Raw genomic sequence first — 57671 nt, forward strand, 5'->3', positions numbered from 1 at the left:
AGGGTCATCAAAAACAACAAAGACAACCCGGTAAAACAATATGAACCCTATTTTTCAGTAAACTGGAATTTTGAAGATACTAAAGAACTGGTGGAATCGGGCGTAACGCCCAAAATGTATTATGATGCAATTGGCAGGCTGGTAAAAACCGAAATGCCGGATGGTACTTTTACCAAAGTGGCGTTTGATCCCTGGAAACAGGTTTTATGGGACGCCAACGATTCCGTTTTGGAATCTCCCTGGTACACGGACAGAACCAATCGCCTAATAGATGAAGTCTTGATAGCTGCTGGAAAAGATCCGCTCAGGGAAAAGGCAGCGGCGGACAAAGCGGCCAAACATGCCGATACGCCAAATGCATTGCATTTTGATACCCTGGGCCGGCCTGTTTTGTCGGTTGAGCATGACAGGAATATGACAACAGGCGCAGACGAATTTTATATGACCCGGGTATCGCTGGATATTGAAGGAAATTTACGCTCGGTTACCGATGCCAGGGGTAATACTGTGATGCAATACAAGTACGATATGCTGGGCAATCTGGTGTGCCAAAACAGCATGGACGCAGGACAGCGGTGGTTGCTTACCAATATCCTGGGTAGTCCCTTGCGTACCTGGGATGAACGGAACCACGAATTGCGATATTATTACGATGCAACCCAAAGGCCAACCCATAGCAAGGTGGTGGGAGGTGATGGTTTGGCTCCGCTGGATCATGTCTTCGACAGGGTAATGTATGGGGAAGATTTGCTGACAGCGAATCGTGATAACAAGGCAGAATTGCAGGGAAGAAACATACTTGGGCAGGTCATTCAGTATTTTGATACAGGAGGATTGATTGATACGCCGGAGTATGACTTTAAAGGACAGCCTACATCCACCACACGAAGGCTTTTTAAAAAATACAAGGAGGTAGCCAATTGGATAGATGCCAATTTAGTCGACGATTTGGAAACCGGAGATGGATTTACCTTTACAACGGAGACGGATGCCTTGGGTAGGATCACGAGGCATACAGCCCCGGATAAAAGTATCATCCTGCCTTTTTACGATGAATCAGGGGCATTGTATGCAGAGCATGTAAGCCACTTCGATTCCATTACCCATACCTATTCCGATGAAAAGCCCTATATTAAATCCATCGCCTACAACGAAAAGGGGCAGCGAACCAAAGTTATTTATGGAAATGGGGTTAGTACAAAATTCCAATACGATGGGGAAACCTTCCGCTTGAAAAGACTGCAAAGCCAACGACAGGATGGAGAGCCATTACAGGATCTGCACTATACCTACGACCCGGTCGGCAATATTACCCATATAGAAGATAAAATTGCCCCGGTTCAGTTTTACCGGAATAGTGCCGTCCCGTCTTTGTGCACCTATTCCTACGATGCCCTGTATCGCCTGACAGAAGCCACAGGAAGGGAAAACAATGCCGCCCCGGATTTTGGATCCTGCGACAACTGGCATGATAAGCCATTTATGCAGTCCCTGAATCCTGGCGATCCCATAGCAATCAGAACCTATACCCAAAGCTATCATTATGATGCGGTAGGAAACATCATGGAAATGAAGCACAGGGCAAGAGGCGGCAACTGGACCCGGGGCTATGAATATGAAGCAAGCAACAACCGGTTGAAGAGAACCTTTATTGGTGACAATGGCAATCCGTCCAATTACACTAACTATAGCCATCATGTAAGCCACGGCTTTATGGAGGAACTGCCCCATCTGGAAAAAATAGGCTGGAATTTCAAGGAGGAAGTGGTGCTGACCAGCAGGCAGCGCTGCACCAACGATAATATCCCTTTGATCACCTACTACCAATACGACGGAAATGGGCAACGCATCCGCAAAATAACCGAAAACCAAGCTGCTGCGGGAAGACTGGCTACAAAAAAAGAAGAAAGGATTTACATAGCGGGATATGAGTTATATATCAAACATAGCGGCACAGATGCTGGATTGGAACGGGTAAGTCTTGGCTTGATGGATGGCGATCACCGATTCGCACTAATCGAAACGCGGAACGGAGTGGATGACGGTACTGAAAAACAACTGGTCCGCTACCAAATGCACAACCACCTGGGTTCTGCCACATTAGAACTCGACGATACTGCCCGAGTTATCAGTTACGAAGAATACCACACTTACGGTACCACAGCATACCAAGCCAAAAATGCTACCATTCGTGCGGCTGCTAAGCGCTACCGCTACACGAGTATGGAGAGGGATGAGGAAACAGGGCTGGAATACCATAGCGCGAGGTATTACCTACCTTGGTTGGGGAGGTGGTTGAGTGCGGATCCAATAAAAATCAAGGGGGGAATAAACGTATATAGTTATTCAGTAAATAACCCTTTAGTTTTTCTAGATAGTACAGGGAAAAAAGCAAGTAAAGGTTGGTGGTTTGAATACTCGGAAGACAATTCAATTTTTATTGGAAATGATAATGGTTATTGGATGTATACAAATGGCGTTTGGATATACAGCCCTGCAGAGGTAATTGACGTTCCAACAAATAAAATCAAGAGATATTTAGAAAATTTTGATAGTCTGGTATCAAAAGCTGGGGCTGGTCGAACTATTCTTTCAAGAGGCCTTCGCCTGTTTAATATGTATGCTGAATATATTCATCGTAGCAATTTTATGGCTATGATAAAAAGCGTGCCTGAATCCCTTGACATATTTGAGAAAAATATTAATGAGTATGAAAAATCTCTATTACGTAGATTTCAAATTCAAACTGCTAGTAAATTTTTGGGTACCTCAAATTATTTCCTTCAATTTTTAACCAATATATCCAAAGGACAAGGAATTGGTGAAGCCTCCACATCAGCTGGTTTCGGAGCCTATGTGGGAAATAAAGCAACAGGTTATTTGTTTGAGAATTCGAAAAAGGTTGGCTGGATTGATTCTATAATTAATGTTTTGAATTCAGGTTTTAAGTTGGCAGGTGCACCTAAAGAGGTAACACAATTCTCGCAAGTAGTAGCTGATGCAACGCCAACCTCTTTTGCATCTTCTTTGGCGAGCAATTTTGGAAGAGCATTATTTAATTTATTTCAAGGTAATACAGATGCACTTTCTAGACAAAGTGGAGACCTTTTGGAAGGTAGGGAAAATGCTGTTCTACAGGGATATGCTATGATAACGGCTGGTTTTATTAACCCTAATCGTTTGGATTTTTCAATATCCAATAAAGCAGAACAAGGAGATTTTGGAGTCTTACCAGCAATTGGCAATTACATCGCTGATGAATGGTCAACAATAAGAAAACAAGATTGGATTGATTTAGGACATTATTTGGCCGCACCTTTTAAATTACAATGGAGGTAAAGCTATTTAAAAAAACAAAATAAGTTGGGAGCATGATGGCAGGTGCTTTTTGGATATACAAGACAAGTACAAGTTATGGCTTGTTTATTTAGCCTCAAATTATTAGGAAAAAAAATGAACAGATAAACAGGTAACAGTTTAAAGGTGAAAAATCAGACCAATACAAATTTTAGCTGGAATATTAAATCATTGCTTTTATACCAAATTATTTCTGAATAAGATGTTTATGAATAGTCAATAGTCCAAAAATAACCAAGCCATGGCTACCATCCCATTCTCCACCTTCAGCAAAACCTTCGCCAACTTAGAAGTTGCCGAGGTTACCCTTGTATCCGAAAAGCTGTCGAACCACTTTAAGGATTTAATGCGTCGAGGTTGCCGGAGGATAAGCGGGCCGGATTTCAGAGTTTTCGACCGCCTGTAAATACTTCATTTTTGCAGCTAGGGAGAAAGGATGTTTCCAACCTGCTTGAAATTTGGCCAGGCGGAAATGGGGATAGCCGAATCCACGTCAACCTGCTAAAGCTAGCAGAAGAGGAGGTGAGAAAGCTAAACATTTCCGTTTGGGAGTTTTTTCAGTTGGACTTGCCACTTAGGGATGTGCCTGCATTAAAAAAGGAATATTTCGCCAGTAAGGGGAAAGCTTATGGAGAAGCTATACGCCTGCCACAGACCCTGGTCACTAAGTTATCGAAAGTGGAAGTGGATATAGACGAATGGGATAATTCGGATATAGAGGAATTTTTCGGAAACACGAGAGTAGCAGTAACCCAAAAAAAGAAGATGGAGAAGGCTATTTCCATCAGTCGCTTAAGTGGTGAGAACCTGGAAATGATCAGAGCGTTCAATGGCCTAGAAACATCGGCAGAGGCGTTGATTACTTGGGATAGGGATGCATGGAAGGATTTTTTAAATCAGCATAGCATTTCCCTACCGATAGGTGAAGTTTCTCAGGACAGTTATATCGATGCTCTCCTGGGAAACCTCGAGCAGAGCTTTCCGCATGGTTTTCTTGTTGGGCAGATTCCAAATTACCCGGGATTAAAGAATTGGGAAGCCAGCCTGGATGTGTTTGAAGAGTTATCGGATAGGAATCTCATAACTTTGGAGGGTAATCAAATAATCCTTTCCCCTACCCAATGGTCAGGTTCTGAGGAAGATAAACAACGGATTTTATCCTCTTTGGAGCCTCTTCAGGTTCTACTTCATGTTTACAATGGATTGGGAATAGACCAAGTACTTCGGAACAGGGATATAAGCTGGCCTCGAAAAAGAAGAGAAATACCCAGAAAAAGAGAAAAACTGGAAAGGTTTTTCACCCAAAATCCAAGCCTGAATATTCTGGAAACAGATTTCACCAAAACGAATTTTTCCGCGAATTTCGATGGTATTGCAGAAGAAGAAAAAAGCGAGCTCCTATCCTTGGCAAGGAACTGGCAACGGATTCGAAATCTTGCCCGAAACACCTCCAATAGCCTCAAAATGCTGCAGGCCGGATTTTCATCTGCACATGATATACTGCGGGCAGGGGAACAGCAATTTATTCAAGCCACCGGGTTGGGCTTTGATGAGTCCAAACGCATATACAAGGAAGCATACAGACAGGGAACAGCCGTTACCCACTTTATGCAAAACCTGAAAGACCTTCGGGGAGATGGTTTTGCAGGTTTTTCGGTAAACAACCATCAACAGTTGTTCAAAGAGATTTCCACATTGCCTGACTACGAAAGCCTTTTCGGATCGCAGGATTTCTGTCATTGCGATCATTGCCATTCTATCCTAATTCCTACAGCGTATTTAGTTGATATGATGCTTTTTGTGGAGGATAAAGTCACAAGGAAGGTTTTTACCGGAGAAAATGCAGGACACTTTTTGAAATTGCAAAATCGTCGGCCTGACCTTTGGGAAATTCCACTCACATGCGACAATACTCACGAGGAAATTCCCTACTTAGAAGTTGTCAATGAGGTGTTGGAATCATTTATCAAGAAAAATCCGATCGCCGATGGCAACAATGCGGGAGATGATTTTCCAGATTTGAACATCCCAATGCAAAAAACGAGAAATTACCTGGCGCATTTTAACCTGACACTTGAGGAAATCTATGCATTGCTGAATGCCCCGGAAAAGACCCGGCAATTGGAAGTTTTGAATTTATCTACCAATGAGGCAAACATCATAGATAAACGCCTATTCCAAAATGGAGAGGAACCTATCACCGGGAACCCGTCCCAAGAAAGGCTTCCGACCCTCGAAGAATTGCTGTCCATTTCCAAACTGTCCCGTGAGGAATTAGATCAAGTTCTAAAAAGTAAATTCCTACCTGAACTTTCAAAAATACAGATTGAACCTGAAAGGCCCACCGAAGAATTTCCGACAGGTAATGAGGGGTTTAAGTCAGGTACCTTTACCAAAGGAAGGTTTCAGAAAATCCAATCCTATGTAAGGTTATGGCGAGGCACCCCGTTTTCCATTGCTGAATTTGATGATGTATTAAGCACAGCTACAGCAACAGAAGATTTCCAATCGGAGGAGCTCGGATGGTTAAAAATTGCCGATTTAATTCTACTGCATCGTGAGCTTGGCCTTAACGAAGGAGAACTTTGTGCCTTACTTCGTGCATTTCCGACCAAATCACCCAATTTCGTTGATTCAGGGCATCTAAGCCGGATTTTTGACATTGATGCCATTGTTGGAAAAGATATTCATCACGCTGCGGTGGTAGGTGCATTACAGGCTGGCTTGTCGCTGTCACACGAAGAGCTACAATTTCTTGTTGATGCAGTCAAGATTGAATCAACGATTTCTCATAAGGATCTCGGCTATCTTTTTGGTCTCTCCCTGTTGGCCCGGCGATTGGAATATTCTATTTCGGAATTGTCTTTGGGGATATCCATTTGTTCCGGAAAGGATGAATTTAGCGGGCTTGGCTTTAAAGAAATCTCGAGGTTACTGGAGTTTGATGCGCTACTTCAAAGGACTGGGGTTGCGATTTCAGATTTAATGGAGATTAATACTAATAGGCCCTTACTCACATCTCTTTGTAGGGAGAAGTTAAATTGGAAATTATCAGAAATTTACTGGCTTGAAGTTGAAGAGGAGAAAGAAGAACATGAAATAGATGGATCCGGAAATGAAAATAGAGAGGAAGACGAAGCAGTAACTAGAGATGAAGATGAAACAGAAAATGGAGGAGAAACCGAACCAATTGTTAAAGAAAAAAAATATGTACTTCCCAAGGAGCATACGCTATGGCTGGTACCATTAAAAAACATATTTTATTATTCCACTTTCTCTGATAACATTAAGTCCAAAATAGAATTTTTATCAGTTCTAAATAATTCTATTACAATTAAGGATTTTGAAGACTTTCTGATAGAAGAAACAGGACTGTCTTCAGATTCCCTTACCGCTATTCACATTCACTTAGGAGATTCAGTCCCCATTTTTGAGCAGTTGAGAAGAATATTGGATTTATCTGAAATAGCAAAAAAAATCGGTTTAGATATTAATTCTTTAATTGGATTGATAAATATAAATGAGTCCAATGAGTTAATAGAATTTAGTGAATTGCTACAAGACGCCTTAGCATCCAAATACCCCAATGAAGAAAAAAGGAAGGAAATAATTGGCGCCTTGGATCAAAGTATGCTCGAAAGCAAGAGGGATTCACTTTGCGACTATATTATAGATACCTCTGTCACCTCGAAACATTTGCCCGTTAAGCTAAGGGACTATCAGGATATTTACCACTACCTGTTGCTGGATGTGGAAATGGGATCCTGTTTCCGTACCTCCCGGATATTGGCAGCGATAAGCAGTGTGCAATTGTATATACATCGGTGTTTATTTGGATTGGAAAAATCCGAAGATTTAACTGTATCACCCAGCCTGATTCCCGCCAAAGAATGGGAGTGGAGAAAAAACTACAGGGTTTGGGAAGCCAATAGAAAGGTGTTTGTATATCCGGAGAATTACATTGATCCGGCACTCCGAAATTCAAAAACGGTCCCTTTTCAGGAATTGGAAAATGAATTGCTTCAGCAAAGCATTACGCTGGAAACCGCAGAAGCTGCCTATAAAAAATATCTTGTCAAATTTACAGAACTCGCCCACTTGCGCTATGCAGGGGCTTATTACCACGAAGTAGATGAACAGCCTGTTCAGGAGGTAAGTATAGATTTTGGACCTGGCATGACCGCGCGGATGGACATTTCCCAAGTGGCTAGGTTGGGAAATCCGGTGATCAACAAGCAAAAGACCTGCTACTACCTGTTTGCCAGGACCCATTTGGATCCCTATCAATATTGGTTTAGGGCCTATTATCCCCTGATCAATAAATGGGAGGATTGGAAAAAAATAGACCTCCCCATTGAAGCCGAAGAAGTTTCCTGTATTGTGCACCTAGGAAAAATTTACCTGTATTGGACCGATGTGCAGCATCAGATCAATACCAAAATAGAGGTAGGAAATGCCAGTTCAGAGAGCGTTGAGTTCAAAGTATCTGTGAAGTACGCCCATTTGGAAGCAGATAATAGGTGGACATCCCCCCAGCAATTGTATCTCGGCAGGGTCGAAAAGTCAAAAGTGGAAATTGAATTAAGGTTGCAATTAAACGAACCTGGTGATTTGAAAGACCATGTCGTAGAAACCTTCAAGCGGAAGGTGTTTGGAAAGCCTTATGTTTCAAGGACGAAAAACAATAGTGAATTGCTGATCAGGCATATTTATTCTCCGGGAAAGAACATTCAATGGGAGAAGTTTAAAATGAAGGGTCAATCCATCACAAAAAGATTTTTCTCAAGTAATTTTTCTGAACGTAACCAAATAGAGTTTAGAATCCCTGAAACTGAATTTGATGTTAGAAATCAAGCTTTCCCAATTCACAAAGACATTGAAATCAGTTATATAACTACCGGTAGAGTGATTGGAAAAGTCCACCTAATGAATCCAGTAAGTGCGATTGTCGAGTGGAAATTTAAGTGGTGGTCATTTAAAGTAGAAATTGCGGTAGAACATGTAAGCGTTTTTCCGGAAAGTATACACATCACCGAATACATCCATAATTTATACAAGCCTCATATTGACCCAAACCGTGAATTTGAGAAGAATTTAAAGGCCATTTCAAATTCTTCCCTTCAACGTGAATACGAAGCAAACCAAGCAGAAAATGATGCCTTGCTCCGTTTTGTAGAAGATGGAAACCGCTATTTCACTTTAAAAAATCGAGTTCTCTCCCAACTGCCTTCAGGAACAGCCCACTTAGGACAGTTCGGACAACGTTGGGGAACAATTCCCTTAAGTACGGTACTGACAGACGAACTCAATCAGGTGCTTATGGAAAAGGGTTTGGACCAGTTCTTGACACTTCGTACCCAGGAAATGGCCACGGTTCAGGGTCAGATGATAAATTTCTCAGGCCCATACGGGGCGTATTATTGGGAATTGTTTTTTCATATCCCTTTATTGATTGCACATCAGCTCAATGCTAACGAGGATTTTAACGGTGCAAAGTGGTGGTTGGAGAAAGTGTTTGATCCAACTCCTCAGGAAGATGATGCAATCAACAGCAAAGATCATTATTGGCGATTTAGGGAGTTCAGGAAACTTGAATTAACCACCCTGGAAAGCATTTTTACCAACGAAAGAGCTGTTGATGTCTATCTGACAGATCCCTTCAATCCTCATGCCATTGCCGACTTACGGGTGAGTGCTTACCAGAAAGCGGTAGTGATGAAATACCTTGACAACTTGTTGGACTGGGGAGATCATTTGTTTGCCCAGGATACCCAGGAAAGTTTGGTAGAGGCCTCCTTACTCTATACCACTGCTCTTGATATTTTAGGGAAAAAGCCTGTTATCAAGACGTCTTGTTCGGATCAAAACGGCGCTCAAAAATCATTTAAATTACTGCAATCAGGTGAAAATAATCAAAATCCATTCCTAACTTCCGCAGAAGACCTATACCATCGTATTCAAAAAGGGCTTGCTCATGAAAAAAAGCAATTAGAGTCAGAGAAACACCTGGCAAAAATACTAGACGATAAAATGCCGGAACCTCAACCTAAAGACAGGAACTATTGGGCCGTTCTTTCTAAAGCTAAATCTTATAAAGACCTTCAATATTTGCAAGAAGAGGACAATTCAAATCCGGAATCACTCCCCCAAACGATCCAAAAACCGAAAATGGTATCTTATTGGGAGAGGAAGAAATCAATTGAATTGCAAAAAGACCGGCTCCCCATAAAGCCCATTTCAGGAATTACGATCCCAGGCAACAAGCCGCATTATAATTATGAAGAGGCAAATCCTGCGATCGGTCTGACGGATCTCGCTTCCTATTTCTGCGTGCCGCCTAACCTGATATTGGTAGGCTACCATGATAGGGTCAATGACCGCCTCAACAAGATCAGGCACTGTATGAACATCCACGGGATAAAAAGAAGTCTGCCCCTGTTCCAGCCTCCCATAGATCCCATGCTATTGATAAGAGCCAAGGCTTTAGGAGTTAATTTATCAGAGGTTAATCCTTGGACAGACAAACAATTTGGCCATTATCGCTTTGTCTTTTTGCTTGAAAAAGCCAAACAGTATGCGCAGCAAGTACAAGCCTTTGGGAATGCCTTGATGACTGCCATAGAAAAGGGAGACAGTGAAGAATTAATGGCTTTGAGGAATCTGCAGGAACAGAATCTTCTAAAACTCAGTAAAGACCAAAAAAGGAGACAGATAGAGGAAGCCAATCGGCAATTGCAGTCTGCTAAGGAATCGTTGGTAAATATGGAGAATAGAGAGGAATATTATAGGGGATTGCTTAGTGAGGGGTTAAATGGCTTGGAAAAAGCTCAACAGCATTTTAAACATAGTGCCTTGGGGGTTCAAACTTTAGTAACAGGGTTTTATGGTAGTTCATCGTTATGGTCATTGCTGCCCCAAATTGGAAGCCCATTTTCATTAAATTATGGAGGCGAGCAATTAGGTGATAGCCCAGCTTATTGGGCTGATATGTTAAGAAATATAAGCTCAATATTCGAAAATCTTTCTGCCTCAGCCGGAATGAGAGCGGGCTTTAACCGCAGAAACCAAGAATGGTCCTTCCAATTGAAAACAGCCAAACAAGACAGAAAGCAGGCTCAGCAGCAGGAATTGGCTGCTGAAATCAGGCTCAGAATGGCTGAAAGAGATCAGGAAATTTATGAAAGGCAGGTTACCCAAAACAAAGAGGTGTTAGATTTTTACGGGGAGAAATTTTCCAATTTGGGGTTTTATCATCACCTACGTTCACAATTAAATTCAATGCATCGGGAATGTTATCAAATGGCCCTGAATCTGGCAAAGGATGCTGAAAGAGCGATGAAAAGCGAATTAGGAGTAACGCCGGATTCCCCGATTCCTGGTTTCGGCACTTCTTATTTAGGAATACTTTCCGGAGAAGATTTGATGATGCAACTAAATAAGCTAGAACTCACATTTTTGGAAAATCAGAAAAGGCTTCCTGAAATTACCCAGCACTTTTCCCTGTACCAAATCAATCCCGAGGCACTGATTAACCTAAAGATCACCGGAAAGTGCACTTTCGTCCTTCCCGAATTGGCTTTTGACCTATTATATCCGGGGCAATATAATCGAAGGATTCGGGGGGTTCGTATCTCGATTCCCTGTATTGCAGGTCCTTATACCAATATCAGTGCTGAGCTTAAACTCGTGGGAAGTAAGGTTAGACAAAAGGACAATACTCTCCTCGATGTTGAAATTGGGAATCAAGATATCATCACAACGAGTTCCGCCCAAAATGACTCGGGTACTTTCGAATTCAACTTTAGAGATGAGCGATACCTGCCATTTGAATATGCCGGAGCGGTAGAAAGTGAATGGGAATTGTCACTTCCATCCAAAATAAGATCATTCAATTACGATACGATATCCGATGTCATCATTCATATGAATTATACCGCAAATACTGGAAATAGGCAGGAAGCAGAAGATCGTATTTTGGATAAGATTAAGGCGTTTACCGAACCCGGAATGCTTTATGGAATTAATCTCAAACATGATTATCCGAATGAATGGCATCAGTTGAAAAGGAATGGCGGAATAGACCTGTCATTGGAAAAATCACGATTACCTTACTTTGTACAGAGCCTTCAGCTAAAAGTCACCCATGTCAGCTTTATTACAAAAAAGGTGGAAGATGTGGAATCATTCAAATTGATAGTTCACGGTATGGATGTAACATTAAGTTTGAAGACTTTAGAAAACAATAAGACGAAATTCTTACAGGGCGACATCAAGAATGACGAAGTAAACCAACAAATTGACTTTGGTAAGACATTAAGGATTTCCGCTGCAGCAGATGATTTGGAGAAGTTGGAAGAATTGTTTTTGGTGGTGAGGTGTGGTGTTGCGTAATCCAAATGATACCCAAAAGAATTCTTTTTCCAATCTGGAAAGATAGTGGCAAGAAGATTAAGCCAATGGTTGTAAAAAACTATAGATATCAAAACATCTAGTATCCCCTATCTTAATTTGAAATAGAATCGGGACAAATTGAAACATAGACCGAATCGCGCGAAATGATTTTCGCTCGATTAACCTAGACACTGTTATAACTACACCTTTCCTTATCCGTTCCTCTGTATTCATTCTTAAGCTGCGCGAGCGTCTTTAAATATCCTTTTGACAAAATGGCCTTCCAAGAATCGAGTATTTTTTCCAGATCGGTTTTACTCGTTCGTTCAGCGTGACATGCCCGGTTTCTGATGTTCTTAATTTGATATGCCAAGTTCAGGAAGTCCTTATAATCAGTATCTGATTTGAAAGGATGATATCCTTTAGCCAAAACGGTCTCCTTGAACCCGGAAATCTGACCACCCATTGTAGGACTGACCCACATATCATTCAGGGGCTGATTAAAATCGATGGAGAATTTTCCACCCAATCTTACTTGGGCATTTTTGCCTGGTTCATATTCGTAATAATAAAGTGGCAGATTGATTTCAAGTTGCTTTCGCACCCAATGGACAATAGAATATGAAAGTTCTCATTCAAATGACTTTCCGAACGGGAGAATGAACGGTGAGTAGTCAAAGTCCAAAGTTTCCAAGCTCTGGATCAATTTCAATCCCTGATCTAAAAACAATCTTGTATCTTTTTCAATCAAGAATTGATTTTCTTGAACTAGCTCCTCAAATGATTTTTCCTTAACTCCTTTACCTACTTTAAAAAGCTGCGAAAAGCTGCTTTTTTTGGGGCTTACTTCGACAGTTTTGGCCTTTTTACTTGATTTTTTGTAGTCGTTGTAACTATCCGAGGAGTCTTCAACTATGCCTCCGGGAAAATCAATCGAGTGCATACTACTTTCCCGAATTTCGAAACCGAAGCCAGGCTGCCTCGGATTGATGCTTTTTACAATTTCAATCCCTGAGTAAAACAACCCCAACTCAATTTCCTTATCTGTTGATGCCTTTGTTGCATGTTTTCCTGCTTTTGAGGGCCAAGGGCTACCATAGGACCTAGTGGCCAAATTTGAAATCTTCGCACTTAAGTCAACCAGTGCACTGCCAAAGGCTCGGTCCAAGCCAACTTTTGCATATTTGAAAGGTGCATATAACAGATCAGCCAATCTTTCTTTTGGAAGCTCGTTTGCAGCACGGATAAGCCAGGCGATTTGCCTATTGATAAGCGTGCCAGAGGATGGCATCCAATAAAAGAACGGTAGTCCCAGATCAGGCGTGAAGACGATCGCCGGCAATTTGGCAAAAGGTATGTCCAAATATTCCGCGATAAAAAGAGCCGTTAGCGAAGGGTCAAAAGTTTGGTGAATCTTTCCTGGATTTGCCAACTCATTCAAACCCCAATTATCTTTAAAAAATCGATTATCTTTCTTTTCTGCCCAATACATCCAAGATTGGGGGGGATCCGCCAAAGCTGTGAAAAGAAGATTTTTCCCTGATTCCCGGTGCCACCTATCAAAACTCCCTCCTACTTCCCTGTCAAACTCAGCGTCCGACCTAGGATCGTGCAAAAGAATCGCGAACATTTTGAAATCGACTTTTAGATGATGATTCAAGTAGCGATCATCTCCGTTTGCAATAGCCTCAAAAAGCTTATAACTATTTATTGGCAAGCCCATGACAAAATTTTGATTTTGAGAACCTAATGGAAAAACCAAGATACCAAAAATCTCCAAAATCTAATCCCGATGCTGGACTCCGTACTCCCGAAGCTTTTTTCTCAAGGTATCCCTCGTGCAACCGAGGATGGAGGCCAACTCCACCATGGAATCCGAACCGTCTCCGTAGATTTTGAGGATGTGTCTTTTCTCAACTTCGGACAATGACCTCGGGTCGGATCTATTTTCCCTGATCCGCGTTGGTAAATCCTCCAGCCTTATCTCGTCATCACAAAATGTATAAAATTGGATAAAAAGGTTTTCCAATTCCCGGATATTGCCCCGATATGCATAGGATCGTAGTTTTTTCATTGCCTCAGAGCCGATTTTGAGTTTTTTCTTCCTCGGAAACCTCGAGAGCAGGTGCGCATTGAAATAATGTATCATCTCTTCTATTTCGTCCCCTCCCCTGTCCCGGAGTGCTGGTAAATACAAGGTGGTTACAGATAGCCTGAAAAACAAATCCCATCGAAATTTCTCCGTTTCACACATTTCTTCGAGGTTTCGATTGGTCGCAGCGATAAACCTGACGTCGACATCTACTTCCTTTATTGAACCGACGGGCTGAATTGTCTTTTCCTGTAATACACGCAACAGTGAAACCTGCATCTTCGGTGAAATGTCCCCAATCTCATCCAAAAACACAGTGCCCCCTTTGGCCATCTCAATTATTCCCTTTCTCTTCTCATTTGCTCCGGTGAATGCCCCTTTCTCATAGCCGAAAAGCTCACTACGTAGCAACTCATCCGAAAATGCGGCACAGTTTACAGCATGAAATGGTTTGTCTTTGCGACTAGATTGATCATGAATGAACCGGGCAAGGTTTTCCTTCCCTGTTCCATTCTCTCCCAAGATCAATGCCCCCACAAGATCAGTTTTAGCAATTTTGGATGCCAATTCATATATGGGTTCAAGGCTCTTCGTGATTTTGATTCCCTTTCCGACGTTCTGCCGACTGTCGTCAACCAGTCTCTCTGCAACAGTAACATTGGCGGGAAACAAATCAGACTCTACGTTTATATAGATCCTCTCTGGCTTTCCGTCGTCGGTATGCTTCCCCTGTCTTGTTTGGAACAACCGCACGTTTTTACGATAAGTCGTTCCGAGCAAATACCAAGCGGTCTGCATGGCTGGAGTGCCAGGACTTATAAAAACCTCTATCTCATCTTGCGCAAATTCGGCAAATAGAGGGTTCAATTTGGAAAGAATCTCCGCGACGCTGATCACGTCGACGATCCGTATCGACCTTCCCTCAATGTCCCTTCCAGGGAAATCTTCCCGTAAATCCGATAACAGTTTTTTGAAATTCCTCACATCCCGCTCTGCATCACTTCCATTGAGCAGGATATGTTTTTTGTAATTCGAATCAACCCAAAAATTGGTGTGTAACGTGTACGTTGGTCCTGAGGTAGAGGGAAATCGAACCTGCGAATCCTCAGAAGATTTTGTATAATCATTGCTGAAGGCATGCCAAGAGATGAGGATCTTCATAATTAGTATTTTGCGTGTTTTTAAATTTAACGCATATTTTTTATTCACCAATCAAGGTAATGAAATTTTTTAAATAATTGATTTTGAACGATTTAAAGTATTTACTATACAATGGAATGGTACTTGAAATATGGCTGGCACGCCGATTCTTCAAAACCCACAAGTAGCCATGAGAACAACAGCACAGTATCCCGAGATTAAGTTCAGCCTTCACGGAAGGACCAGACTTTCCCAAAGAGGAATCACAGAGGAGGCAGTACTCCAGGTAATCCGGTTTGGCGAAATCATCCACAAGCAAGGGTTGAAGTTTCACTACCTACCCAAATCCAAAGGAAAAGCACTTGGGAAAAAGGAACTTGAAGCTACCCGCGACCTTTTGGTGATCACCAACCGAAGCAGGACTGAAGTGATTACCTGTTACAAGCATCCTAAGGCGGTCCACGAAGTGAAGAAGAAGCCCAAAAGACTCTCAAAATAAACAATGCAGTAAATCCGCACAATTGAATCTGAAATTTGAAACAACAAAAGGAACAGCCATGATACAGCAAATGGAAAACCAAAAAGACCTATACCAAAACACCTTGGAAGACCCAAGATGGAAACGCCTTAGGCTACAAATACTCGATCGGGACCAACACCGATGCAGGTTTTGTGGGACACAGGTTGGCTTAGAGGTTCACCATCGCCAATACCATAGGAGTAAGGCTACAGGCGAATGGCTAAAATCATGGGAATACCACCCCTTCCTCTTGATTACGGTATGCAACTCCTGCCATTCATTGGGCCACCAACAGTTTCCCATTCCCACCAAAGAAATTTAATCAGTAAAAAGCTATGAGCATCTTCAGCAAACTTTTCGGAAAAAAGGCTCCCAACCCGGTCGAGCCACAATCTCAACACTTAACCCCTTCTGAGCCAATGGTCGCCAAGGTTCCGTTCATCGACAAATCCCTGTTCACTGAGGACAGGGACCCCAGTGAACTTTTTCCAAGCCAGGATTCGCAGGCCCACAAAACACCCAAGAAAAGTGTTCTGGAAGATCTCAAGTCCAGAAACTATTATAACATGGGCTTACGGGATGGGTTGGAGGATCACAACTTTGAAGTCATGGATCAGAATGTCAATCTGATCGCATGTGACTTCAAGGAGGTTTATGCACAGGCGATTCAGGAAATCGATGAGCACCTGTTGAAAATCGAAAAAGTCCTGAATCCGATGTTCCAGCAGCAGATGCCCCATGAGTATCGGGAAGTGAAGCTGCAAAAAGAAATGTTGGAGGAGCAAAAGCGTGACCTCAAGCAGCAATTCGATCTTGCGGCGGTCAGCGAAGGGTACATTGAGAAATCAGTGGAACAGTATAGGGCCGGATTCAGAAAAGGCTTCAATCTATGGATAAACGAGAATCTGTTGTTCAAACCCACTAAAACAAATTAATCATGCTACTTAAAATATTCTCGACATTGTTCAATTACAACTATCAAGTCGTGAGGTTACAGACTACGGTCAGTAAACAGAAAATCGTGACCCTGGGAACCTTGGTGATGATACCCGTGAGCCTTTGGTTTGTGTCTGGGTTTTATTTGGCAAGCAATCTGTACGAGGTTCCACTTTGGAAGGCTTGTATCATCGGGTCGTTGATGGCAATTGCAATCCTGATCATTGACAGAGCATTCATTGTTCTGGCGAAGGACAATGGAGGGAGTGAAATTAGAAATTTCAGACTTTTCATTGCGATAATTTCCACCATTCTGGGGTCACTTGCATTGGACCTAATCGTGTTTTCGGGAGATCTGGAAGAATACAGAGCTAAAAAGCTAACGGAACTTAGGGAAGAGAAGAAAAAGCAATTTTTTGACGAGAACAGCACCGAATTGAAGAGATACTTCATGGAACGTGAACAAGCCCGCATGTCTTTAGAAGATGCTGACTCTGATCTTGTCTCTGAAATTGATGGCAGCAAAGGAACAAAAAAATACGGCGAAGGTCCGGCCGCAAAGGAAAAAAGGAGAAGACTTAAGACAGCAGAGCTCAACTTTGCCAAAATGGACTCGGTCTATTTATCTGAATTCCACAGACTGGAAACTGAAGCCGATTCTGTTGCAACTACCTCGATTGTAAAAGAAAACGGTGCCGTACTTAGCAAAATTAAAGACCTGCACTACTTTGCCTTTAGCGATATGTTCAGCGGCTTTTATTACCTCGTGATTTGTGCTTTCTTCTTCTGCCTGGAGTTTTTCCCTTTTAAATACAAATCCAAGACAGCTGAAAGCCTATTTGAAAAAATGCTTTATGCGGAAGAAAAAATTGGTGAAAGTAGACTACAAACCCAAATGGCCCAACGGGAGGAAATCCTTCTCCAGGACGGCCTTTTCGGCCCACGGGCAGAAAGGTTAAGGCAACTCGCAGGTAATCACAGTAACATTCGGAAAATCGGATGACCCCGCCAAAAATTAATCAATAACAAACGTCGAAAGAAAATGAAAAGTCAAGAATCGAATTTGGAATCAATAGACTCCAAAAACACGAAGAAACAGACCTTTTACCATTTGGTATTAGATCGCAGCGGAAGCATGGATTCTTGTTGGTTAGAGGCTTGCCAGGTAATCAATCAACAGTTACACGACATGAGGCGCATCCAATTTGAGAATCCGGATTCGGAAATCCTTTTTTCCTATTGTGTATTCAACCACGAACTTCAATTCCCAAAAGACTTGATGAATGTAGAAAATGCCCAGGTTGATTGGGATAATACGTTCCCCGAGGGGATGACTTCCCTTTATGACGCAATTGGGCAAAGCGTCCATTTCGTAAAGGAAAGAGCCGGCGCAGCACTGGAATCTGCAGGATCCGATGTGATTATGTTGATCCTCACAGATGGATATGAGAATTCGTCTCAGAAGTATTCTGGAACGGATGTAAAAGAAATAATCGAAACGTTTGAGAAATCAGAAAAGTGGAACTTCATTTTCTTGGGCGCTGGATTGGATGTCAAGCAGGTAACGTGGGAACTTGACAGGGGTAATAAGAACTCCTTTAGCTTTGAAAAACAACACATTTACCATACCTTCCAATTACTTAACTTAGAGTTTGAGGATTTTATAAAGTCCAAATCGGGTCCGCAAAAAAAGCGAAGTTTCTTCGCAAATGAGGAAGACACGGGAACGGGCCCGATAGCGCCAGCGGATTGGAATTTTTAAATGAGAAAGAAGACCCGCAGCTTGGTAAGACAGCAATAGCATAAGGCAAGCTATCCAACCCGCTTACATTGAATAATGAAAAATTGGGCTTTTAAATGCCCCAAAAATAAATTTATAGGCAATTAATTTTCCTTTTTTCAAATACTCAACTAAATTGAGGTGACCTTGAAGCGAATCAAAAAGGGAACAAAAAATAAGGGAACAAGACACACATATGCGTTACTTTCATCATTTAGGCCTTGACAATTTTAGGCTCTTCTCCAAGCTCACCACTTTTTCGCTTGCCCCCATTACAATCATTACAGGCACCAACAACTCCGGAAAAAGCTCCCTGATCAAATCGCTTCAGCTTTTCAACAACAGTGTACAGGAAACGAAGGGCATCACAAAGCTGAGTTTCGCGAATGGCAGGCACAACCTGGGCACTTTTCGCAATGTGCTCAACAAAAATCGTGGAAATCAAAACCAATTAACCTTTGAGTTTGATTTCCATCTTCCTCAAATTGACCAAAGAGCATTCCTATCGCTGACCTATGAAGCGATAAACAAAAGTTCAGAATCCGGCACCCTCGTTTCATACCGTGTTTTCCTTGAAAGCGGGGAAACTATCTTAAAGTGTGTCCTTAAGGGGTATGACGAACATCGAAACAGCTACTATTTCAATATGGAGAAGGTTTTTCAGCTTCTTTTGGAAAAATTTGATGACAAGTATTTGGCGGAAACAAGGACCTTGATAGCTGACCTTGAGGATTGGGGTTCGGATGAATCATTGATATACCAAAGGGGGGGAGCCGAAAACCTTAATTTCAACAACTATTCTATTTTTAAGCTGTTTAAATATAAACATACCTTTGGCTCCATTTACCCAGATGATTCACTGTTTTTCCATCCAGACATGTTTGACGGAGAGTCATTTTACCTTAAGGGTATTGAAGACCCCGAATTGAAGAAAAAAATAGAGGAGAAAATTGTCTCCAGTTTCCAAGACGGGGTTAGCGTTGAATTTGACGAAGGGACTGGAGATTACATTTTTTCGACTTTGGGCTGGGCCTTAGGTTATTGGAAAACGAGTATTGAAATGGGATTTCCAAAGTCGGCGATAGTGAATGGGTGGTCGGCTTTGATGGAGTATATCTTAACCAAATACATTCCTCACCTTCATAAGGCGATAGTTGATTTCGATAATCGGTTTCATTCGATCAATTCACTGTCCTCCCTGCGGGCAAACACCTCAAGGATGTATTCCAATGCCTCCGATATAGTAGAAATCAACAGCTTGATTTTGGAGTTTTCCCAATTGAACATTCCGGATGGGGACCAAATCCTGGAATTCATCAAGGAACAACTAATTTTGTTTGATATAGGGGATGATATAGATATCAAGAGACATCAAGGGGTGGCATCAGAAATCAGCATCGTAAAAAACGGTGAGAAGACCCTGCTAGCGGATTTGGGTTATGGCTTCTCCCAATTCCTCCCTTTGATCATCAAGGTGGCGATCATTGCCTACAATAAACGTTACCATGTCGATGGGACGGTCAATTATTACACCTATCCACCAAGCATGCTTTTGCTCGAGGAACCGGAAAGCAACCTGCATCCCTCTAACCAATCCAAATTGGCAGAGTTTGTTTTCGCCGCGGCAGCCAAGTTCAATATTCAGTTTTTGATCGAAACCCACAGTGAATACATGATCAGAAATTTTCAGTTTATGGTGGCATCCAAACGGTTAGGGACCGAGGATGTGACGATCTACTATTTCAACAAACCGGATACTGCTGAGTATGAATCTTCTCCCTTTAGGAAAATCGATATTCTTCCCGGTGGGCGTTTATCAGGGGAATTTGGAACCGGATTCTTTGATGAAACACCGAGGCTTTTGTCTGAACTCTTTAATTCAAACTTTAACTGATGGCACTTCCGATAGAGACTTTTTTGGATGACATTAGGGCGGAAGACTTGGACCAGTCTTTTTTTTCCTCAATAAGTGAGATAAACAGTCGGCTTATGAGGGACTATATTGATTTCAATGAAGTGGTGCAGAACGGGTACGTCACCTATATCGCCAACAATCCGGTTCAAACAGAAAACCTCTCCCAGTCTTTGTTCAAAAGACTCATTATCAACAAGTTTTTTGATGGAAGCAATCAAATAAAGATTATCAAGGGAGAAGATGGAAACAATGAGCTGAAAAACAGTACAGAGAATAGCCTTTTCACGTTGAAAGTTACGAGTAGACCAGAAATCTCCGTGTCTCCTTTACCTTCTTGGTCTATCCAGGAATTCCCTAAAGACTGGAAAAAAATCTCCAAATATTATCAGCAGCAATATATAGCAGGTGGTCCCAATCCTACCTTCACAAGCTGGAAAGGTCTCGAATTAAATAGATTCAAGATAGAATCAATCGTGTTAATGGATCGGTATATTTTCGAATCTAGAAGGGATGGCATAATCAGTTTGATTAGACTTTTGGAAGGGTTGATTGATGAAAACCGAAAATCACACATTATTCATCTCAATATCGTTTCCATAATCAAGGGTGAGTTGAAAGACAAAAGTGAATATGCAGATGGATTGCATCGCGAGGTCTTGAAGGCTCTACACCTCAAATGGCCAAATCTTTCACTTTCGATTCATTTTCTGGCTCCTAAATATTTTCACCACAGGTATCTTCTGACTGATTTCTATTATATCACAGCAGACTATGGTTTTTCCCTATATAATGAATATGGGCTCAAAAAAACCAAGGCATCCAATCTCATCAGCTATCACCCAATTTCAAATAAAAATGCCTCCAGCATGTATCTGAATTTCTTGTCGCAAATCAAGAATTTTATTGAAAACGGTGACTTAGTCGAAAACGTCGGGGAAAAAGACTGCCGGCTTTTCAGGGTACTTAAGAGGGACCATGACCTAGGCACACGCGTGGTTTAGTTCGACTTTCCCCATTTGACAGTCCTATTTTTCATTCCCATTTCTAATTGGATTGACGATTTCAAAAATCCTCTGATTCAGTTTAACGACCTGTTCATCGATGATTTCCAATTTCTCATTCAATTCTGTCAATGACTCCTTCAATCCTTCAATGAGGCTTGATTTTTCCCTGCATCGTTCCAGGAAAGCTTGATATTCTTTGGCTCTTTTTTCCTTTAAAATATTCAGCATTTCTTCTTCAGATAAGATGCCGATTTCCGAAAGTTTGTCAAAAATGAGCTTCAAATCCGGAAAATCAGACATCAGCCCCAAATCATATTTAGGTGCGTCGGCTTCCGAAAGGTCGATTTTGGCAAGCATTATCTGCTGTTCGAATTCGACCCGCTGAGCCTTTAGTTTTTCCAGTTCAACCTTGAGCTTTCCGAAATCATTAAACTTTTTTGAGGCAAGTTGGAACGCCTCGGGATGTAATATTTCAATAACTCTAAATGCCTCTTCCTCTGAGTATCCAATCGCCAAAATCTTATGGAATCTTGTCTGCAAGTCTCCATCAAAGAAGTGGAACCGGTTAATTTCCATGAATTCTATCCCCTCGGAATCGGTCTCGGTATCTCTTACCTCCGGATCCAAGATAAGGTATAAGTTATCATCTTCCTCTTCTGCATAAGGCCCAGGACGGGATGTAATGCCTGGTCTTACAATCCCTTCTTTATCCAATTCCTCTGTATTGAAACCTTGAAAGAAATAATGCCAATCCCAGTCAGTATTGAAAATCCCGTTTTCAAGGTGGTTTCCGACGTTGTCCAGAATAATTCCAAAAGACTTGGACTGATGCGGCCGGGTACTCCTCCCAATTTGTTGCAGGTATTTTGAAAGGGATCTCGTAGGTCTCGCCAACTGTACAAACTCTATATCCGGGCAATCAAAACCTTCCGAAAAAATATCAACGTTGCAGAGCACCTTGATTGCCCCCTTTTTGAACTTGGCGATTATTTCCTTTCGCAGTTCGGGCTGGGTGTCCGCGTCTATATGTTCGGCCGGAATTCCTGCGGCACAATATGCTTCCTTCACAAACTGGCTGTGGTGCTTGGTGACACAGTATACAATACCTTTCTTGCCAAAAGCCAATTCCTGATATGTCCTTACAAGGACGTTTCTGCTTTTCTCGGTGTCAAGAAATTCGGAAAGCTCGTTTTCACGATAATCTCCTCCCCGCATTCCAACCAGAGAAAGAAATTTTCTTTTCTCTTTTACAGCATAGTACTTCAGTGGTGAAAGGTAACCATCGGCAATAAAAGCATTGATTGAAGGAGAGGTTACCAGCTTATCAAAAAGAGAAGTAAACCCTTCACCCGTAAGTCGGTATGGTGTGGCAGTTACTCCCAAAAAATACGCTTCAGGAAATCTTTTCCACAAGTCCAAATAAGTCTCCGCGGTTGCATGATGGGCTTCGTCTATAATAACCAGTGTGGGTTTTCTGGGTAAGGTCCGGTTCTTCAGCGTCTGGATCGAGGCAATTTGAATTGGTATTCTCGGCTCTTCTTGATATCCGTTTTTTATGATGCCCGCTCCAAGCTGATAGTTTTTGCTAAGCGTGTCCCTGATCTGTAAAACAAGTTCTTCCCGGTGAACCACGAGCAGCACCCTTTTGATATCATCTTTGGTAGATGCAATGAAAAACTCCCGGACAATGCTGCAAAACAACCTCGTTTTTCCCGTACCTGTGGGCATCTGCAGGAGTATATTGCGATGGCCATCCTGCCAAAACCGATAAATTTCCATTTTCGATTGGATCTGGTACGGCCTAAGGTCAGTATTGATCAAATATGGTACGATGGTGTTTTTTTGATCTAAGTATGCGTCAAGGTCAAACTCTAAGTCGTTTTCATCTCTCAATATTCTTTTGATTTTTAGCGAAAGTACCTTACCCATATCCGATTCCGCGAAAGGATAGTTCAGGTTAGGACCATTCGGCAAGAAATGCTTGTCCCCGCTCTTTCCCATAATGCTGACGCTATCTTCACCTATGCTGAGCACATTGAAATTGCGCACCTGATTTTCCTTGTAGAGATACAACATGCTCCACTCAGCATGAAGTGTCTGGTTTCCTGGATGGTATTCCTTTACAAAAAGTGTTACCTCTGTATTCTCCGGCGCGTCAAATTTCTTTTGTGTCCAATAATATCCTCCGAGCTTGTGTTCCACCCGAGTAGTGTTATCGGAATGTTTTCTGATAAAAAATGTCTGGTGCCCCTTCATCTCAATGTTTTTGGTTGATTTAAGATACTTACTACTTTACCTACATACAAGCTCGCATATGTGCCAATTAAAACAAACGTTTAATTTCCAAAGAATTGTTGGAAGTACACAAACCTTACCACAGTAAAAATGTAAGGAACCCAAAGTATGGTTTTTACACCTGCGATCTTAAAGGAAAACTCGAACAAAAAATAAAAAATTAGAATTACTCAAACACTTTTGATGAAAAATGGTATCTTTCAACTATTCTTTAATTTAATTTTTCTACCAGATGGAGATTCCAAAGTACTTTATCCAAAACAGTGTCAGTAGCAGTAACACTGGGCGACCAAATGAATTCAGATTCGAAAGTCGAAATGATTCAGCAAGCAAATTCGTGAAGGGGCGTATTCGACCTGAGGGCGATACAATAAGGATCGACGTTATCAGCTCTAATTATGAACCAAATTATCTAAGGAGGAAACTCAAAAACAAATTTCACCATGAACAAATCGTCGACATCAAGATGATCGACTACGAATTCAATGATGGGAATCAGATTTTTTTTGATCGCGACCAGATCGACTACATACCTGTCCTTAACCAAGGCGAAATTTACGAGATCTCCAGCGGAACCTGTCCCCTGTACTTCAAGGACGGATACGTCTCCTGTAACGAAACCTACCCACTAGAGAATGACATCGAGGTTATCTATATTGGGGACGATGCGTCAAATTGTATAGATCCTATCGGTCGAGTCGGCCGCGAAAGAAAAGCATATGAAATTTTTGAATTTGTAAGAATCTTGTAGTATGAAATTCAATCATTTGATTTTACTTCTCGGTGTCCTGATGACATCCTGCTTTGTGAAACCCCGTCTCACAAACAGCAAACAAGGGAAATATGCAATAAATAACCGTTATAAAGCCCCGATTGACTCTCCGACCATCGACAATATTTTTGAGCTGAATGTGGGCATTTTGCCAATTCCTCCAACGACAGTCCCCGTGGCAGAGCGACCCAAGACTTTTTTTGACCTGCGCGATTCGATTCCCCATGTGTATTTAAAAATTATTGGAGAGAAAACTGGTGATTCAATCCCTCTTTTTCTTGAAGCTATCAAGGCCGAGCTTAGCAAACCTGGCCCCCCAAGGCCTGGACCGACAAGTATCGATGCCATCTCTGATAAGGTCACCGTTCGCCTTTTGATTTCCACGGTCAAGCGGTTGTACAATGATCCTGAACTCCTTCATGACAACAAGAGATTGGATTATTTGCATACCAAGATTTCTATCAAGGGTACAAACTTCAAAATCTATTCAATAGACAAACTTGAAAATGAGTTTGAAACAATTGATTTGGGTACGCTGAGTAGGAAGACTGACGTGACATTTGAGACTGGGCTTACCGGCGAGATTGGAAAGGAGATCTCCGTTGCCCGTACCAACTCGGACAATTCCAATAGTGATGTTCTTAGTTCTGGTACTGATACCGTAACACTGTATGATTCAGACGGAAACCCGGTCAAAGTCACATCAAATTCCAGTAAGACAAACACTACAGGAGGAAGATCCAATAACACCGATGTAAAAGCGGGAGCCAAAGCGAGTGTGAAAGCTGAAATGAACATGATTGCCAAACAGACACTCGAAGAAGCGGCAAACTTGAAACAGAAAAGAGCAAAAACTACATTCTCATTCAACCAAGAGTCACTCACCGTAAGTCAACGTGGTGCACTTCTGAGAGACATATCAGATAATGTCTTTGTAACCCTTACACTAACCCATGACAAGACCGCAAAGGTCACGAAGGCAAATTCCTTCGCCTTATTTATGGACCTTTATGACAAGGAAGGCAAGGTCAATTTGCCAAAGTCCATTGGCTACGAAGTGGAAAGGAAACAATACTTCCCGTGCGGTACCAATTCATTGGCTTTAAATTATGAATTCGAAGGGGTGATCAGAGGCATAATGAACAAGAGAATAGGCAATAATGCAGGAGAGTTTGACGACAAAGTGGTTTATTTTCCAATAGAAGGAAAACCAAAGTCCATTTCGATTGATTTGGACGACTTTTGTACCAGGGTCTACGAGTTTGTGATGACTTCAGGTAAAGAGGAATACACCCTGTACAATGGGGGACAAAAGGTTTACATCGACGAAAAAATGGCATATGAATTTCTGATCTGGTTTTATGAAGCGTTGAACACAAAGGATATCAGCTTTTTCAACCAAAATCTAAAAAACGGTTCGGCTTACAGTTTTGAACTTTATAAATCATCTAGTGAGAAGATCGAACTTTTCCGGGCCAGTTTTTCCGAAGATGACCATGAAAAACTTGCAAATGGAAGTTTCCGAATTAGGCCAATAAACTAACTTTTTGCCTATTATAGACAAATTAGTTCCGCCATTTTCGCTTATTTTCCTATCTTGCTCATCGGTCAAACTGAGGTAAACACAAGGCCATTTGGCGGGGCATCGGTGATTTTCATAGCCCCGTGGGACTCAGGCTTTTGATCCTTTCCCAACGCGCGGGCCACCAAACCCCACCACATTTCGAACCTATTGGACAATGGTCAGATCGATCAAGACAGTACATACCTCCAGGACAATCATGTTCACGGAATTTTCCGTAGTAATGGATTATGCTTTGGAAAAAGGAAACTTCCTTGAGGCATTAGAACTCAATGTGTTCAGCAAAAAATCAGGATCGAGCCTGCAAAAGACTTCAAATTATTTGAAAACTCTTTACGGATTCGATCCAAAAGACAAGTCGTTTTCATCACTTTGCCTTTTTTGGTCTCAGTGTAACTTGTTTGAACGCAGGTTAATCACGGTACTCTATGCTCTGTTGCGGGATGACCTTCTTTCGCAGAGTGTGCAAGTGATTCAGACCGCCCCTTTAGGAAGTAAAGTGTCTATTGAATCCATCGAAGATAACATCGATTCCAATCATCCAAACCGGTACTCTCCAAAGACCCGCAAGTCACTCGCCCAAAATTTAGCCAGTTCTTGGAAGCAAGCTGGTTTTATCGAAGGAAAAACCAAGAACATCCGCGTTCAGCCAGAGATTACCTACAGAGTAGCTGCATTTGCATTTTTCCAAGCATACCTGTCGGGTGATAGAGGCGATTTCATCCTTAAAAGCCCCTCCGTAAAGGCGTTGGGTTTAAATGAGAGTGGTTTACGTGACCTCGCCATTGAAGCGGCCAAGCAGGATCTTTTGCAGTATCAATATGGAGGGAATGTCACCTCGTTCGCTTTCCCTCAACTCCTGAGCAAACTTCAAATCCAAGTCTAAGCCATGCTATCCAAAGTCGATCAACTCATCCATGAATTTGACAAGGTGGTCAATGAACCTTGGACCTCCACGCTTTCTGGGCAGGAAAGAATCTGGTTTTTGGTCTATGATCCGGCAGATCAGCGAAAGGTAAGCCTGAGAATCGGAGAATTTGAAACCTCCACGATCCGTGCTAATAAGAAGTGGCAGTCTATCTCGTTCAAGACCTGTTTCCCCGAATGGATGAGCAGCCATGATTATAGGGATGAATATTTCTCCAATCCGGAATACATTGTAGATCAGTTGGAAGCAGAATTCATTCCTTTTGCCATCAAGTTTCTCAAGAAGCGACTGGCAACCTTGGATCAGGACCAGGATACGCTGGTGGCACTGCTGGATGTTTCATCCCTATTTGGATTTGCTAGGCTTTCTGAAATACTCAAAAACTGTGACAGAGACTTCAAGGGAAGGCTATTGATATTCTTTCCAGGAGAATTCGAACAAAATCAATATCGACTGCTGGATGCCCGCGATGGATGGGATTATCTGGCAAGACCCATTACCATTTAAACTACTGTTGTAAATGAAGAATAAGGACCTTTTTAATTTAAATCCCACCGAGATCAACCTGAAAAATGATGGGGTTGCAAAGATCAAGACACTAACCGAGGTGGAGGATCTTTCTGTAGCAGAGTACGAATTGAGAACTTTTGTCTGTGAAGGGGAATACCACGATGGTTTGAAAAAGATTTTTCAAAACTACCTCACCTACTTTGAAAAAGACATCAAAGACTCTCCTGCTTTTTGGGTTTCAGGTTTCTACGGTTCGGGTAAATCCCACTTGGTCAAAATGGCCAGTTACCTCTGGGAAGATTTTCAATTCCCCAACGGCTCTACAGCCAGAACCATCAAACCACTCCCTACCGAAATCAAAGATCTTCTCACGGAGATAGATCGAAAGCAGAAAATCTACGGAAAGCTTTCTGTCTCCGGTACACTGAGAGACTTCCCTTCCAAGGATATACGTTACTCTTTCCTTCAGATTTTATTGAGCGCGCTCGAACTTCCTCAGCAATACCACCATTTCAAATTTGTCCATTGGACCATGGAAGAAGGTATCTATGACTCACTGAAGCAGAAAATTGAGAGTCAAGGCAGATCCTTCCGAAGAGAGGTGGAAAACCTGTTCGTTTCAACCGCTTTGGCAAAGGCCCTTCTTGAGTTAAAGCCTGACTTTGCCAGTTCTGAAGCTCAGGTTCGGGAGATATTCAGGGCTCAATATCCACGGGTTGAATCCATCGGAAGAGATGAGTTTGTTAGAACCATCAAAGAGGAGATTCTGCCCCTGAAGTTTGGGGATAAGATTCCATGTACGCTGATTGTACTCGATGAGGTGCAGCAGTTCATTGCCACCGATGCAGATTTGGCTTTTGACGTTCAGCTCTTGGCTGAAGATCTTTGCTCCAGATTCGATGGTAGATTTTTGTTGGTCGGTACCGGTCAAAATGCCTTGCAGGATACTCCTATTCTTCAAAAATTGATGGCCCGATTCCGAGTTCCGATTCAATTGACTGACACTGATATTCAAAAGGTAATCCGTAAGACGATTCTTGAAAAGAAGGCCTCAGCAGTAAAGGAAATTCAGAACAAGCTGGAGTATGCATCCGGGGAAATTTCCAGAAATCTGGCCGGAACAGACTTCGGATTTGTCACTGAGGACAAGGATGTGCTTGTAGCTGATTATCCCATACTCCCTTCTACCAGAAAGTTTTGGAATAAAATCCTTAAAGTGATTGATACAGCAGGAACTACCGGAATGCTGCGCAATCAACTACGTACCATTGATGAAAGTTTGAAGTCGGTGGCCGAATCTGAGGTAGGGCGTATTGTCCCCTCTGACTTTATTTTCAATCAAAACGAGACCCAACTGATTCAGTCCGGCCTGTTGCTCTCGGATACTTTCAACCTCATTCAAAGTAAAAAAGCAGAAGGTGGCGATGGACTGTTGGAAGGGAGAATTCTCAGTGCGGTTTTCCTAATTGAGAAGCTTACGAATGAGGTCCGCAATACAGGATTGAAATCCAATGAAGCCCATATCGCAGAGCTTCTGATTGATGACTTGAACTCCAATTCGGACACCTTCCGAACCAAGGTTAAGGAGCTTATCAAAAAGCTGGTGGAGGAAAAAGTCCTGATGCCGATCGAGGATGAATACCGCTTGCAAACCAAAGTCGGTGCGGAATGGGAACAGGAATTCAGAAAGCATCATACCAAAATCGCCAACTCAGGCGAAGACCAAATTCAAAACCTGAGGAAAGAGCGGATTCTGGCCTTTTTCAAGGAAAGGACAAAGACTGTGATCATTTCGCATGGGGTATCTAAAATGACCAGACCTTTCGAACTCTGGGATAAGGACACAGCGCCCAATCAGGAGGATAAGCTTCACCTGTGGATCAAAGACGGCTGGTACACCAATGAGTCAGTGCTGATGTCAGAAATCCGTGCCGAAGGAAATGATTCTCCGCTAGCCTTTGCTTATGTGGCCAAGCAGCGGGACATGGATCTCAGAACTGCCATCCTCAACTATTTGGCAGCAAAGCAAACCGTGGACACCATGGGTCTTCCTACCACACTCGAAGGCCAACAGGCCAAGAAGAGTATGGAAACCCGAAAGGGCATAGCTGACCAGAATATCCAAGAACTCATCGACAAAATCTGCAAGGAAGCCACTATCCTACTTGCTGGAGGAAATAAGATGGATGGGGGTTCGATCAAGGACAATATAGAATCGGCGCTTTACGCCATAGCAGACAGGCAGTTCTACGATTTCAAGAACAAAGCCGATTTTGCCAACTGGGGCAAAGCACTGACAAAGGCTATTGCCGGAAGTCCTGATGCTTTGGAAGCTATTGGATACCGTGGGGAGCCTGTAAACCATCCGGTTTCTCTGGGAATCCTAAACTTTCTTGGAAACCAAACCAAGACAGGAAAGGATATCCGGAATCATTTCAGTGTGGCACCTTACGGCTGGAGTCAGGATGCTATCGACACCATGCTGGTGATCTTGAAGCGATCAGAGCACTTGTCCTCCACAGAGAGCGATCTCAAAACCGGAAATATCAATCAGGCAAGTTTCAAAAAGGAAATCCACACCCTAACAGCTACGCAAAAGATTGCCATCAAAAAGCTGCTGCAGGAAGCTGGGATTCAATGCCCTCCCAATCAGGATATCTTCCCCTACTCCAACGATTACTTGGATAAGCTGAAAAGTCTGGCAGAACAGATTTCTGGCGATCCTCCCAAGCTCGAAAAGATCAACACTTCATTCCTGAAAGAAATTTCCAACAAAGAAGGCAATGAGCGCCTCTTGGACTTGCTCAACCACAAGGATGAACTGAGCGAAAAATTCAAGGAATGGACCAAGAAGGCGGAATTACTCAGAGATCGGGAACCGGACTGGAATACCCTTCAGGACCTTCGCGGATTCTGTCCCGAGAGTCCTGACTTCGGAATCATCATCAAAGAAATCGATGCGATCTGGGAAAATCGCCTGCTCTTCCAGGAACCTGACCCGATCAAACCTCTCCTTACCCAGCTCACTGAGAAACTGGGAACCAAGCTGGGCGAAGTGGTGGAAAAATACCTCTCTCAGAGACATGAACGAATGGAAGTGCTTCAGGAAAATGAATACTTCAAAAAGCTAAGTCCTGAGCAAAAACACGTGATCCTGACCAAAAACCAACTACTCACCAAGTACGAGGTCAAGATCAACGATGCCACCAATCTGGCAAACCAACTTCAGCGGATTTCCCTGGAAAACTGGAAAACCAAAATCTCTGCGCTACAGGGGCAATTTGATGCGGCACTGACTGAAGCCATCGAACTTACCGCTCCCAAGGCCAAGAGCTTCTACCTTCCCAAAGGCACCATCAACAATCAGGCTGAGCTGGATAAATACCTCGCTGACCTGAAGTCAGAATTGGAATCACTTTTACAGAACTCCTCCTCAATTATTTTGAAGTAATGGCTGTACTTAACTCCACCCAACGAAGCGCTTTGGAGAAAGCTATCAATCAGGCTAGAAAAAGCGCTGAGAAAGGCGCTATCAATGCCCTCAAATCCCTGGCTGTAGATCAAGCGGAGCCTTTCGGACACATGAGTGCTGAGCAGCGGATCTTAAGAAACAGACTGAGGCAAAAAGGAAGACTTCTGGGAGATACACTGGAGCAAACAGGAACACAATCCCTCCACAAGATATCCTATGAACTGGCCTATGAGACCTGGCATAAGATGCTTTTCGCGAAGTTTCTGGAGGTCAATCACCTCCTGATGCACCCAGATCTAGTGGCCGTAACCCTTTCTGATTGTGAGGAACTGGCAGCCGAAGAAGGTCATGCCAACAAGTGGGAAACCGCCATGCACTATGCCTCCCTGATGCTTCCTGCCATCTTCAGACCCAGTGACCCGGTGATGCAGGTTCACTTTGCCAGCAATGACCGGATCGAGCTGGAAGAGATCATCGTCTCCATCGAGGACAGCATCTTCCAAGCAGAGGATTCCTTGGGATGGGTGTATCAGTACTGGCAAAGTGAGGAGAAAAAGAGGATTGAAGAAGAAGAGAAAAGTGGTCAAAAAATAGATGGGGAAAGGCTTCCAGCAAAAACCCAACTCTTCACAGAAGACTACATGGTAGAATTCTTAATTGACAACTCCATCGGAGCTTGGTGGGTCAGCAGAAATCCTGGTGTAGAGCCTCCGGTGAAATTTGAATACCTCCGTCGCCTAGAAGATGGCACTCCTGCAGCAGGAAAATTCGAAGGATGGCCAGATAAGACTGCGCTACTCACTTGCCTGGATCCATGCATGGGTTCGGGACACTTTGTGGTATCACTCTTCTTGGTCTTGGTCAAGCTGCGCATGCAGGAGGAAAAACTAAGCAAAGACGAAGCGACTGATCGGGTAATCAAGGAAAACCTCCACGGACTGGAAATCGACCCTCGTTGTACCCAAATCGCAGCCTTTAACCTTGCCCTTACCGCATGGAAGTTCTGCGGGCATTACAAGGAACTACCCGAGATGAACCTAGCCTGTAGCGGAATCGCACCAAAGGGCAAAGAAGAGGATTGGGTAAAGTTAGTAGGAAAGGTACATCGCGATGATCAAGTCCGAATGGAAAATGGAATGCGGCAACTTTACCGCCATTTCCAATTGGCTCCTGAATTGGGTTCACTGCTGAACCCAAATATAATTAGACCAGACCTTCAAACAGCTGGATTCGAATTACTTAAACCTGTTTTAGAAAAAGCATTAGAATCTGAATCGGATTATGAACAGCTTGAAAGAGGTGTTATGGCTGCCGGAATTACAAAAGCTGGACAATTGCTCGCTAACCGATATACTCTACAGATAACCAATGTGCCATATTTAAGCCGCAGCAAACAGGATGAAAAAATGGCTGATTACCTAGAAAAATTCTTTTCAGAATCAAAAAGTGATTTAGCAACTGTCTTTTTGGAAAAAATGATCAGCTCTAATTGTCTGGGGGGATCAACTTGTGTTGTTATGCCTCAGAATTGGCTATTTACTACACCTTACAAAAAAATTCGGAAAAAGCTATTGGAATCAAAATCATGGAATCTCTTGGCTAAATTAGGCTCAAAGGCCTTTCAAACTCCAATGTGGGATTTTAATGTATTACTTCTTACTATAACGAATTTATCTCCTTCCCAACATCATAAATTTAATGGATTAGACGTTTCATCTTACCTAAAACCTGATTTAAAAGACACTGAACTAAAGACTGTCAAAATATCTCAAGTACTTCAGATTAATCAAAAAAACAATCCTGACTACAGAGTAATTCTAGAATCATTTCTAGAGAAAACCCTTTTAAGTGATTATAGCAATCATAGCTTAGGAGTGTCTTCTGGGGATTCCATAAGATTTTACAAAAAGATTTGGGAGATCTTCCCGTTGACTGAAGATTGGAGATTTATTCAAAGCACCGTTTCGAAAACCACATTTTTTGATGGTTGTGATAACATAATTCTATGGGAAAATGGAAATGGTGAGTTATATAAATTCGTCGTAAGCAAAATAGGTAAAGAAAGGGCTGGGTCTTGGTTAAGAGGACACAATGCTTGGGGAAAACCTGGCGTATTAGTTAGTTCAATGAGCAAATTACCTGTATGCCGCTACTTAGGTGGACTTTTCGATGAAAACACTGTTGTTATAACTCCGAAAGATACATCAAATTTAGAGGGCATTTGGTCTTTTTGTTCTTCAATTGAATTTTCCAAGGAAGTGCGAAAAGGGAACCAAAAATTGAATGTAAGAGGCGATTTGATCAAGATCCCATTTAATATTGAAGAATGGAATAATTTCGCAGACACCAACTATCCAATAGGTCTTCCAGATCCATATTCAGACGACCCAACCCAATGGCTATTCCATGGCCATCCGTTTTTCGGGGAAAACTCCTTGCAAGTTGCTCTCGCTCGAATGTTGGGATATCGATGGCCAGCAGAGTCGGATCCAGAAATGGAATTGGACCCAAGGGCAAGAGAATTTATCCAAGAGATTCAGGCATTTGATCACCTCAGTGATGCCGATGGAATCTTCTGTATACCCTCTGTGAATGGGGAAGCAGCTGGGGTAGATCGACTCCGGGATTACATTCAGACCGTTTGGGGCAAGGAATACGGAATTGACACGATCAGCAAGCTACTGGAACAGGAAGGTGCAAGTGCTAAGAACTTGGAAGCCTGGCTGCGGGATGAGTTTTTTGCTCAACACTGCAAGGTATTTAACAACCGTCCTTTTATCTGGCATATCTGGGACGGTCGCAAAGACGGCTTCTCTGTCTTGGTCAATTACCACAAGTTGACCAAGAGCAACCTGTCCAAGTTGATCTACACCTACCTCGGTGACTGGATTCGCATGTGCGAGGCCAAGAAGAAGTCCGGGGAAAGTGGTGCTGACGGTTTGCTCAGTGCAGCCTTGAAGCTGAAGGAATCACTGGAATTGATCCTGGAAGGGGAAAAGCCCTATGACATCTTTGTTCGCTGGAAGACCCTGGCAGAGCAGCCTATCGGTTGGGATCCTGACCTTAATGATGGAGTCCGCCTGAATATCCGTCCCTTTATGGAAGCGAATATTCTCCGCAAGAAACCCAATATCAAATGGGGCGTTGACCGCGGTAAAAACCCTCCCGGTGCACCTTGGGGAGAAGAACGCAATAATGACCTCCACTTGAGCTTGGAGGAGAAGAGGAAGGCGAGAACTGTTTAATAGTTGACTAAAACCATGTTTTATTATGAAAAATACAGACCATTTTTTCGAAGTTTTTAATAACTACAAAACCACTGAAACCTACAAAGAAAGGGAAGGACAAAAGGCAATTATTCCGATCTTCAGACAAATTTTGTCGGAGGCATTAACTATTGTTCCATTTACAAATCAAATCCTTACAGACTTGATTCAGATATTCAAGTACAATTGTTCGGACGAAACCTTTGACAAGAAGCTTGAAGCCCTTGTTCTGGATGAAGGAAAGAGGAAAGCTATCTTGGATGCAGCCACCGAGCATTATGTTCATGGATTTACGAATGCGGGTAAAACCGGTATTGTTGGGTTGACCGATCAAGAACTTCAGACGGTCCAGGAATTTCTTCTTAATGCTTTCAAAGTCAAATCAGTAGCACAAGCCAAACAATTGGTACGAGAGTATGAGGGTAAGAATGTTCCAAAAGTAAAAAGAGGGGTTTATTCCCCCTGGCTATTTTACATCAATCCTTCGCTGTTCCCTATTTTCAATAATTCCTATAAAAACTTTATCGAATGGTATGGTCTACCAAATGATTATGAAGGAATCATAGAGCCACTCCATAAGCTTAAATCACTGGTTGGAGAATCGGATTTTAGCCATATTGATCAGGTCGCCCATGCCTTCACTTCGGACGGAAAACTATTCCTGCCAAATACCTTGAACTTGAATGGTCGAAGTATCTATAAGATATCCCATGGTTCATTGATTTTCGACAAGAAATTTAACAACGAGGCTCTCATCAAAGTTGTCAACGAAAACAATTGGATAACTCTTAGTAGATATACAAGTAAGGGGCAAGGGGAAAAGTTTGCAAACGAACTCAAAATTGGAGACTATGTATACCTCTGTTATGGAGGAAATATTATCAAATGGGTAGGCAGGGTAAAATCAGGTGTCAAGGAGTTTGATGAATCAGTAGCAAATCTTTTTGGCTCCGACAAAGGGGATTGGTTTTACAGAGAAGTAGAGCCACTTTATTTCCCCAAACAAGAAAGCCTTATAGGGTTAAAAGATGAAAAGTCACAGATTATGCCCAGTGGCTATTCCACCTTCAAAAAAATAAACCCATCACAACTGGATTCAATAAATAAACTTCTTTTCCTCCCCTACTTCAATCTTACGGTGGTAGAAGACAGCACTACAGATGAAATAGAAGAAGAATTCGAAAACGAAATTGAGGAAATGGAAGAAAAACCCACAAGCAATCACCCGCTAAACTTGATTTTGTTTGGTCCTCCGGGAACAGGCAAGACCTATTCTACGATAGATATTTCCTTAAAAATTGTCGATGGCAAAGTGCCTGATTCAAGAATTGAGGCAAAAAAGAGGTTTGCGGCATTACAGACCCAAAAAAGGGTATTTTTCAATACTTTCCATCAAAATATGTCTTACGAGGATTTTATAGAGGGTATCAAACCTGTGCAGGCAGAAGATGAGGATTCCTTTCTAAAATATGAGGTCCAAGATGGATTGTTCATGCAGGCCTGTGTGGAAGCGACATACAATTTCTACATCAAGAACAACAAGTCAGACCAAATGGTAGAGCAATTAATGGACTTTAATGCTTTGTACGATTTGCTATTTGATGAGGTATCCGGAGGAAGGGTAAAAGAGATTAAAACTGTTTCCAATGCTATTTTAGAAATTAGCGTTACTGCTCAGGGAAATTTCGCAATTATTCACAAAGGAAGGGAAAGACCTTACACTGTATCCAAAGAAAGACTTTCAAAAATTTACGAAGTATATCCAGATCCTGATGCAATGAACAATATTCATGAGTGTATCAGAGGCGTAATTGGAGGAAGCAACTCTACAGCATATTGGGCTGTTTTGAATCAGATTTCGAGTTATAGAGACAAGAACCGATCGCAGTCAAATTTCAATGCTAAAACGCTTACCTACGGAGACAAAAAGAAAATAGTCCAAAGTATATGGGAAAAACGCTCAACAGAAGTTGTGAACAATGACCAATCTGAACCATTTGTTTTTATTATTGACGAGATTAATCGAGGCAATGTCTCACAGATTTTTGGAGAACTAATTACCTTGATTGAATCTGACAAAAGAATTGGGAAAGACGAGGTGATATTTGTGGATCTCCCCTACTCCAAGAGTGCCTTTGCCGTCCCGCCTAATTTGTTCATCGTCGGGACTATGAATACAGCAGACCGAAGTGTGGAAGCCTTAGATACAGCCTTAAGGAGAAGGTTTTCATTCAAAGCGATGCTCCCGGAGCCTGAGAAACTTTCAAAAGATTGTGAGGGAATTGATTTGGAGATACTTCTAAAGACTATCAACAAAAGACTTGAAATCTTAAAAGATCCTGACCACACCATTGGACATGCCTGGTTATGGGATATCAGTAAGTTTGAGGATTTAAAAAAGGTGTATGCTGATAAAGTCCTCCCACTGCTTCAGGAGTTCTTTTACAATGATTATGAGAAGCTTGGTCTTGTCTTGGGAGATGCTTTTTTCCAGGAGCCACAACAAGTTTCCTCGAATCTCTTCGCGAAGTTTAGCCAGGGCAATGGACTTGCCAGCCAATACGAGTCAGTGGTTAAATACAAATTGAAGTCAATAGATAATTTGACTGTGGAAGATTTTCAATCCTTGTATAGCTGATTTTCTACCCATGAAGGATTGTACCAAACCCATTCAAGTATTTGAATATGGTTCCCTCCAAATAGGCGAAGACACCTGTTTCAAAAAGAAACATTGGGAAATGTTGGGCTGGTACAACGAAACCCATGGAGGAAGGTATTTTTCCCTTACACCCAAGGGCGTTCGCTTCAACCAATATGTTGGAGTGATCCAAGCAGGTGATCTTGTGATAGAGATACTTCCTAAAGTGGGAAAGCAGGCAGCAGATTCGGAAAAATCCATCTGGAGGAATGTGCTGCTGGATATGCTCTCCCAGTGCCACTGGATGCACGTCCATGCCAATGAAAAGGCCTATTTGAAATTTCGGGCCAACAGCATATTGGAAGCCTATTTGGAGCTCTTTGTCAATGAATGCGAGACATTGCTGAGAGCAGGGTTGGTCAAAAAGTACCGATTTCAAGAAAAGAACTGCAAGGCCTTGAAAGGCAAGTTGATCTTTGGAAAAAACATCCAATACAACCTGGTGCATCAGGAAAATTTCTATACCCGGCACCAAGTCTTTGACCAAGATCATCTTCTCAACCAAATACTGCTGAAAGCCCTGAAGCTCGTTGCGACGATCAGCAGTTCTCCTTTTCTAAGAGACCGGGTGCAAAGCTTGCTTCTGAATTTTCCTGAACTCAGTGATCTCAAAGTGACTGCGGCCACCTTTGAGCGGATTCAGCTGAACCGAAAAACAGAGTCCTATGCAGAGGCTTTGGAGATTGCAGCGATGCTGCTACTGAATTATAGACCTGATATCAGTGGAGGCCGGAATAACGTCCTGGCCATCCTGTTTGATATGAATGACCTGTGGGAGGAATACATTTTCCGGCAATTGGCTCGATACAAGAACAAGAAGTGGTCTTTGCACAACCAAAGTCAAAAAAGGATATGGCAGAGTGAATCCGAAAGAGCGTTTAAGGTGGTAAGGCCAGACTTGGTAATTTCGATGGATGGCTTCCATTCGATTATTATTGACACCAAATGGAAACTTCCTGATGGTGAATATCCTGGGGACAATGACCTGAAGCAGATGTTTGTGTATAATGAATTTTGGAAATGTAAATCAGCCCTACTCCTCTACCCGACCAATTCTTTTTCTAAACTTCCGGGGTTTAAACCTGGAAACTTTATAAATGGAAATGGTTTACTTCATCGCTGCGGAATGGTGACAGTTTCCGTTCTGGATGAATCTAATTCCAAACTGGATCCAATGCTTGGTGAAAGATTGGTTAATTTTATCGAAGAAGAAATAAAACGATGTCCGAAAGATTATCAGATAAAGTAATTCGCGCTCTTTCCTGGACTGCACAGCATAACAGTAGCTTGATGGAGAAGCCGGAAGTCATCCTTTGGCCAGATCCTGAACGTGTCTGGGAAGAAGTTATTATCCTGCTTCAAGAAAAGCTTCCTGGGCTTTTGAATTATGGTAAGTTTCAACCTGAAAGAAAAACCGGACCTGCCATCTGGATCAAATGCATGGTAGCGAGGCTACTTCCTGAAGCCGACTGGGATGCTGAATCTACTCCGATCATCTATTTGCCGGGCGTTTCCAAAGCTGACCTGAGAAAAGTGGAAACAGCGGTCTTTGATCTTCAACCACTTTTGGAGTATCAATACACTGGAAATCTGTTTCTTCAGGAAAACGGAAAAGAATGGACGGTCACAGCTTTTGTTGAAAATTCCAATCAGGGCTTTGGTATCAAAGTCCAAAAGGATACCGCTACCAAAGTAGCTTTGAAAAAAGCACTACCCACGATCTTCAATCAGCCGGATCCGTTTCAGAATAAAACGCTCATCGACGCTCCTTTTTTGAACACCTTGGTCTTCCCTGAAATCAATGAAAGTATCCTCCAATGGATCAACCAAGGGGATGATTTTTTGATATCAATGGATTCTTCCAAACAGGTTGTTTTCAAAGAGCTTTGCAAGGCTCAATTTGACTTTGAACCCAATTTCAAAAACATCAAGGAAATAGCCTTAAAGCTGGGAAGCCAGATGGGAAACTGGAAAACTGTATGGCAGCTATATGCCAATAACCCACGAAAATATCCCAATGTAGAGGAGCGACTGCGGCAGGCGAAACCCGAGGACCTTGGTACAGGAATGTTTGCTTTGCCAACGGACAGTTGGCCCCAGTGTAACGATGTTGAAGAGGAAAAATTATATGAATCCCTAACAGCAGTATCCAAAAAGGACATCCGAACTGCAGAGTCAGAAATTCACAAACTTGACCAAATCCATCGAAGGCGAAAGTCTTGGATTTGGGCTGAACTGGATAAAACTCCCCTTGCATTTGCTCTTGGATATCTGAGCAAACTTGTAGAAAAAAGCCAAGCATCCTTCGGAGGTTTCAGTCTGGAAGAACTCCAAAATTACTATGTAAATGAGGGCTTTGAAGTAGATCAGCTGATGCGAGGCGCGTTAAAGGCTGTGAAATCTTCTAGAGATAAGGACGCAGTCACCTCGGTCATTAATTTGTTTTACAAGCCGTGGCTTGAAGCGATTACCAGTCGGTTTCAGAAACTGATTCAGGAGAATTCCGCGATTTTCACGGACCAACCAGTTGGAGAAGAAACGGAAGATTTTGTCTTGTTTGTGGACGCATTCCGATTTGAACTTGCCAAGGAATTTGTGTCGATACTGGCGCAAAAATCTTCAGGAATTAAAGTAAGCCTTGAGCCAACTTGGTCTGCCATTCCTTCTCTTACTCCGACTGCCAAGCCAAAGGTATCCCCCATTGCCTCCGTGATCAGTGTAAACAGTGAATGCAAAGACTTCAGGCCTCAGTTGAAAAACACCAAAGACCTTTCCACTGCTGCATTTAGAGATATCTTGAAAACCAAAGGCTTCGAGTACGTGGCAAAGGTGTCAGATATTCAAGCTGGACAGCGGTATTGGATGGAGATTGGCGATATCGATACCAAAGGACATCAGGAGCAGTCCGGATTGGTGAAACGGGTTGAAGAATTGTTTGAATTGGTTCAGGAGACTGTGGAGGGAATCTTCGAAAAAGGATACCGAAGGATCAAGATTGTGACCGATCACGGATGGCTGCTTCTCCCGGGAGGACTACCCAAAACACAACTGAATGCCGACTTGACAGAAACCCGTTGGGGGCGTTGTGCCTTGATGAAAGAAGGAGCCTTCACCCCTCTTCTTCACCTGCCCTGGAGATGGAATCCTTCTGTTTACATTGCCTACGCACCTGGAATCAGTTTCTTCAAGGTAAATGAAGAATATGCACATGGAGGAATTTCGATCCATGAATGCCTTATTCCGGAAATCATTCTTGAAAACCTATCTCAGCCAAAGAAGCTAGCCCTGATCACCAAAGTCAAGTGGACCAATCTGAAGTGCAATGTGGAAACGGAAAATGCACCGGACGGATACTGGATTGATGTCAGAACCAAGGCAACGGACGAAAATTCATCGATTGTTATTTCAAAGAACCAAAGCATTTCGGAAAACAAAGGCCGAGTGATGGTCTCAGAAGATGCGGAAGGAAATGCCGCGACTGTTTTGCTTCTCGACCTACAAGGAATTATCATTGACAAAATACTAACCACAGTAGGAGGCTAGGAAATTCACTATGGAACTCGACAAAATTGACCGCTTGGCGGCCTCAGCTTTTGAAGGATTTATCGTTAAAAAAGATCTTCTGGAGCAATTCAGGAAGACTTACCCGGTACCAACCTATGTCATCGAATTTTTACTGGGTCGCTACTGTGCCACCACAGACGATGAAGAAATAAAGGAAGGGCTTGAAATCGTCAAAAGGCAACTTGCTGATAGAACAGTCAGACCGGGTGAAGAAGAATACTTCAAAGCAAAAGCGAAGGAGAACGGGACAATCAAGTTGATTGATATCATCACCGCCCGATTGGATACTGCCACGGACAGCTATGTGGCTACACTGCCAAGCCTTCAGCTCAATCGAGTTCGTATTCCTGAGGTATTAGTCAATGAAAATGACAGGATTTTCACAGGAGGGTTCTATGCGGAAATTGAATTAGAATATGATGCTGCCATTGCCCAGGAAAACAGTGGACGGCCTTTTGGCATTCGTTCACTTAGACCGATTCAACTTTCTCAGAGAAATGTTCTGGATATCCTTTACAAGGGACGAGAGCAGTTCAACTTACAAGAATGGAAAGATTTTCTGATCCGAAGTGTAGGCATGGAACCGTCTTCCTTAACTGAGAAAGCCAAGAATGTGATTTTCGCTCGAATGATCCCCTATGTAGAGCGAAACTACAATATGGTAGAGCTTGGACCTCGGGGAACCGGTAAATCCCACCTTTACCAGCAAATTTCCCCTTACTCTCATTTGGTGTCAGGCGGAAAGGCTTCTGTAGCCAAAATGTTTGTCAACATGGGCAGCGGCGAAAGAGGTCTAGTGTGTAAATATGATGTGGTCTGCTTCGATGAGGTTTCTGGGATTTCCTTTGACCAAAAAGATGGGGTCAACATCATGAAAGGCTACATGGAAAGCGGCGAATTCAGCCGTGGAAAAGAGCCGATCCGTGCAGATGGTGGAATAGTCATGGTTGGAAATTTTGATGTCGATGTAGAGCATCAGCAGCGTGTTTCCCACCTCTTCGGGCCGATGCCAAAGGAAATGCGTGACGACACCGCTTTCATGGACAGAATCCATGCTTTTGTACCCGGCTGGGACTTCCCGAAGCTCAATAAAAGCTACTTCACAGAGCATTTTGGATTGGTGAGCGACTTCCTTTCAGAGTGTTGGACAAGAATGCGGACCACCAGCAGACTCACCCATGTGCTACCTAGAATTGATTATGGTGGAGCATTGAGTGGCAGGGATACCACAGCAGTCAATAAGACCCTAAACGGACTCCTGAAATTGATGCAGCCAAACCCAGAAGCACCGATTTCTGACGAATTGCTGGAATGGGCTGTCAAAGTAGCCTTGGAGTATAGGCGCAGAGTAAAAGAGCAGCAAAAGCGTGTTGGATCAGCAGAATTTCGAAATACCCATTTCAGCTACCGGATAGGAAATGAAGGAGTAGAAACCTTTGTGACTACTCCTGAAATCCACAGTGAAAATACCATCAGCGAAGATCCGCTGCCACCAGGACAAATCTGGGCAATCAATGCAGGTGGGCAAGAAGAATCCATCGGTCTATACAAGGTTGAGATCAATATGGGGCCCGGTTCGGGCGTAAAAATCCTCAATCGACCTGTGCCTCCACCGTTTCAGGAAAGTGTCAGATTTGCCGAGCAAAACCTCTACAGCAAAAGTAATTTCTTGGTGGGAGATCGCGACCCAAGATCCCATGACTTTTCTGTGCAGCTGAGGGCCTTTGACACGTCCAAAAGCGGAAACGGAATGGGCATGGCAGTCCTGATGGCCTTATGCAGTGCCATGCTTGAGAAAAACACCAAAGGAGGTCTTGTAGTCGTGGGATCCTTGAATCTTGGCGGTTCATTGGACATGATTTACAATGCTGTCAACATTGCAGAGCTGGCTGTAGAAAAAGGAGCCACTACCCTACTGATTCCACTCAATTCAAGAAAGCAGCTCAATGAACTGTCAGATGACATGATCACAAAAATCAACATTCAGTATTACACCGATCTCAAGGATTGTTTGGTGAAGTGTATTCAGGATGGGTATTGATAAATGTTAAATTTTGAAAATCATGAATTCTCGTTCAGATAATTAAGCATCCCACTCCAAAAATCATTTTTTGTAGAAATTCGGTAATAATTATCCTTTAAAAACGAATGAAACTTCCTTTTCTTTAACGTGAATGAAAATGAGTTCATCTGGGAGTACTCTTCCAATTGTGCAATAATATTGGAATCTACGTTGGAAAATGAGATTTTCAAATTCATCAAGTTAGCCAAGTAGTTTTTTAAGTACTTCCTCAGTTCTTCGGGCAAGAAACGAAATCTCAAGTCTACATTCTTAATAAGATAACTTATCCGAGAATCCAATCTTTTATCATAACCTAACGAAAGTACTTTCTTGGCTTCAGAATAATCATCAATATTCAATCCATATTTTAAATGAAAGTAAGAGAGAGCATCTTCTCCTAGTTTATTCCTATAGTCGCTTATTTCCTTTTTTGTAATCAACTTATGATCACAAAAAACAAGGCAAGCCGTATCAACAGTACCATCCCACAAATCACTCAAAACTTTTGAACGTGAATTATTATAGTCTGTTTTGTAGGAGAATTTTCCTTTTTCAAAAAAAGAGAATTCACTCCTACCGGTCGAAGAAAATAAATTGGAATACTGGTTACGAGTCAAATTAGCAGACAATCTTCTATCATTGGGACTTTTTGATGGTCCCCAATTATTAATTAAAAAACCCTTCACACCAAGGTTTGTACTGTTTTCCTCTAAGCCATTAATAATTTCCAAACCATTAGCAATAAGGAACTCAACAGATCTTAAATATTCGTCTATATTGATCCCGATCAAACTCCTCAGGACAGATAACGGGAGTACAAATTCGTCTTCTAGAACCTTATGAGTTTTTTTCGGAATCCAAAAATTTGCATACTCAAAAAATACGCTAAGACCCTCCAAATACTCATCGCAATTATCGGACCTTAGTTTTTTTCTGAGTTGTCCTGGCAAGGATAGGGTTGAAAGAAATTGATTAGTCGGAATAAATTCCAGAGAAAAATTTGTCACTAAGCTGGAGTTATATAGCGGCTGATATCGGATTGTTGACTCTTTTTTGAAAGTCTTACTTAAAGCGCTTAAACTATCTTCAAAATCCTTTTTACAACCATTTTTTAATGAAGAACGAATTTTTTCATGAATGAGCCTATCCTCAAGCACAGATTTCTCAATTTTCGGAACTTTGGATAAATAGAATTCATTTAAAGAGTCGAAATCTCCAGTCTTTATACCATTCATTTGTTCAACTGGAATTAAATATTTTTCTAGCAGATACTTTGTTTTTTCGGCAAGCTCGACTTTACTTATTAAGAAACCTACATTAGAAGAAAAATGATCTTTCAATATTTTCGACTGTTCGACATAATTCTTGAAGATTATCCAATTTTTTTGGCTATAAATTAGCTCTCTTTTGTGATCTTTCGTCTCGGCATTTTCATAAATACCGTCAACCCTTTTTTCAAGGATTTCATAATAGTTTCGATAAGAGTTACCAGCAAAGAGCCAACCCTTAAGCTCGCTATATTCACCAACAAGGTATAATAAATAATCGCGATTTATTAAAAATTCAAAAAAGGATTTAGGATTAATAAATGAATTCCAAATCTCTTTTGGTATCATATACTCATTGTTGATTTTTTTAAAATCATCCATCGAGTATTTACATTTTAAAAAGGAAAGATATTCACTTCCTGTTAAATAGCCAATTTCCCTTAGATGGTCTTGTCGTGACACAAATTTTGAAAGGTCCTTATTTTGAGGAAGATTACTATTTGTATCAAATAACAAGCTTTTGACTCTGTTCAAATAATTAACACTTTCAATAACTTCACTCTCCTCTTTAGAAAAGGCTTTTTCTGTTATATCATAAGGAATGTTTAGTAGTCCAGCCTGTTCGTTCCACTCGCTTTTTTTTAATAGGTAGTCAACCTTTTCAAAATTCACTGAATCAAAATGGAGAAACTTATTTGAATTACTTTTCCATTCCAATATTTTTCTCAATTTCTTCTTTCTCTCCTCCAATGGCTTACCACTGGACGAATTAGAAAAACTCAGAAATTTGCTAACCTGATTTTCTGTGGTCCCTTTAGAATTCAAAAAACCCTCGTAAATTTTGGAAAGCTTTCCAGATAAGTATAGCGTTAAAAATCCCCTGTCATTTTCAAAGTCCTGTTCAAAATAGTTTCGAATGTCCCCGACAGACGAAATGTTATACCCAAAAATTCTAAAATTACCTGGAACTATTGAAAACACGATAACTGAAAAATAGTAATCAATATCATTCTTCCTGGCTTTATACTGTTCCGCATTTACTAAAGCATCAAACTCAGACTTGTTTTTCAACCAGTTAATCAAAAAACCTTCCTTTAGGTGAAGCTTTGCCTGTTCCCAATATTTTTCATTTGAGATTACTTTTTCGAATAGTGCTTCAGCAGAATGAAATTCCTCGTATGCAAATCTATATGGGTCAATTTCATGATCCGACTCTTTGAGGTTGTTTTCTGAGATTACTTTCCGCAGTACATCGATTGCCCTATTGACGGGGATTCTAAAAAACTCTCTGTTACTGTTTTCCCTGAATGCATTTAAGAATCTATGGACCTCTCTTTCTGCAAGGTCACAGTTGTCAACTAGAGTCTGATAGACGATTTGAAAGCTATGGGGTACACCTGAAGCCTGTGATAATTCAGTTGCTCTAATTTCCGGACTCCTAGTTGACTTGCCCACTTTTACAAGCCCTGGCATGGATATGTTGACAAGGATGTAAACGTAACCTTTCGTATTTATGGAGTCAAAATTCATGAATTTCTTTCTTAAGGTTTTGAAATCTTACACGCAATCAGTTTTGCAGGTTTATAAACCTAATCATATCCTAGCTAGCGGATTTCTCATCGCACTTATAGTCTATCTTTCTTTAAATTTTTGCCCAAGTTTAAATCCAACTTCAATAAAGTCCCCTAAAGCCACACAAAATAGTACTTGATGAAAATCAAACAAAAAACTAATTGCTTCACCCATGTAGGGTCTTTTGTCACTTATGGGTAAAGGTGTTTTATATAAATTCACGCCTTTTTTCAAATCAATTTCCATCCCCACTTCTCTTTTTTCGAGTCGTAGGTTTTGCGTATTTGTCCTTTGAAGTTTTGCCCATCGACCAGCTTGTACTTCTCGACGAGGCTTGAATGGATATAGGCATCACCCAAAAATCCGAAAGCGGTTCCGGGCTTGATCTTCACAGTGCCTACCAGTTCTTTCTGGAACTGGGATTTGAAGGCCTCGTTGGATGATTTTTTGCATGTCAAGACAGTATATCTTCCGCCCTTAGCCCCGTTGTTGAACCTTACCGAAAGCACTTCTCCTGGATGTACTTTCTTCAAGAATCGGTCAAATTTGAAAAAGCCAAACTTATCTTCCGAAGCGATGAAATTGAGCATCCCTTTGTCCGAATTGACGAATTCCACAAAAACCAATTCCTCAGCCAGGTCCCCGAAAAGGACATCCTCCGCCTCCTGGGTATGGGTCCGGTAAAAGGATTTGTTGGAACCCAAGGATTTGGAAGCAGCATACCAGGGCTGTGCCATCCAATTGCTGACAATTGCGGGAACCTTGTGCCCCTGCGTTTCCTTGACTTTCAGAATTTGCTCTATCTCGGTCTTGGCTTCGTCGTAGAGTCCTCTCAGAATCATGCCCTCAGCCATCTTTTGGCGTGCACCGACAAGCATTTCCTCGGGGCTGTTGCACAGGAGGGCCCTGCAGTGACAGGAAAACACCTTTTCTGGATCTGACTGTACCGCTTCAGCTAAAATTTCCCAAACCCAGAAATCGTTTTGCTTTTTTCTGGCAAAGGGTATCAGCGCGGACAGCATATCTTCCTTGTCTCCCAAAGCCAGCAATAGCTTCGCTTGAAAGTAAGGGGGATACTGGTACCCAGGATGTGCTTCGGCCAGGGCCTCCAGCTGTGGGATAAACCGATGTGCTTTATCCGCGTCAAAATGAACCTCGCCATGCGCATCCCTTTTGGGCAAAAGGTATTTTGCGTAGGAAATAAATACCTGTTCTGCCATGGCCATCATTTCTTTGCCATCGGGAAGCGTTTCCTTTAGGTAGTCTTTGCTTGACAGATTCTCAAAACCCCACCAATCGATAAAATCACCATAATAGCCTGTATCCTTGAGACCCTTGTGGAATCCCTTGAGGATAAAGCTGTAGGCATCGGATGGTTTTGTGAAATGAAAGGGACGTATCAATTCAGCCAAATGCTGGATTTTCTGAACAGGTATAGGTTCTTCCCGGAGGAGGGCAAACACCATTTTTCCGACTTGGAATGCCAGGGAATCAAAAAGCATTTTCTCATCTTCTGGCAGTTCCAGCTCCACCATCTGCTGGAGCCATTGCACAAAATCATCATGGTGTGCAGTTTCTGTCGAGGCTTTGAGGTATTCATAATACACCCAACTGAGGTTTCTCTTGGTCCAGATATTCCCTGGATCGGCATCAAATTCCGCTCTTGCCATTTCCAGCGCCTCCTGCAATCGGCCGGATTGACGAAGTTCCTTGATTTCCTTAGATGGCATAGTCCTGCAACTTTTGGATGAATTGGACAAGTTTATGATCAGATGTACCTAACATGGATTTTGGCAGCGCACTTGTTAGCCGCCCCTTACCGTCAAAGTAAAATTGGATCATTGAGACTTTGGCATCGGTCTTAAGGAAGTAATTTACAAAAAAGTTTTGTAGTTTTTCTTCCACATTGGTAATTATTACCTCGGTTTCTTCAGCCGCCTGGCGGACCAGTGCCCATATTTTTCGAAGACTATCTGTAGACGGATGGTAATCGATGGCATAGAATACCGGAAAGGGCTGGTTCACCAATTCGAGCAACTCGTTTTCCCAATTGGACGATGATCCTGGCATCGGATGGAATTCGTTAAATATACCAGCCTTGCCGTGATCCGATTCGATCACCAGCAGATCGTCATCATATTGGATTGTATACCGCTCCCGAAATTCGCCCAGGCTTTGAACCTGTTTGATTTGAAACGGGCTGTGTTCCAACTTTTCTGAAAGCTCCCAATATTTAAGGCTTTTGGCCAAGTGCTGACCCACATGGTGAAACGGAGAAATCGGCACCAGCTTAAGGTTTAAGGCATTTTCCGGTGCTTGCGCCAAATGGCCAATCAGATTGATTTTGAACTTAGAAAAATGAGTGACCAATGGGGCATTGGCAGCATAGAACTTGGTCCGGGCCCGCGTGGTTGCGGTATAACTCCATCTTAGCGGATCATCCTCTAAGCTGGTTCTACCGTAATAATCCACGAAGACAGTGCCCCATTCCCCACCCTGTGCTTTATGGCAGGTGATGGCATAGCCGTATTTTACCCTGACGGCATTGAAAAACGGGTCAGTCTTTAGACGTTCTTTGAATTCCGGAGAACCGATCCGAATGAAAGGTTTTCCTTCTTGCTTTTTGCGCTCCTGTTCTTCCTTAAAGCGCATGACAAAATCCACGTACAGTGCTTTTAGTTCCAAAATATTCAAATCCCGCTTTGGGGAATTGAGCAAGGAGTCAATAATCAAGCACCTAACTTCGTTGGAATGATTCTCCAAGCGAATCTGGATTTCGCGGAAGGTCAAAGAAACATGCTTTTTTACTTTTCTTCCGGCAATTACATCGTACACAGGTATGTTTTTGCGCTCGATCGTGTTGGGCCTTACCGAAGTCACCTTGGCCATTTCGCCGTTCATCATTTCCACTCCGTAAGTATGGTAGTTATTGTGGATGACCATCAACACGTCTCCGGGTTGAAGGCTTGACTGCCCGGGAAAGAGTTGCTCCCTGACCGCAAGATTATATTGTTGGCATTGGCTGTTGCTAAAGGCTATGATCACTCCGTTGCCAATTTCCGGAAGGGGAAATTCATTTACATATTGACTGGGAACCTGGTCCATCTGAATCTCAAATGAATGGGTTTGGTCGAACACAAAATGAAAAGATGATTTTTCCTTGTTTCCAATAAGGGACCGAATCTGGAAGGCATTTTCAAGGATACTGTTTTGGTCTTGGCGTTTGACAGTGGTGAGGGTTGTTGAAGTGGCTTTCAGGTCCAGTGACTGAAAAAATTCCTCGCTTAATGCCAGGGATTGGTTGTCTCCGACCGGGGGCAACTGTGCGGGGTCTCCTACTAAAACCAATTTGCACTTAGAAAATGGGATTCTTGAATAGGTAATCAAATCATTCAACAATATCCCCGTTCCAAAAGTGAAAAGCTCATGGTTGGATTCCTTGCTTGAAACCATGGAAGCTTCGTCGATGATCAAAACGGTTTCATTGTCCTCGATCTGCTCGATGGGGAAAAAGTAGTGCAAGGAAGAGCCCGCATCGTCCTCTGCGTCTTCGATCGTTTTTAGCTCCCGAAAATTATAAATGGTCTTATGGATGGTTTGGCCTCTTCCGGTTTTATCGCGTATGACTTTTGCCGCCCTCCCCGTGGGTGCCATTACCTGCACCTGCTTTCCGTTGCCATTCAAAAAATCAATCACACCCTTCAGGATTGTAGTTTTTCCGGTACCAGCATATCCCTTCAGGATAAAGACTTGGCCATCAGATTCCAAAAATGCCTGCAACATATCCACTGCCCTTGATTGGTCGGGACTTAAAGCGAGGTGGCGGAGGTGGTCTTGGATCTTCATGGCCTTAGGATTTGAAACAAAGATCAGGTTGAAGTGTGCGGATAAGGTGCACTGTTTATTTTACGTTAGTCAAATATTTTCAAACCACGAAATCGGTTAAATCCAGTATCTAACCCATGATGTGTCCTTTTAAAGGTCATTCATTTTTTTAGGTAGTTCAAATAACTTTGCTAAAGCTGGATTACCCCCTATTGCATTACCCGAGTTATTATTTAAGTTCATTTTTTTGAATTTCTTTATTTGACTTACCTAAACCAAGTAATGAATCTTCAATCTGATTAACTATATCTTGAAGGAACCCATAGAACTTAAAATAATATTTTGATTCTTTACCCTTAATTTTATTCAGGGTTTTCTGTTGATATTCAGTGCTACTCCCCCCTCTATGGTTTTGATTACGAATCTGATACAATTCTTCAAAGGTACTTGCTCGGTCATTGAATGGGATTGTTACTTTCATTTTTTCATTGAAGTAAAAGTAAAACAATAATGCCTTAAACTTCCCGTTAGCATACCATTCCTTGGCATTTCCAAGAATTAAATCGCTGTGGGTCAGAATTTTTCCATCTGGAAACCTAAAAGCAATTTTATTCCTATTTGATTCCCAGTTTAAAAAAATGTGATTTGTAAATATGTGGTTAGTAATATTTTCTAATTGCTGATAAAGACATAAACAAAAATTTTCAAAATCATCTCTTCGCCTTTCGTGCTCCATTTTTTTGTAATCTTGAATTAGCTGGTCCTTTATTTCTAAAATCGGGAATGAATTATAGAACTCAGTTGCTTGTTTTTCTATTTTTTGCTCAACACAGTATTCATGGATATTTTGAATAACAGAATGTTTTGCTATTTCTTCCACAGGTGATGTCTCACCTATCGTTTTTAAAATATCATCAATTAACCATTCATTCCCTTCAACTTTTAGAAGGTCTCCAACGATTTGAACAAGTTTTTTGAGTTTATCCCTATCCTTCATTTTTAGCTGTTTTTGAACCTTTCGTAAAGGTTTATTCCTTCATCAAGCCCTTTATTTAGAATTGTGGTTACTACGGTTTCCAAATCAATTTTTTCAAAATCCTGTTTGCCTTTTGCTAAATCCAATTTGCTGAACCTCTCCTTCAACCCCTTATAAGTCCCATCCTCATTCCCTTTCACCATCTTCAGAAACTCCAATTTCCCTTTAATCACATTCACCAAATGTGCATTCATATTTTTCACATGGCCCTTGTCGGCCATGTAGTCCTGTTTAAAGATCTGTTCCGCTTTTTCATAGCCATACGATTCCCAATAGTACAGCCACATACGGAGTTCCTTCACATATTGCCTGCGGACATTTACCTTGTCGTTTATGATCAAGCCGGTCGCCTCTTGCCTAAATCCAGACCTTTGCAACCGTGTTTTCTTGGGATTGATAGACAGTTTTTCTTCCTCAATCAATCTCCCAAACTCAGCCCTGAAGTTGTCGAATCGGCCTTTCTGGTTTAATGATGGGTTATCTTCAATATGATAAATATTGTGTGGGGATGAAAAAGTAATGTCATCCGCATAACGGGAGTAATTTGCGCCAAAGCGCTTGGCAAGTCCGTTAAGTCTTCGGTCCAATCGTTCACAAAGTATGTTCGTGATGGTCGGGGATGTAGGGCTTCCCTGAGGCAATACAAGTTTAGTGATTCCATCAACTTCAAGAGGATGGGTACACAAACTTGCCAGCAAAAAAGCTATTTTTTCCTTTTCTTTGCTTACCCCCAAATTGAAGGGGGTAAACATAAAGGCCAATTTGACTTTGTTTCGATCAAAAGAATGGAAGAAATCTTTCAAATCAAGATTGAGGACATAATGATTGCCAACATGATTTTTTGCATTGTCCACAATGGATTTGTCGAGGACAAAGCCAGTTGCAGTTCGGTGAGGCTCGTGGATACATTGCAAGACGAAATTCAGTGAACGCAATATTGATTTTAGTCCATTTGTAGGAGCGTGTATTGTTCTCACTCCCCCTGATTTCTTTTTTATTGAAAATTTACTGTAGCGACGAGTACATAATTTTGGATCGGCATAATATGTCAAGGCTCGTAGTTCCAATGGCTTGAATTTTTCCCCATACATCATTTTCTTAGCTGCATTTAAGAGTTGGAGCAAATCTTCTTTGCTTTGAAGATTTTCGAATTGCTTTCTGACTTGGGCTATATGTTGAGGATCTATTTTCATTTCGATTAAAAATTTGGCTCTATGAAAACACCTGCCTGATATTCTATGCGTATGATGAATTTGTGTAATTATAAATACATAAAATATCTATAAAGACTAAACTATCAAAGGACCAAATGGAGGTCAGAAGTCTACTCAGGAGTTGGAAAATTCCCAAGAGACATTTATCCCAACAAATGTCGGGAACAGGTGCCGATCTTTTCGATAAACCGAAACAGCACCCACAGATCAATACCTTTGGCAGGTGTTTCAAAGAACCATGACAAACCTATCCAAAAAGTGTGCGAAAGGCCTGCACTATTCAAGATGTGATCTGTCTTTTTATTACTTTCACTATTGCTATAATAATAAAAAACCAAATGGGAAAAAAGAACAGTCCGCTGATACGGTACAAAATTTTGGACCAATGTTTCCGCAACCCCGGAAGGAAATACTTTTTTGAAGATTTGAAGGAGGCGATTGATTCGGTATTGTGTGAAATCGATCCCGAATATGGGGGAATCAGCCGCAGACAGCTGTTTGACGACATCGCCTTTATGGAGAGTCCCGAAGGATGGGGGATCGAACTGGAAAAGCCAAGGGAAAACAGGAAGACCTACTACCGATATGTGGACACCTCTTTCTCCATCCACCAGCTTCCCCTGAACGAATTGGAGATCAAAGAACTGGAAGATGCGATATCTGTACTCTCCAACTTCAAGGGAATGCCCCAATTTGAAAACTTGGAGGAGATCATCCCTAAGCTTCGGAACGGCATTACCCAAAAGGGACAGGCAAAAGTGATTTCCTTTGATTCCAATCCCGACTTGATGGGCTTGGATTTTCTGGGACAGCTGATCGATGCTACGGTCAACAAAAAGGTACTGCACATCAAATACCATCCTTTCACCTTTGAGCATCCAGTCAGCTTGGAGTTCCACCCCTATTTCCTGAAGCAGCACAACAACCGCTGGTTTGTATTTGGCCTAAATCCTGAAAACCAAAAACCGGACTGGAACCTGGCTTTGGACAGGATTCTGGAAATCAGCGAGTCCAAAAGCAAATACGTTCCCAACAAGGCCATCGATTGGGAGGAATACTTTGAGGAAATCATCGGGGTCACCAAACCTGAAAACCAAAAGCTGGAAATGATTGTCCTTCGATTTTATGGGGTGACCGGAAAGTATGTAGCTTCAAAGCCTCTCCATGGAACCCAAAAACATAAGTGGCTGGATGCCCAAACCCTCGAGGTGAGGATCGAGGTCATCCCCAACATCGAACTCGAAAGGCTCCTGCTTTCCTACGGAGAAAACATCGAAGTCATTTCTCCGAGCGAGTTGCGGGACAGGATAGCCATTCGTCACAAAGATGCGGCGAAGCGGTACAAATAAGGTAACCTGGAAGACGCACGGTTTGACAGTCATCGCCCTTACAAGACCTACTTGCCTTTATTTATGTCCGGCATCAAAAAATGCTGAAGGCCGTCCTCCAATCTAGCCCCCAAATCCAATTGTCGCGATCCATAGGTCAAAATTTCATACCCAAACCAAAAAAACATCGGGGGATTCAATGATATGGAATCAACTGGTTTACAGGGTAAATGACAATGGGTACAGACACACCATCGTTAAAAAACCAAAACCGTTTAAATCTTGGAATTCATGTGGCAAAACTTTTCAGTAATTTCGCAATCTTTTTCACCCAAGATATGAAGACGATCATAAGTGATCCGACCCTGATCACAAAAGAGGTTGTTTCGTCCGATGGAACCAGACACTTTGTAATTAAGAACACGCTGGAATCAGGCGATCCCACAAAACTGGGCCACGTATTTAGGTTCCTCCCGCCAGGTATTCTCCACAAAGAGGAAACCGGTATCGGCGCAACCACACTTGAACTTGAGTCAAAGAGAAATTCGATCGTGGTGGAACCTCTCAGAAGTACTGCTTTGACCAAAAGTCAAAAATCTCCGGATTATTTTTTCGTAGGTACGAGGCCCGATGGAAGCATCGCCACCGCCGAGGAAATACGGGAATATGTGAAGGGAAGGGAACACGTCGGAAAGCCGGTGAAGTTCATATGCGTTGCAGACAGTCTAAACAGGGTTATCGAGGCATTGGGACAAAAAAAGATCAAAGACGATGGCTTCCATCTTCTGATCGACGAGTCAGATTCCTTCCAAACGTCTGCCTCCTATCGAAGAAGTATGGAAAAGGCACTGGATTATTACAAGGATGTCTTCGAACCCAGGAACCGTTCGATGGTTACTGCCACGCCACTCGTCTTTACTGACCCCAAGCTAAGTAGCGAACAAAAAACCAAATTCAGTTATTCATCTCCCGTAAGGAGACCGCTGACTTTGGTTGAAACGACCAATGTAGCTGGCGCCATTTACGAGAAAATCGTGGACCATTTCAGCGACCCTTCTGCCGGGAAGCTGGTGGTTGCCCTAAACAATGCCACAAAAATAAGGGATTTGGCAGATATGCTGGTTGTCAACAAAATACTGGACCAAAACGACATCAGAGTGCTGTGCGGAAAGGGAAGCGTCGACAAAGTCAAAAAATACTACCATGAATTGATGGACAGTATGCTTCCCGTGAAGCTGGTGTTCAAGACTTCGGCCTATTTCGTTGGGTACGACATCGAAGAACCCTACCACTTGTTGATAGGGGTTGCATATGGCAAAATAATGCAGCTGTCGGAACTCACCATCAAGCAAATTGTGGGGAGGGCAAGAACGGGTCTTCATTCCGTTACCGTCATTGCCCAAAAAAATCCCCTTCCCTTGTCAAATAGACTTGATTTCGATGATATCCTGGAGATCGCAAACCACCAACTCGACGGGTATCGGTGCCTCATCATCAATTTCGAAAAGAGCAAGCATCTATTGGACGAGGTAAAGGTGATGAAGGAGAAGATAGAAAAGGCAATGAAATTCAGGGGCTATTCCTACATCAGGGAAGACTTCCAAGGCAAACCGCAAATCAGCTACCTGAACATTGATGGGTATTTGGAGGAAACAAGAATTCGGGAAAGGATCTTCGCCGTAGCCGGAGGACTTAAGATGGCACTTGAAGAGGCGGGATTTGACGTCTCAACAGTCGACATGGTGTCTACCAAGAGAATATCCCAGTCCAATGAACAGATTCAGGAACAGAAAAAAATCAGGGAAATTGCCGAAAGGACGCTTCCGGGATCGGCGGGGAAATGGGATCCGGCCATTCTTAAAAATCCTGTCCCTTTCAAACGACTGGAACATGCGTACGGGATTTACGACCGGTACCAGGCGTATGTGGATCCGGATTTCCTCCGGGAACAGATACTCCTGAAATTGGATTCAGTCAACGAATCCGGATCGAAGCGGTCACTGAATAAGCTGGACAGTTTGCTCTATTTTCATGTCCTGGACCCTTCAACACCATTGAAGGGACACATATTCTCAAAGGTCGAGGTCGGCAAACGCTACAGCAAAGGCAGTCTCTTATCCATAGCAAACGATGCACTTGCAATTGCGGGGATATATACACCCTACCCCGATTACAGCCAGGCAAGAAAAATGTTGGGTGTATTTTTCGAGATCGAATCCGACGGTCGGCCACGGAAGAACCCGAAAACAGAGGCAAGAGACCAAAAGATTGTCTCATTAAGGAAAATCAAGGATGGTGCAGGAAACAGCATTGAGTTTCCAAAACCGGTGAAATTCCTTCCCATTAGCAAGGAAAAATTCAGAGCGGATATGTGGTTCAAAAAATGAAGGAATTTTACATATATATAAAACTCACACCAAAATCCTGCATTTCTTGGATAACAGTGTATACGTGAACGGTCAGTCCCTGCAACTCTTTCTCTTTTCTTACGCCAAACGGGCAACATAAAATCCCCGCGCCTATAATGTTAGATAGCTAAATCCGCTGTATCCGTTTTTTGTGGTCTGCGGAATCTCTACCGGATGTGAATCAACTTCCCCTATCGAGAATCGTCAAGTTTCCGGAATCCACAACCTTAAACCCACAATGAAACCGGTTCGGACCCGTACGGATTGTTCCGGAACAGCTCAAGCTGTTTGCGTTCGGAAGAAGGTACTTCCCCCTAACTCCCCCCCCCCCATCGGAAAAAAAGTACCCCCTACCCCCGGGTTTATTCAATGATTTCCGAAAGCCCAGCGATCCCCCAGGAAAGGATTTCCAGCCAATGGAACAGATGATTAATCTGTTTGGATCCTCCCCCGAACCCAACACAGACTTTTGTTCAGGTTGTCCGTTCCCACAACAACCACCGCGGACTATGCCAACAGGGGCAAACCTTAATCCGTCCAAAACATCCTACTAGATAGCTAAGTCAGGGCTGATACACATCCCCCTACCCCCCAGATACTCCAACAAAATTTTCATTGTCATGAATTTACCAACAGAAAAAACACAAATCGGAAAAGTCAGAATCGTGGTAAAGGGCCAGGATAGCTTTCGGACCACGGCTGCATCGATGATCATCGCATCAGGATTCGAACCCGACCCGAACAACGTTGCCGTCATCGACACCAACAGCAACTACAACAAGCTGTTTGCGGGATGGGGATTCCACAACCTCGTCCAGTTAAATTATCCTTGTACACTGGAAAAGATGCTGGGGGCAATCGAATCCTGCGAAACAAAGAAAGTGCTGGTTATTGACAGCATTGATTCATTTCTGTCAACCCTGATGGCGATCCATTCCCGGGAGAATGAAACTGGCTGGGAGTCGATAGTCAAATCTTGGCGGAAGGTGATTGCAAGGCTGATGTTGGGCTCCTGCCACGTAATCGTATCCTTAAAGGTTCGAGATCAAATGATGGAAGATCTGGATGTCTTTGGTCTGGAAGAAATTCTTCCTCCCATTCCAGCGAGTGGACTGGGTTCCGATTGGTTCGAGGATACCAAGGCCCTGTTGTCAAAACTGTGCTCATGCTAATATAACCAAAAAGGGGTGGGCAATAGCCACCCCCTTTTTCGATCTTACAAAGTTTTAAAGCTTGACAGTTTAACTTTTATCGGTTTAAATTTCACAGGGTTCTCCAGATATCCTTGTATCGGCTTCTCATAAAATCGTCCAAGATTTCCATTGTATCTGGGTCTAAAAGCTCTAAGGTCTTCGAATTATTCCCGACCGTGGGATCAAGCCAATCGATAAGCGCCCTCACCCTGTCAAAGGTTGCTATCCTGTGAAGGTCCAGGCTACCTTCCGCTTTTCTTTTTGACTCCATCGCATCGATAAATTTGCGCATCCGATTTGCAAGATGCCATCTATCGGTTAACCTGATCGCATATTTCATCAATTCAGCTTCTCTAATGGCCTCAGCCCTCCTTTTTTCTTTGTTTTTTTCAAACTCCCTTTCACGTTCCTCCTCAAGCCTCACTCTTTCACGTTCTTCATTGACCCTGGCACTTTCTTCCCTGAGACCGTTGACTATAGAATCAAGGTAATAAGAGAGGTCATATCCCTTCCTTTCATCCCAGTGCCTGCGGGACCAGTTATTGAGATATTCAAATACCAGCAACCCGCTCGGTTCCAAGGTGTGGCCTTCAAAATCGAAACTTCCGGGAGCCCTTTTCTTGCTCAATTTCTCGTAAAGCCTGATCTTGATTAGCTCACCATCCACCTCGAAGAAAGACTCCCCGATGTTGGTTTGCAACCTATAACCTTTGCCTTCACAGGTTTTCACAATCATGTCGTAGGCTCTCAATGCCCTCGACAAAGACTCTGGGGAAACGCGGATATCCAAAAAACCGGGATCGGAGACCAATATGTTCTTCATCCTACCTGAATTATCCGGCTGCTTTCCCTCAAGGTGACTTTTGACAGCTTCCACCATGGGATGGGGATCACCGAGCGATTCGGGTATAGAAGTCACCGATGGTCCAGGGAACTCCAGGCCTGCCCTATCCTTTGATTTTTTTTTCGTTTTGAAGCCCGTTGGGCGTTCCCTTAAAGTGCATTTCAGAGGGCCAATATAACCGGTCGGTAGAGGCCCAAGGATCGGCTTTGGCTCCGGATTTCCCGCAATTACACGGTTCCAGTACCCGCTGTAGGGTACTGGAATTTGCATTTTTTTACAGGCTTTGCTGAGGCCTCTATCACTGATTTCATATTGCTCCGCGATCTTCTTCATGGGCATTGACCAGACTAGGTCATAAAGTTCTTCCCGGGAAAATACCTTATGATTCTGCACAGCCCACCTCCCTCAATTTGACCATTATTGCATCTTTTACATGGGGGTTCTCCTCGAGATCACAATAAAAAATTTGGTCTTCATTGGATTCCGACACACTTTCTTCGCTTGTTTCCGAAATAGTCAGGAGCCTAAAATCGAAAAAAGGAGTAAGTCTATTTTCAATAATTTCATTTGAAATGATCATTGAAAGATTGATGGTATCACCATAAACTTTTATTGCAGCTTCAAGAGCTGTTGACAAAAGTTTCAGGTCTCCAATGGACCTTAGAGTCCTCCAGAATTCAATTGGATCGGTCTTTCGAG

Annotated in this window: 33 protein-coding genes (2 of these 33 cut by a window edge); 21 read left to right on the top strand and 12 right to left on the bottom strand. The window is 42.4% G+C overall.

Annotation, left to right across the window (positions count from 1 at the left end; translation table 11 throughout):
* Together C943_RS07000 and C943_RS07005 are read left to right on the top strand one after the other, a co-directional pair.
* Positions 1–3339, top strand: the 3' end of a protein-coding gene (locus tag C943_RS07000; RefSeq protein WP_157198458.1) for a SpvB/TcaC N-terminal domain-containing protein. Its footprint begins 4338 nt before the window's first position; 3339 of the gene's 7677 nt are visible here — the last part of the coding sequence; the start codon falls outside the window, past its left edge; it ends in the stop codon at positions 3337–3339.
* 435 nt (positions 3340–3774) lie between these two features.
* Entirely contained in the window at positions 3775–11748 is a 7974-nt protein-coding gene (locus C943_RS07005; protein ID WP_008625868.1) for a Tc toxin subunit A-related protein, read from the top strand.
* Between the two features lie 184 nt (positions 11749–11932).
* Here C943_RS07005 and C943_RS07010 read toward each other — a convergent pair whose 3' ends face one another.
* The 3 genes from C943_RS07010 to C943_RS21310 form a co-directional block, all read right to left on the bottom strand.
* Positions 11933–12352 carry a hypothetical protein gene (locus C943_RS07010; protein ID WP_008625869.1) on the bottom strand — a complete coding sequence of 140 codons (420 nt, stop codon included), beginning with the start codon at positions 12350–12352 and terminating at the stop codon, positions 11933–11935.
* Between the two features lie 27 nt (positions 12353–12379).
* The gene (locus C943_RS07015) at positions 12380–13378 is read right to left on the bottom strand and encodes a hypothetical protein (RefSeq protein ID WP_169334607.1); all 999 of its coding nucleotides are present in this window, start codon (positions 13376–13378) and stop codon (positions 12380–12382) included.
* A gap of 153 nt (positions 13379–13531) precedes the next feature.
* Complete coding sequence (locus C943_RS21310; RefSeq protein WP_008625871.1) at positions 13532–15001, bottom strand: sigma 54-interacting transcriptional regulator; 1470 nt, start codon at positions 14999–15001, stop codon at positions 13532–13534.
* 169 nt (positions 15002–15170) lie between these two features.
* Between C943_RS21310 and C943_RS07025 the strand changes: the two genes are divergently transcribed.
* The 6 genes from C943_RS07025 (at position 15171) to C943_RS07055 (ending at position 21132) form a co-directional block, all read left to right on the top strand.
* The gene (locus C943_RS07025) at positions 15171–15479 is read left to right on the top strand and encodes a DUF4258 domain-containing protein (RefSeq protein WP_157198461.1); all 309 of its coding nucleotides are present in this window, start codon (positions 15171–15173) and stop codon (positions 15477–15479) included.
* Positions 15480–15835: 356 nt separating this feature from the next.
* On the top strand, positions 15836–16435 hold the full coding sequence (locus C943_RS07035; protein ID WP_040479448.1) for a hypothetical protein: 600 nt from the start codon (positions 15836–15838) through the stop codon (positions 16433–16435).
* A gap of 2 nt (positions 16436–16437) precedes the next feature.
* The gene (locus tag C943_RS07040) at positions 16438–17439 is read left to right on the top strand and encodes a DUF4407 domain-containing protein (RefSeq protein WP_008625883.1); all 1002 of its coding nucleotides are present in this window, start codon (positions 16438–16440) and stop codon (positions 17437–17439) included.
* Positions 17440–17625: 186 nt separating this feature from the next.
* Positions 17626–18198: a hypothetical protein gene (locus C943_RS21315; RefSeq protein WP_157198463.1), complete on the top strand. Its 573-nt coding sequence runs from the start codon at positions 17626–17628 to the stop codon at positions 18196–18198.
* Positions 18199–18412: 214 nt separating this feature from the next.
* Entirely contained in the window at positions 18413–20110 is a 1698-nt protein-coding gene (locus C943_RS07050) for a DUF3696 domain-containing protein (RefSeq protein ID WP_008625888.1), read from the top strand.
* On the top strand, positions 20110–21132 hold the full coding sequence (locus tag C943_RS07055) for a hypothetical protein (RefSeq protein ID WP_040479449.1): 1023 nt from the start codon (positions 20110–20112) through the stop codon (positions 21130–21132). Before C943_RS07050 ends, C943_RS07055 begins: the two co-directional genes overlap by 1 nt.
* Before the next feature lie 24 nt (positions 21133–21156).
* Here C943_RS07055 and C943_RS21320 read toward each other — a convergent pair whose 3' ends face one another.
* A complete protein-coding gene (locus C943_RS21320) occupies positions 21157–23391 on the bottom strand; it encodes a DEAD/DEAH box helicase (RefSeq protein WP_008625898.1) in 2235 nt (744 codons plus the stop codon).
* A gap of 271 nt (positions 23392–23662) precedes the next feature.
* On the opposite strand from C943_RS21320, the gene C943_RS07065 reads away from it, so the two are divergent.
* The 10 genes from C943_RS07065 (at position 23663) to brxL (ending at position 42263) form a co-directional block, all read left to right on the top strand.
* Positions 23663–24181 carry a hypothetical protein gene (locus tag C943_RS07065; protein ID WP_040479451.1) on the top strand — a complete coding sequence of 173 codons (519 nt, stop codon included), beginning with the start codon at positions 23663–23665 and terminating at the stop codon, positions 24179–24181.
* Between the two features lies 1 nt (position 24182).
* The gene (locus tag C943_RS07070; protein ID WP_008625900.1) at positions 24183–25745 is read left to right on the top strand and encodes a hypothetical protein; all 1563 of its coding nucleotides are present in this window, start codon (positions 24183–24185) and stop codon (positions 25743–25745) included.
* 196 nt (positions 25746–25941) lie between these two features.
* Positions 25942–26670 carry a hypothetical protein gene (locus C943_RS07075; protein ID WP_008625902.1) on the top strand — a complete coding sequence of 243 codons (729 nt, stop codon included), beginning with the start codon at positions 25942–25944 and terminating at the stop codon, positions 26668–26670.
* Between the two features lie 3 nt (positions 26671–26673).
* A complete protein-coding gene (locus tag C943_RS07080; protein WP_008625903.1) occupies positions 26674–27219 on the top strand; it encodes a BREX protein BrxB domain-containing protein in 546 nt (181 codons plus the stop codon).
* A 13-nt stretch (positions 27220–27232) separates the two neighbouring features.
* The gene (gene brxC / locus C943_RS07085; RefSeq protein ID WP_008625904.1) at positions 27233–30673 is read left to right on the top strand and encodes a BREX system P-loop protein BrxC; all 3441 of its coding nucleotides are present in this window, start codon (positions 27233–27235) and stop codon (positions 30671–30673) included.
* A gap of 320 nt (positions 30674–30993) precedes the next feature.
* Complete coding sequence (locus tag C943_RS07090; RefSeq protein WP_245545519.1) at positions 30994–33939, top strand: Eco57I restriction-modification methylase domain-containing protein; 2946 nt, start codon at positions 30994–30996, stop codon at positions 33937–33939.
* 25 nt (positions 33940–33964) lie between these two features.
* Positions 33965–36598: an McrB family protein gene (locus C943_RS22340; RefSeq protein WP_008625909.1), complete on the top strand. Its 2634-nt coding sequence runs from the start codon at positions 33965–33967 to the stop codon at positions 36596–36598.
* A 10-nt stretch (positions 36599–36608) separates the two neighbouring features.
* Positions 36609–37907: an McrC family protein gene (locus tag C943_RS07100; RefSeq protein ID WP_008625910.1), complete on the top strand. Its 1299-nt coding sequence runs from the start codon at positions 36609–36611 to the stop codon at positions 37905–37907.
* On the top strand, positions 37880–40201 hold the full coding sequence (gene pglZ / locus C943_RS07105) for a BREX-1 system phosphatase PglZ type B (protein ID WP_040479453.1): 2322 nt from the start codon (positions 37880–37882) through the stop codon (positions 40199–40201). The genes C943_RS07100 and pglZ overlap by 28 nt, the downstream gene beginning before the upstream one ends.
* Before the next feature lie 10 nt (positions 40202–40211).
* A complete protein-coding gene (gene brxL, locus C943_RS07110) occupies positions 40212–42263 on the top strand; it encodes a protease Lon-related BREX system protein BrxL (protein WP_008625912.1) in 2052 nt (683 codons plus the stop codon).
* 20 nt (positions 42264–42283) lie between these two features.
* Here the strand turns inward: brxL and C943_RS21325 are convergent, their stop codons facing one another.
* From C943_RS21325 to C943_RS07135, 6 genes are all read right to left on the bottom strand, one after another.
* Positions 42284–45082, bottom strand: a complete 2799-nt coding sequence (locus C943_RS21325; protein WP_051069530.1) for a GIY-YIG nuclease family protein — start codon at positions 45080–45082, stop codon at positions 42284–42286.
* Positions 45083–45184: 102 nt separating this feature from the next.
* Positions 45185–45370 carry a hypothetical protein gene (locus tag C943_RS21990; RefSeq protein WP_157198464.1) on the bottom strand — a complete coding sequence of 62 codons (186 nt, stop codon included), beginning with the start codon at positions 45368–45370 and terminating at the stop codon, positions 45185–45187.
* Complete coding sequence (locus tag C943_RS07120; RefSeq protein ID WP_008625915.1) at positions 45355–46854, bottom strand: DUF7017 domain-containing protein; 1500 nt, start codon at positions 46852–46854, stop codon at positions 45355–45357. Before C943_RS07120 ends, C943_RS21990 begins: the two co-directional genes overlap by 16 nt.
* A complete protein-coding gene (locus tag C943_RS07125) occupies positions 46844–48970 on the bottom strand; it encodes an ATP-dependent DNA helicase (protein ID WP_008625916.1) in 2127 nt (708 codons plus the stop codon). Before C943_RS07125 ends, C943_RS07120 begins: the two co-directional genes overlap by 11 nt.
* A 208-nt stretch (positions 48971–49178) precedes the next feature.
* Positions 49179–49946 (bottom strand): hypothetical protein, encoded by a 768-nt coding sequence (locus C943_RS07130; RefSeq protein ID WP_008625918.1) that lies wholly within the window; start codon positions 49944–49946, stop codon positions 49179–49181.
* Between the two features lie 2 nt (positions 49947–49948).
* Entirely contained in the window at positions 49949–51178 is a 1230-nt protein-coding gene (locus tag C943_RS07135) for a reverse transcriptase domain-containing protein (RefSeq protein ID WP_008625920.1), read from the bottom strand.
* A gap of 359 nt (positions 51179–51537) precedes the next feature.
* On the opposite strand from C943_RS07135, the gene C943_RS07145 reads away from it, so the two are divergent.
* The 3 genes from C943_RS07145 to C943_RS07155 all read left to right on the top strand — a co-directional run bounded on the left by C943_RS07145 (position 51538) and on the right by C943_RS07155 (position 56107).
* Entirely contained in the window at positions 51538–52548 is a 1011-nt protein-coding gene (locus C943_RS07145) for a helix-turn-helix transcriptional regulator (RefSeq protein ID WP_008625922.1), read from the top strand.
* Between the two features lie 317 nt (positions 52549–52865).
* Positions 52866–54914: a hypothetical protein gene (locus C943_RS07150; protein ID WP_040479458.1), complete on the top strand. Its 2049-nt coding sequence runs from the start codon at positions 52866–52868 to the stop codon at positions 54912–54914.
* Positions 54915–55555: 641 nt separating this feature from the next.
* On the top strand, positions 55556–56107 hold the full coding sequence (locus C943_RS07155; protein WP_008625926.1) for a hypothetical protein: 552 nt from the start codon (positions 55556–55558) through the stop codon (positions 56105–56107).
* Positions 56108–56198: 91 nt separating this feature from the next.
* On the opposite strand, the gene C943_RS07160 is transcribed toward C943_RS07155, so the two are convergent.
* Complete coding sequence (locus C943_RS07160) at positions 56199–57305, bottom strand: hypothetical protein (RefSeq protein WP_008625929.1); 1107 nt, start codon at positions 57303–57305, stop codon at positions 56199–56201.
* A 46-nt stretch (positions 57306–57351) separates the two neighbouring features.
* A protein-coding gene (locus C943_RS07165; RefSeq protein WP_040479462.1) for a hypothetical protein crosses the window boundary here: on the bottom strand, positions 57352–57671 show its 3' portion. It continues 349 nt past the right edge of the window; the window shows 320 of its 669 coding nt (coding positions 350–669); the start codon falls outside the window, past its right edge — the gene reads right to left on this strand; its stop codon occupies positions 57352–57354.

The organism is Mariniradius saccharolyticus AK6, from assembly GCF_000330725.2.
Taxonomy (GTDB): Bacteria; Bacteroidota; Bacteroidia; order Cytophagales; family Cyclobacteriaceae; genus Mariniradius; species Mariniradius saccharolyticus.

Coding starts and splice junctions, on each gene's coding strand:
- C943_RS07015 (WP_169334607.1), bottom strand. CDS start 13,378: ATGTTCGCGATTCTTTTGCACGATCCTAGGTCGGACGCTGAGTTTGAC.
- C943_RS21310 (WP_008625871.1), bottom strand. CDS start 15,001: ATGAAGATCCTCATCTCTTGGCATGCCTTCAGCAATGATTATACAAAA.
- C943_RS07025 (WP_157198461.1), top strand. CDS start 15,171: ATGAGAACAACAGCACAGTATCCCGAGATTAAGTTCAGCCTTCACGGA.
- C943_RS07035 (WP_040479448.1), top strand. CDS start 15,836: ATGAGCATCTTCAGCAAACTTTTCGGAAAAAAGGCTCCCAACCCGGTC.
- C943_RS07040 (WP_008625883.1), top strand. CDS start 16,438: ATGCTACTTAAAATATTCTCGACATTGTTCAATTACAACTATCAAGTC.
- C943_RS21315 (WP_157198463.1), top strand. CDS start 17,626: ATGAGGCGCATCCAATTTGAGAATCCGGATTCGGAAATCCTTTTTTCC.
- C943_RS07050 (WP_008625888.1), top strand. CDS start 18,413: ATGCGTTACTTTCATCATTTAGGCCTTGACAATTTTAGGCTCTTCTCC.
- C943_RS07055 (WP_040479449.1), top strand. CDS start 20,110: ATGGCACTTCCGATAGAGACTTTTTTGGATGACATTAGGGCGGAAGAC.
- C943_RS21320 (WP_008625898.1), bottom strand. CDS start 23,391: ATGAAGGGGCACCAGACATTTTTTATCAGAAAACATTCCGATAACACT.
- C943_RS07065 (WP_040479451.1), top strand. CDS start 23,663: ATGGAGATTCCAAAGTACTTTATCCAAAACAGTGTCAGTAGCAGTAAC.
- C943_RS07070 (WP_008625900.1), top strand. CDS start 24,183: ATGAAATTCAATCATTTGATTTTACTTCTCGGTGTCCTGATGACATCC.
- C943_RS07075 (WP_008625902.1), top strand. CDS start 25,942: ATGGTCAGATCGATCAAGACAGTACATACCTCCAGGACAATCATGTTC.
- C943_RS07080 (WP_008625903.1), top strand. CDS start 26,674: ATGCTATCCAAAGTCGATCAACTCATCCATGAATTTGACAAGGTGGTC.
- brxC (WP_008625904.1), top strand. CDS start 27,233: ATGAAGAATAAGGACCTTTTTAATTTAAATCCCACCGAGATCAACCTG.
- C943_RS22340 (WP_008625909.1), top strand. CDS start 33,965: ATGAAAAATACAGACCATTTTTTCGAAGTTTTTAATAACTACAAAACC.
- C943_RS07100 (WP_008625910.1), top strand. CDS start 36,609: ATGAAGGATTGTACCAAACCCATTCAAGTATTTGAATATGGTTCCCTC.
- pglZ (WP_040479453.1), top strand. CDS start 37,880: ATGTCCGAAAGATTATCAGATAAAGTAATTCGCGCTCTTTCCTGGACT.
- brxL (WP_008625912.1), top strand. CDS start 40,212: ATGGAACTCGACAAAATTGACCGCTTGGCGGCCTCAGCTTTTGAAGGA.
- C943_RS21325 (WP_051069530.1), bottom strand. CDS start 45,082: ATGAATTTTGACTCCATAAATACGAAAGGTTACGTTTACATCCTTGTC.
- C943_RS21990 (WP_157198464.1), bottom strand. CDS start 45,370: ATGGAAATTGATTTGAAAAAAGGCGTGAATTTATATAAAACACCTTTA.
- C943_RS07120 (WP_008625915.1), bottom strand. CDS start 46,854: ATGCCATCTAAGGAAATCAAGGAACTTCGTCAATCCGGCCGATTGCAG.
- C943_RS07125 (WP_008625916.1), bottom strand. CDS start 48,970: ATGAAGATCCAAGACCACCTCCGCCACCTCGCTTTAAGTCCCGACCAA.
- C943_RS07130 (WP_008625918.1), bottom strand. CDS start 49,946: ATGAAGGATAGGGATAAACTCAAAAAACTTGTTCAAATCGTTGGAGAC.
- C943_RS07135 (WP_008625920.1), bottom strand. CDS start 51,178: ATGAAAATAGATCCTCAACATATAGCCCAAGTCAGAAAGCAATTCGAA.
- C943_RS07145 (WP_008625922.1), top strand. CDS start 51,538: ATGGGAAAAAAGAACAGTCCGCTGATACGGTACAAAATTTTGGACCAA.
- C943_RS07150 (WP_040479458.1), top strand. CDS start 52,866: ATGAAGACGATCATAAGTGATCCGACCCTGATCACAAAAGAGGTTGTT.
- C943_RS07155 (WP_008625926.1), top strand. CDS start 55,556: ATGAATTTACCAACAGAAAAAACACAAATCGGAAAAGTCAGAATCGTG.
- C943_RS07160 (WP_008625929.1), bottom strand. CDS start 57,305: ATGAAGAAGATCGCGGAGCAATATGAAATCAGTGATAGAGGCCTCAGC.